Genomic DNA, 40,838 nt, shown 5'->3' on the forward strand with positions numbered 1-40,838 from the left:
TCGCGATGGCGCTCGAGACGGACGCGGGCGAGCGCGTCGTCGTGACGCAGATCACCGGCCTCGTCGCGCGCCGGATCGTCTGTCACCCCCGGGCCGGCGAGTGGCTCGCGCGCGGGACGCGCTACGGGCTGATCCGCTTCGGCTCGCGCACCGACGTCCTGCTGCCGCCGGGCTCCTCGCCCTGCGTGCGGCGCGGCGAGCGCGTGCGGGGGGGGGCGACGCGGATCGCGCAGCTCCCGGAGCCGCGGGCGTGAGCGCGTCCTGGCAGGAGCCCGACGGCGGGCACGGCCCGCTCCGGCGTCGTCGCCGCCGGCGCCGGCGGCGCGGCGAGCGCCGCCGCGGCCTCTACCTGCTCCCCCAGCTCTTCACGACCGGCAACCTGTTCTTCGGCTTCTTCTCGATGATCCAGTCGACCCAGGGCCACTTCGACCGGGCGGCGCTCGGGATCGTGCTGGCCGGCCTGTGCGACGCCCTCGACGGCCGGGTGGCGCGGCTCGCGCGCTCGACCTCGCGCTTCGGGAGCGAGTACGACTCGCTGGCCGACGTGGTCTCGTTCGGCGTCGCACCCGCCTTCCTGGCCTACATGGCGGGCGAGCTCTCCGCGCTCCAGCGCACCGGCTGGATCCTCGCCTTCCTGTTCACCGCCTGCGCCGCGCTGCGCCTCGCGCGCTTCAACGTCCAGGCCTCCCGCTACGCGGGACGCTTCGAAGGCCTGCCGAGCCCCGCCGCGGCCGGCATGGTCGCTAGCACCCAGTGGTTCGCGTCCTTCCTGCTCGAGCAGGGCCACGACCTGTTGGTGCCGCCGCTCGTGGTCGGCTCGCTGCTCGCGGGCCTCGGGCTCCTGATGGTGAGCGCGGTGCCCTACCGCAGCTTCAAGGAGATCGACCTGCGCCACGGCTTCCGCACGGTGGTGCTGGTGATCGTGGCGCTGGCCGTGATCCTCCAGGAGCCGTCGTTCTGGTTCTTCGCGCTCGGCGCCGCCTACGTCGCGTCGGGACCGCTCGAGTGGGCGTGGCGTGTGCTCTCCGGCCGCCGCCTCGTGGCGGCGCCGGCTCCCGCGCCGAGCGAACCGATCCAGGAGACCCGGGCATGAGCACAGCGCCCTCCGAACAGGTCCTGCTCTTCGACACCACGCTGCGGGACGGCGAGCAGTCGCCCGGCTGCAGCATGAACCTCCAGGAGAAGCTGACCCTCGCGCGCCAGCTCGAGCGGCTCGGCGTGGACGTGATCGAGGCGGGCTTCCCGGTCGCGAGCGAGGGCGACTTCGAGGCCGTGAAGGCGATCGCGCGCGAGGTGCGCGGGCCGGTGATCTGCGGGCTCGCGCGCACCGGCCAGGCCGACGTGGAGCGCGCCGGGCGGGCCCTCGAGGGGGCGGCGCGCCCGCGCATCCACACCTTCATCGCCACCAGCGACATCCACCTCGAGCACAAGCTGCGCATGAGCCGCGAACGCGTGCTCGAGGAGATCGATCGCGCCGTGCGCCAGGCGCGCGGCTTCACCGACGACGTCGAGTTCTCGGCCGAGGACGCGACGCGCTCGGACCAGGCCTTCCTGGTGGAGGCCTTCGGTGTCGCGATCGCGGCGGGCGCCACGACGCTGAACGTCCCCGATACGGTCGGCTACACCACGCCCGACGAGTTCGGCGCCCTGATCCGCCACCTGCGCGCGCACGTGCCCGGAATCGCGCGCGCCCGCCTCTCGGCCCACTGCCACGACGACCTCGGGCTCTCGGTCGCGAACAGCCTGGCGGCCGTTCGGGCCGGCGCGCGCCAGGTGGAGTGCACGGTGAACGGGATCGGCGAGCGGGCAGGCAACACGGCCATGGAAGAGGTGGTGATGGCGATCCGGACCCGGCCGGAGGTCTTCGCGGGCGTGCACACCGGTGTGCGCAGCGAGGAGATCTATCCGACCAGCCGGCTGCTCGCCTCGATCATCGGGATCGGCGTCCAGCCGAACAAGGCGATCGTCGGCGCCAACGCCTTCGCGCACGAAGCCGGCATCCACCAGGACGGCGTGCTGAAGGCCGCCATCACCTACGAGATCATGACGCCGCGCTCGATCGGCCGGCCCTCGAACGAGCTGGTGCTCGGCAAGCACTCGGGCCGCCACGCCTTCCGCGAGCGCCTGGCCGAGCTCGGCTTCGGCCTCGAGGGCGAGGAGCTCGAGCGCGCCTTCAAGCGCTTCAAGGACCTGGCGGACAAGAAGAAGAGCATCTTCAACGAGGACCTCGAGGCGATCGTCGCCGACGCGGTGGTCCAGAGCGACGAGCGCTTCGCGTTCCGCCAGCTCACGGTGCTCTCGGGCAGCTTCCCGCAGCCGACCGCGACGGTCGAGCTCGCGATCGACGGGCGCCCGCGCAAGACCACCGCGAACGGCGTTGGACCCGTGGACGCGATCTTCAAGGCGGTGGCGGAGCTGACCGAGACCAAGAGCGAGCTCGTGCGCTACCAGGTGAACGCCATCACGGCCGGCCTCGACGCCCAGGGCGAGGTGGCGGTGACGCTCTCGGAGGGCGGCCGGCGCGTGATCGGCCACGGCGCGCACTACGACGTGCTGGTGGCCAGCGCCAAGGCCTACGTCCACGCGCTCAACAAGCTCGAGTGGCACAAGCAGCGGCACGCGGTCGCGGAGCCGAAGGGGGTCTAGCGCGTGAACGCTCGGATCGTGGTGCTGGCCGGCGACGGGATCGGCCCCGAGGTGACGCGCGAGGCGCGCCGCGTGCTCGAGGCGGTGGCGCCGCGCCACGGGCTCGCGCTCGAGTTCGTCGAGGAGGCGATCGGGGGGGCCTCGATCGACGCGCACGGCACGCCGCTGCGCGACCAGGTGGTGGCGCTCGCGGAGAAGAGCCGGGCGGTGCTGCTGGGTGCCGTCGGCGGCCCGCAGTGGGACGCGCTCCCGGTCGACGTGCGCCCCGAGAAGGGGCTGCTGCGGATCCGCAAGGCGCTCGGTCTCTACGCGAACCTGCGGCCGGCGAGCGTCTTCCCGGCGCTGGTCGAGGCGTCGACGCTGCGCCCGGAGATCGTCACGGGCATCGACCTCCTGGTGGTGCGCGAGCTGACCGGCGGGCTCTACTTCGGCGAGCCGCGCGGGCCCGGCCGGACGACCGGCGGGCGCCGCGAGGCGCGCAACACGATGGTCTACGACGAGGACGAGATCGCCCGCATCACCCGCGTCGCCTTCGAGTCCGCGCGCCGGCGCCGCAAGCACGTGACCCACGTGCACAAGGCCAACGTGCTCGAGACCTCGCAGCTCTGGGTGCAGGTGGTCGAGGAGGTGGCGAAGGGCTTCCCGGAGGTGACGCTCGCGCACCAGCTCGTCGACTCGTGCGCGATGCTGCTCGTGCGCGATCCCGGCCGCTTCGACGTGATCGTCACCGAGAACCTCTTCGGCGACATCCTCTCCGACGAGGCCGCCCAGATCACGGGCTCGCTCGGGATGCTGCCCTCGGCGAGCCTCGGTGACGGCGGGATCGGACTCTACGAGCCGGTGCACGGCTCGGCGCCGGACATCGCCGGCCAGGACCTCGCGAACCCGCTGGCGGCGATCCTGTCGGCCGCGATGCTGCTCGAGCACTCGCTCGAAGCGCCGGCCGCCGCCGCCGAGGTTCGCGAGGCGGTGACGGCGGTGCTCGCGGCCGGGCACCGCACGCCGGACCTGCTCCTGCCCGGCGAGCGCCGCGCGACCGTCGGCTGCCGCGCGATGGGGGATCTCGTGGTCGCCCGGCTCGGCGCCCGGGCCCCGGGTTGACGACCCGCGCGCTGCGCGTCGCGGTGGTCGGCGTCACGGGCGCGCTCGGCGGCGAGGTGCTGGCCGCCCTCGACGCCGCCGGGTTCCCGGTCGCGACGCTGGTGCCGATCGCCACCGACCGCTCGCTCGGGGCCGAGGTCGAGCTCCGCGGCATCACCGCACCGGTCCTGACCGATGCCGCCGTCCTGGACGGTGCCGACGTCGTGTTCCTGTGTACGCCGCCGGAGGCCGCGCTCGACTGGATCGCCGAGGCGGTGCGCCGGCGCGTGCTCGCGATCGACCTCTCCGGCGCCCTGCATGCGAGCGAGGAGCTCGCGGCGCACCCCGAGCTGGGAGCGCTGCTCGCCGCGCCGGAGGCGCCGCTCGTGGCGCCGCCGCCCGGCCTCGCGCTCGCCTGGCTGCGGGTGCTGGCGCCGCTCGCCGAAGGGCTCGGCGGGGTGCGGCGCGTGGTGGGGACGGCGCTGCTCTCGGCGTCGGGCTCGGGCCGCGCCGGCGTCGACGCGCTCCACGGCGAGACGATCGCGCTCCTCGCCCAGTCCGGCGACGAGGACGAGCCGCCCGCCCTCGACCACCCGATCGCCTTCGACGCGCTGCCCTGGGCCGGTGCGATCGGCGACGACGGCGCGAGCGCGGCCGAGCGCGCGCTCGCGGCCTCGCTCCGGCGCGGGCTCGGCGCGGAGGCCGCCGTGGCGGTCACCGTCGTGCGCGTGCCGACCTTCTGCGGCGACGCCGCGAGCCTCGCCGTCGAGCTCGGCGCGCCGGCCGAGCCCGCGCGCGTGCGCGAGCTCCTGCGCAAGGCGCCGGACGTCGAGCTGGTCGACGACCCGCGCGGACCGACGACGCGCGCGGCGGCCGGCGGGGACCGCGTGCTGGTCGGCCGCGTGCGGCGGGATCCCTCGAGGGCGGGCGGGGTGCTGCTCTGGCTCGCCGCCGACTCGGCCCGGCTCGCGGCCGCCGACGCGGTGCGCATCGCGCTCGGCCGTCTCGGGCTTCCCTGAGTCGACGCGATCCCGTGGCGGGCGCGGGCGTGCTCTGCGAGCTCCCGAACTGGCGGATCGTCGTCGAGTACGACGGCACCGGCTTCGCGGGCTGGCAGCGCCAGGGCGGCGGCGCGCGCACGGTGCAGGGAGTCCTCGAGGAGGAGCTCGCGAAGCTCGCCGAGGGCCGCGTCGGCGTGATCGGCGCCGGGCGGACGGATGCCGGCGTGCACGCGGCAGGCCAGGTGGCAAACGCGCGCGCGGCCACCCGGCTCGCGGCGAAGGATCTCCTGCGCGCGTGGAACGCCCGGCTTCCGCGCGACGTCGCGATCCGCGCGCTCGCGCCCGCGCCCGCCGACTACCACGCGCGTCGCGCCGCCCGCAGCAAGCTCTACGCGTACCGGCTCTGGACGGGCGCCGAGCGCTCGCCGCTGCGCGAGCGCACGAGCCTCCGCCGCCGCCCCCCGCTCGACCTCGAGGCCTTGCGGGCCGCCTCGCGCGCCCTCGTCGGCACCCACGACTTCGCGAGCTTCTGCGCGGCCGGCGGTGACGCGCACGGGACGGTGCGCACGCTCACGCGCGCCGAGTGGCTCGGCGCCGTCGGGGCGGAGCTGCGCTTCGAGGTCGAGGGCCCGGGCTTCCTGCGCCACATGGTCCGCAACCTGGTCGGAAGCCTGCTCGAGGTGGGGAGCGGGCGGCGCCCCCCGAGCTGGATCGGGGAGCTTCTCCACGCCCGCGCGCGCTCCGCGGCCGGCCCCACGGCGCCCGCGCACGGCCTCGTCCTGGTGCGGGTGGACGACGGATTCCCTGTGGGAATCCAGGAGCTTGAGGCGTCTTCGGGTTGACGCCCCCTGGGCACTCGGTTATCTACCGCCGACTTCCAGGAGCCCCGGATGCCCGCCGCCCGCCCGCCGCGCCCGACGCGGTCGATCAAGCCGTCCGAAGTGACCCCGCGCTGGTGGGTCGTGGACGCCGCCGATCAGACCCTCGGGCGGCTCTCGACGCGGATCGCGTCGCTGCTGCGCGGCAAGCACCGCGTGCTCTTCACGCCGCACGCCGACAACGGCGACTTCGTCGTGGTGGTGAACGCCGCAAAGGTGAAGCTGACCGGGCGCAAGCGCGAGCAGAAGGTCTACTACCGCCACACGGGCTACGTCGGCCACCTGAAGTCGCGCACCGCGGACCAGGTCCTGCGCGGTGCGCACCCCGAGCGCGTGGTCGAGGAGGCGGTACGCGGCATGCTCCCGCACAACGCGCTCGGCCGGAAGCTCTACCGGAAGCTCAAGGTCTACGCGGGCCCCGAGCATCCCCACGCCGCACAGAAGCCGGAGGTCCTGAGCGTTGGCTGAACTCGCCCTCGCCAAGCCGGCCACGGGCAAGCGCAAGATGGCCGTGGCGCGCGTCCGCATGAAGCCCGGAACGGGCACGATCCTGGTCAACGGCCGCACGCTCGACGACTACTTCGGGCGCGAGGTGCTGCGCACGGTCGTGAAGCAGCCGCTCGACCTCGTGAACCAGGCGACGCGCTGGGACGTGGCCGCGAGCGTGCACGGCGGCGGCCCCACCGGCCAGGCCGGCGCGCTGCGCCACGGCATCGCCCGCGCGCTGATCCGGATCGACGAGTCGCTCCGCCCGCAGATCAAGCGCGGCGGCTTCCTCACGCGCGACGCGCGCAAGAAGGAACGCAAGAAGTACGGCCAGCGCGGCGCCCGGGCGCGCTTCCAGTTCTCGAAGCGCTGATCGACCCGGCGCGGTCCGACTCGCTCCGAACGGGAGGCCCGGCGGCCTCCCGTTCGTGCGTTCGGCCGCCGATCGGGAGCCGATTTGACAGGCGGGGAGGCCCGGCGGTACAACCTGGGCCGTCCGCATCCCCCGTTCCCGTTCTCTCCATTCCAGCCACGCGCCCTCCTCCGGGGCGCCCGCACGCCCCGAGCGTCGCTCGGTGAGGGGAAGGGCGGTGACGCGCTACCACGCCAGCCACCCGACGGAGATCCGGCTCTCGGTGTCGGCGGTGGTCTGGCGCAGCGAGCGCAGCGGCGGGCGCAGCCTCCTGCTCATGCAGCGCAGCGACAACGGCCACTGGGGCCTCCCGGGGGGATACGTCGAGCGGGGGGAGTCCGTCTCGGCGGCGGCCGCGCGGGAGGTCTTCGAGGAGACCGGCGTGCGCGTTGCGCTCGGGCGCCTCGTCGGGGTCTACTCGGATCCGGGCTCGATGGTGATCGAGTACGCGGCAGGCCGGCGCGTGCACGCGGTGAACCTCTGCTTCGAGGCGACCGCCGTCGGGCAGGGCGCGCCGACTACGCCGGACGAGGCACTCGCCAGCGGCTACTTTGCCCTCGACGCGCTGCCCGAGCCGCTCGTCCCGATCCACCGGGTGCGCATCGAGGACGCTGCCGCCGGCCAGTTGGAGGCCTTGGTCCGATGACCGCTCCGGAGACGCACTCGGATCCGAGCAGGGGGGGATGATGGCCGCTGGTCCGGGCCGCGCGACGAAGTTCATCTTCGTGACCGGCGGCGTGCTCTCGTCGCTCGGCAAGGGGCTCGCCTCGGCGTCGATCGGGGCGCTGCTCGAGGCCCGCGGCCTGCGCGTCTCCTTCCTCAAGCTCGACCCCTACCTGAACGTCGACCCCGGGACCATGAACCCGTTCCAGCACGGCGAGGTCTACGTCACCGAGGACGGCGCCGAGACCGACCTCGACCTCGGCCACTACGAGCGCTTCACCCGCGCGACGATGGGCCGGATCAACAACGTGACCGCCGGCAAGGTCTACGAGACGGTCATCACCAAGGAGCGCCACGGCGAGTACCTGGGCGGCACCGTGCAGGTGATCCCGCACGTCACGGACGAGATCAAGCGCCGGATCCACCAGGCCGCCGAGGGCGGCGTCGACCTGCTGCTGGTCGAGGTGGGCGGCACCGTCGGCGACATCGAGTCGCTGCCCTTCCTGGAGGCGATCCGCCAGTTCCGCGCCGACGTCGGGCGCGAGAACGTGCTCTATGCCCACGTCGCGCTCGTGCCCTACGTGGCCGCCGCCGGCGAGCTCAAGACCAAGCCCGTCCAGCACTCGGTGAAGGAGCTCCGCGCGGTCGGCATCTCGCCCGACGTGATCCTGTGCCGCACCGACCGCTTCCTGCCGCGCTCGGTGAAGGAGAAGATCGCGCTCTTCTGCAACGTGGACGGCGATGCCGTCATCACCGCCAAGGACGTCGAGTCGATCTACGAGGTGCCGCTCGTCCTGCACGACGAGGGCCTCGACGAGAAGATCGTGAAGCTCCTCAACATCTGGACCGCGCGGCCGGCGCTCGAGAAGTGGCAGGACCTGATGGAGCGGATCCGCCATCCCGAGCGGACGATCACGATCGCGATGGTCGGCAAGTACGTGGACCTGACCGAGTCCTACAAGAGCCTGAACGAAGCGCTCCACCACGCGGGCTTCGCGCACCGCAGCCGGGTCGTGATCGAGTACATCGACTCCGAGAAGCTCGCCGATCCGGCGCAGCTCGCCCCCGTCGACGGGATCCTGGTGCCGCACGGCTTCGGCTCGCGCGGCGTCGAGGGCAAGATCGTGGCGGTGCGCTACGCGCGCGAGCACGCCGTCCCGTACTTCGGGATCTGCTTCGGGCTGCAGATGGCGGTGATCGAGTACGCGCGCCACGTCGCCGGCCTGGCGGGCGCCAACTCGACCGAGGTGGACCCCGAGACGCCGTATCCCGTGATCGACTTCCTCCCCGAGCAGCGCGGTCTCAGCGAGAAGGGCGCCACCATGCGGCTCGGCGCCTGGCCCTGCGTGCTGCGCAAGGGCAGCAAGGCCTTCGCGGCCTACGGCCAGGAGAAGATCCGCGAGCGCCACCGCCACCGCTACGAGGTGAACCCCGAGCTGCGCGACCAGCTCTCGCGCGCCGGCCTCGTCTTCTCGGGGCTGTCGCCCGACGGGCGCCTCGTCGAGGTGGTCGAGCTCGCGGACCACCCCTGGTTCGTGGCCTGCCAGTACCACCCCGAGTTCCAGTCGCGCCCCTTCGCGCCCCATCCGCTCTTCGCCGCCTTCGTGCAGGCGGCGATCGCGCACCAGGGCGCGCGCCGCTAGCTTGCGGCCACAGGGGCCTTTCCCTATTCGTCGGGGTCTCTCGAAGGGAGTCGCGGGGCGTTAGCTCAGCTGGAAGAGCGCCGTGTTCACACCGCGGAGGTCACTGGTTCGAGCCCAGTACGCCCCACCATCCTTCGAACGAGCGAAGCCGTCCGGCCGCCGGAGCGGCTTCGACGGATCGGCCCAGTAGCTCAGTTGGATAGAGCGCTTGCCTCCGGAGCAAGAGGTCGCAGGTTCGAATCCTGCCTGGGTCACCATCCCGCCCGGCGTCGCATCCGCCGTCGCGCGCCGAGCGCGAACACCGTCCACACCGCCACCGTGAGCCCGCCACCGCGCGGCTCGGGCAAGGTGAACCGGATGGTGGCGCTTCCGGCGGTGTTCTCGAAGTCATCGTGGAAGGTGAGGAGCAGCTCCCCCTGATCGAGGCCGGCGCCGGAGTCGGGCAGGGCGTCTCCCGCGAACGCGCCCGGACCGGCGAGGATCAGGAACATGCCGTGGGGCCCGTAGCCCTCGATGGGAGGGCCGGTCGTGGCGTCCGTGAGCGCGGTCGCGGTGAGTTGGTCCGTCAGGTCGTAGACCTGGAGGGTTCCGCCCGCGCCCGCGCTCCAGGTGAAGCCGAGGTCCGGCAGCGTGGCGCTGAGGGACACGAGCGCGCCGAGGTAGTTGCCGGCGGTGGGATCCGGCTTGTTGTCGGCGACGGTCTCGTCGAAGACGAGCGTGCCCTCGACGCGCTCGACCTCGTCGAAGGAGGTCGCGAAGCTCCCCGAGACGCTCGTCACGTCGCCGGCGAAGGGGATCGTGACGTCGGCTGCGGCGATCGCCGGCGCAGCCGTGGTCCCGATGGCAAGCAGCAGCGACGCGATCCGCCCGCTCCGCATCGTCCCCCCCAGCACGCGTCGACGGGTCGGCTCAGGTCTCCGAGATGCCGCGCAGCATCAGGATCTTGCCCGAGCGCACGAGCTCGCGCAATCCGAAGGGGCGCAGGAGGCCGATGAAGGCGTCGAGCTTGTCGCTGGCGCCGTAGACGCGCAGCATCAGCGACTCCTGGCCGTAGTCGGTGACCTTGGCGCCGAAGTTCTCGGCGATCTGGAGGATCTGGGTGCGGTCCTCGAGCGGTGCGCGCAGCTTGACGAGCGCGATCTCGGTCTCGTAGGCGTCGTCGTTGGTGTGGTCGTGGGCGTGGACCACGTCGACCAGCTTGTGGAGCTGCTTGATGATCTGCTCGAGGGTGGTGGGGTCCCCGCTCGAGGTGATCGTCATGCGCGAGAAGTCGTCGCCCTCGGCAGCGGGGCTCACGACCAGGCTCTCGATGTTGTAGGCGCGCCGCGAGAAGACGAGCGCGACGCGCACCAGCACGCCCGGCTTGTTGTTGACGACCAGCGAGATCGTGTGGACGCGCGGGCGCCGCGCGGGCGCGGGGGCCGGCTCAGGTGCTGCCACTGGGCTTCTCCAGGCGGTGCTTCGGGGGCTCGATGATCATGTGCGAGACCGGCGCGCCGGCCGGGATCATCGGGAACACGTTGTCCTCCTTGATCACCTCGGCCACGACCACCGCCGGGCCCTGGACGGCGCGTGCTGCGCGGAGCTGGCGGTCGATGTCGGCGCCGCGCCGGATCCGGAAGGCCGCGATCCCGTACGCCTCGGCGAGCTTCACGAAGTCGGGGTTGCCCTCGAGGTCCACGCCCGACAGGCGGTTCTCGTAGAAGAGCTCCTGCCACTGGCGCACCATGCCGAGGTAGTTGTTGTTGATGATCAGGCAGCGGGCGGCGACGCCGTGCACCGCGGCGGTCGCGAGCTCCGCCATCGTCATCTGGAAGCCGCCGTCGCCGACCACCGCCCACACCTCCGCCTCGGGACGCCCGAGCTTGGCGCCGATCGCGGCCGGCCAGCCGAAGCCCATCGTGCCCGCCCCGCCGGAGGTGATCCAGTGGCGGTTCGCCGTGGTCTTGCAGAACTGGGCGGCCCACATCTGGTGCTGGCCCACGTCGGCGGTGAGGACCGCCTTGCCCTCGGTCAGGTGGTGCAGCCGGTCGAGCACGTGCTGGGCGCGCAGGCCGCCCTTCCTGGCGTACTTGAGGGGATGCTGCCGGCGCCAGGCCTGGCACTGGCGGAGCCAGGCGACCGTGTGGCCGGGCTCGACCACCGCGAGCAGGTCCTCGAGCACGAGGCGCGCGTCGCCCTCGAGGCAGACGTCGGGCCGGATCACCTTGTTGAACTCGGCCGGGTCGACGTCGAGGTGGATCTTCTTCGCCGTGGCGCAGAACTCGTCGACCTTGCCGGTCACGCGGTCGTCCCAGCGCGCGCCGATCGCGAAGATCAGGTCGCAGTGGACCACGGCCTTGTTGGCGTAGGCCGTTCCGTGCATGCCCATCATGCCGAGGTGGAGCGGGTGGGTCTCGTCGGCCGCGCCCTTGCCGAGGAGCGTGCTCACGATCGGCGCGCGCAGTCGCTCGGCGAGCTGGGTCACGGCCTTGCCGGCGTCCGCGATCACGGCGCCGTGGCCGACGTAGAGCAGCGGCCGCTCGGCGGCCTGGAGGAGCCGCGCCGCCTCGGCGATGGCGGCGGCGTCCGCGCGGCCCGGCACCTCGTAGCCGGGCAGGTGCACCTCGTCGACGAAGGGCGCGTCGCAGGGGCCCGAGCTCACGTCCTTGGGGATGTCGATCAGGACCGGGCCCGGCCGGCCCGTGGTCGCGATGTGGAAGGCCTCGCGCAGGATGCGCGGGATGTCGGCCGCGCGCTTCACGAGGTAGCTGTGCTTCACGACCGGGTAGGTGATGCCGGTGACGTCCGCCTCCTGGAAGGCGTCCTTGCCGAGGTTCACGGTGTTGGTCTGGCCGGTGAGCACCACGATCGGCGAGGAGTCCATGAGGGCCGTCAGGAGGCCCGTCACGGTGTTGGTGGCGCCGGGGCCGGAGGTGACCAGGACGACCCCGGGGCGGCCCGTGGCCCGGGCGTACCCGTCGGCCATGTGGGTCGCGCCCTGCTCGTGGCGGACAAGGATCAGCTCGATCCGGGAGTCGACCAGGGCGTCGAAGATCGGGATCGCGGCCCCGCCGGAGAGGCCGAAGATGTACTCGACCCCCTCCCGTTCGAGACACTGCACCAACTTCTCGGCGCCGGTGGGCACTTTGGCGTTCGACATGACATCGCATCCTACAAGGCGTGTCTTTCGAGTGCAAATCGACCAGGATCTCTTGGAGCTGAACCAGATCAGGCATCAGTTCGGTCGAAATTGGATCACCCGCGGGGAGTACGTCCAGGAGGCGTCGATCCGTCCCCGAGCGCGGCCCGCAGGTAGCGCCCGGTGTGGGAAGCCTTCACCCGCGCCACCTGCTCCGGGGTTCCCTGCGCGACCAGCCGGCCCCCCTCCGGCCCCCCCTCGGGCCCGAGGTCGATCACCCAGTCGGCGCTCTTGATCACGTCGAGGTTGTGCTCGATCACGACGGCCGTGTTGCCGGCGTCGACGAGACGCCGCACCACCTCGAGGAGCTTGCGCACGTCGTCGAAGTGGAGGCCCGTGGTGGGCTCGTCGAGGATGTAGAGGGTGCGGCCGGTGCCCCGGCGGGCCAGCTCGCGGGCGAGCTTGATGCGCTGCGCCTCGCCGCCCGAGAGGGTCGGCGAGGGCTGGCCCAGGTGCAGGTAGTCGAGGCCCACGTCCGCGAGCAGCTCGAGGGGCCGGCGGATCCTCGGGTGCGCCGCGAAGAGCTCGAGGGCCTCGGCGATCGTGAGGTCGAGCACGTCGGCGATCGACTTGCCCTTGTAGAGCACCGCGAGCGTCGCCTCGTTGAAGCGCCGCCCCCGGCACTCCTCGCAGGTCACGTAGACGTCGGGCAGGAAGTGCATCTCGATCTGGCGCACGCCGTCGCCCTGGCAGGCCTCGCAGCGCCCGCCCTTCACGTTGAAGCTGAAGCGCCCGGGCGCGAAGCCGTGCACGCGCGCCTCGGGGAGCCCCGCGAAGAAGTCGCGGATCTCGTCGAAGACCTTCACGTAGGTGGCCGGGTTGCTGCGCGGCGTGCGCCCGATCGGGCGCTGGTCGACCGCGATCACCTTGTCGAGCTGCTCGGCGCCGGCGAGCGCGCGGTGGCGGCCCGCACGCTCGCCGGCACCGTGGTAACGGCGGGCGAGGGCGGGCAGGAGCACGTCGTTCACGAGCGTCGACTTGCCCGCGCCCGAGACGCCCGTCACCGCCACCAGGACGCCGAGCGGCAGCTCGACGTCGATGTCGCGGAGGTTGTTCTCGCTGGCCCCCAGGATCGCGAGCGAGCCGGTGGGCTTGCGCCGCTCGGCCGGCAGCTCGATGCGGCGGCGGCCGGCCAGGTAGTCGCCGGTCAGCGACCGGCGGCTCTTCGCGAGGCTCGCCGGGGTGCCCGCGTGTACGATCTCGCCCCCGCGCACCCCGGCGCCGGGTCCGAAGTCGATCACCCAGTCGGCGGCGCGGATCGTCTCCTCGTCGTGCTCGACCACCACCACGGTGTTCCCGATGTCGCGCAGGTGTTCGAGCGTCGCGAGCAGGCGCCGGTTGTCGCGCTGGTGGAGCCCGATCGAGGGCTCGTCGAGGATGTAGACGACGCCGGTGAGCTCCGAGCCCACCTGGCTCGCGAGCCGGATGCGCTGCGACTCGCCGCCCGAGAGCGTCGGGCCCGCGCGGTCGAGCGAGAGGTAGCCGAGCCCCACCGAGGCCAGGAACTCGAGCCGCCCGCGGATCTCCTTCAGGAGCTCGACGGCGATCTCGGCTGCGGCGCCCTCGAGCGCGAGCGCCGCGAAGAAGGCCCGCACCTGGTCGATCGTGAGGGCGGAGAGCTCGACGATCGAGCGGCCCCCGACGCGCACCGCGGCGCTCTCGGGCCGCAGGCGCGTGCCGCGGCAGGTCGGGCAGGCGGTGTCGGCCAGGAACTGCGCGTACCAGCGCTTCGCGCTCTCCGAGGTGGTCTCGCGGAAGCGGCGCATGAGGCGCGGGAGCACGCCCTCCCAGTCCATCACGAAGGTGGCCCGGCCCCCCTTCTTGCCGGCCCAGCGCACCTGGTACTGGCGCCCGCCGGTGCCGTGCAGCACCTGCTCGCGCAGCCGCTTCGGGATCCGCCGCCAGGGGGTGTCGAAGGGCACGCCGAGCTGCACGAGGATCTGCGTTCGCAGCCCCGACCAGCTCGACTTCTGTGAGATCTCCTTGCCCCACGCCTTGATCGCGCCCTCGTCGATCGTGAGTGCCTCGTCGGGCACCACCAGCGCGGGGTCGATCGCCATCCGCGAGCCGAGCCCGTTGCAATCCACGCACATGCCCTGCGGGCTGTTGAAGGAGAAGCCCTGGGGCGTGAGCTCGGGGAAGGAGAGCCCGCAGCGCGCGCAGGCCATCCGCTCCGAGAACACGCGGTCGGTGCCGCCGGCGTGGGCGACGAGCTGCCCGCCGCCGGCCCGGAGCGCCTGCTCCACCGAGCCGACGAGCCGGCGCCGGCTCTCCGGCCCGACCACGAGGCGGTCGATCACGACCTCGACATGGTGCTTGCGCCGCTTGTCGAGCGCCTCGACCGCCTCCGCCTCCACGATCGCGCCGTCGACGCGCAGCCGCACGTACCCGGCGCGGCGCAGGTCGGCGAGCAGCTCGCGGTGCTCGCCCTTGCGGTGCACCAGCACCGGCGCGAGGAGATGCAGGCGCGTGCCGGGCGCCAGCGCGGAGAGCTCGCGCGCGATCTGCTCGGCGCTCTGGCCGCGCACCGGGTCGCCGCAGCGATGGCAGTGCTGGATCCCGATCCGCGCGTAGAGCACGCGCAGGTAGTCGGCGATCTCGGTGATCGTGCCGACCGTCGAGCGCGGGTTCGTGCCGGTCGTCTTCTGCTCGATCGAGATGGTCGGCGAGAGGCCCCGGATGTGGTCGTAGCGGGGCTTCTCCATCTGGCCGAGGAACTGCCGCGCGTAGGCCGAGAGCGACTCGACGTAGCGCCGCTGGCCCTCGGCGTAGAGCGTGTCGAAGGCGAGCGAGGACTTCCCCGAGCCCGAGACGCCCGTCAGCACGACCAGCTTCTTCTTCGGAATCCGCACGTCGACCGAACGCAGGTTGTGCTCGCGCGCACCCTGGATCGCGATGTGGTCGAGCTCGGCGGGAGGCTTGGCGGCCGGGGGCATCGGGGGCTGGCAGGATAGCCGAGCTGCTCCGGCGGCCTACCATGGGGCGATGCCGCTCTGGAGCCGGATCGGCACGTTTGCGAACGCGCTCGGCGCTGCCGCGTCGGCGCTGGCGGCCGAGCCCGCGGCGCCGCCGGCGGACGGCCGCCAGGCGGAGCGGGAGCGCATGGTCGCCGAGCAGATCGAGGCACGCGGCGTCCGTGAGCCGCGCCTGCTGGCGGCGCTGCGCAAGGTGCCGCGCCATCTGTTCGTGCCCGCCGAGCGCGCGGACGAGGCCTACGCCGACCGCGCCCTCGCGATCGGCCACGGCGCCACGATCAGCCAGCCCTATGTCGTAGCGGTGATGACCGAGGAGGCCGCCGTGGGGCCCGGCGAACGGGTTCTCGAGGTCGGTACCGGCTCGGGCTACCAGGCGGCGCTGCTCGCGGAGCTCGGCGCCGAGGTCTACACGATCGAGATCGTGGAGCCGCTCGCGCACGAGGCCGAGGCGAACCTGCGCCGGGCGGGCCATCCCGGCGTGCACGTCCGCGCCGGCGACGGCTATCGCGGCTGGCCGGAGGCCGCTCCCTTCGACGCGATCCTGGTCACGGCCGCCGCTCCGCGCGTGCCCGAGCCGCTTCTCGACCAGCTCGCGCCCGGCGGGCGCCTCGTGATCCCCGTGGACGTGGAGGACGGCGCCCAGGAGCTCCAGGTGCACGAGCGCACGCCGGAGGGGATCACGGTGCGCCGCGTCCTCGGCGTCCGCTTCGTACCGATGACCGGGGAGGTCCGGGATCCCGGCTAGGCGGGCGGCCGGGTTGCCCGCGCCCTCGGATCAGAGTCGATACGCGCGCGCGCGCTGCTCGACCCAGCACAGGAGCTCCTCCTGCAGGTCCGCCGGCACGGCGGTGAAGCGCAGCCCCATCCCGATCGGCGCGTTGAAGCGGCGCAGGTTGCCGGGCACGTTGTTCCACATCACCTGGGCGCCGAGGACCACCTCGCCGCCCGGCAGCGAGAAGAGGAGCTGCACCGCTCCGCCGCGCAGGGTGGGGCGCGGGGTTGCGACGTAGGCGCCGGTCGCGGAGAGGTTGTAGATCAGCGCCACCTTCTCGCCGTGCTTCGTGACGATGCGGGCAGGCAGATCGGCCGGGACGCGCTGCTCGGCGCGCGGGATCGCCGTGCCGTCGCGGTGCAGCGCCTGGTTCAGGACGAAGCGCAGCTCCTCGTCGCTGGCCGGCTCGAAGAGAGCGAAGGTCACGCCGGCCCTCCGCAGGCCCACGAGCGCGTCGGGCGCCGGGCGCGGGCCGAAGGCAACCCAGTGCATGCTGCCGCCTGGCCCATGCGCACCGAGCGCGCGGAGCGAGTCGTCCAGGTCCGGGAGCCCGTGGTCGCTCGCGACGAAGCCGGTCGGGAAGGCGCGCGGGCTTGCTGCCTGGACCCGCAGCGCGCTCTCGAGGGTTTCGGCGCAGACCCCCCGGCAGGCGCCGAGCAGGGAGAGCCGGCTCGCGAGCGTTCGCGAGCGCTCCTCCGGGCCGAGCACCAGGACCTGCTCTCGCTCGCGACCCTGCATCATGGGACACGCTCCCGGTGGGCGGATCGGCGTTCCGCAGGCGAACCTTGATGGTGTCAGAGAGGGGGTCGGTCGCCGGAGCGGACCGCGTGCTCCGCCAGGATCTGCGCGACGCAGCCGCTGAGCCGGCGCGCCGTCGGCAGGTGCAGGAACTCGTTCGGGCCGTGGGCGTTGGCGCCCGGCCCGAGCACGCCGGTGACCAGGAACTGGGCCGCGGGGAAGGCGGCGCCGAGCATCGCCATGAACGGGATCGTGCCGCCCTCGCCCATGAAGGCGGGCTCGGCTCCGAACCAGGCCCGGGAAGCGCGCCGGGTGGCGCCCGCGAGCCAGGGAGCGAGCGCCGGCGCGTCCCAGCCATGGGCGGCCTGATCGGGCTCGAAGCGGACATGGGCCCCGGCGGGCGGGTCGGCCTCGAGCAGGCTGCGAAGCCGGGCCAGGGCGGCGTCCGCGTCGAGCCGCGGCGGGAGGCGCAGGGAGAGCTTCAGCGCCGTCTCGGGCCGCAGCACGTTGCCCGCGCTCGTGAGCGCCGGCAGGCCCCCGGCGCCGGTCACCTCGAGAAAGGGCCGCCAGGTGCGGTTGAGCACGCGCTCGGTGTCGTCGCTCGGCGCATCCGCGGCCTCGCCGCGAGCCCGCGAAGGGCCGGCTTCACCGCCCGCCAGAGGAGGGCCGGATTCGCCGCCCGCCAGAGGATGGCCGGCTTCGCCGGCCATGGCCCCCGTCGAGCCTGCGAACGGGAAGCGGCGCCAGTGCTCGGGGCCGAGGACGCGCGCGGCGGCCTCGGCCTGCGCTGCGCGTTCGGCCGGGATCGCGACGTGGAACTCGGGACGGATGCGGCCGCTCCGCTCGTCCTCGAGGCGCGAGAGGAGCGCGCGCGCGATCCGGAAGCTCGAGGGCACGACGCCGCTCGCGTCGCCCGAGTGCACCCCCTCCTCGAGCACCCGGACCCGCAGGACGCCGGCGGCGATCCCGCGCAACGAGGTCGTGCACCACAGCCGCTGGTAGTCGCCGCAGCCCGAATCGAGGCACACGACCAGGCTCGGCGTGCCGATGCGCGCGCGGAGGTGCTCGAGGTAGGCGGGCAGGTCGAAGCTCCCGCTCTCCTCGCAGGTCTCGAAGAGCGCGATGCAGCGCGCGTGCGCGACGCCCTGGGCGTGGAGCGCGCCGAGGGCGGCCCCGAGCGCGAAGACCGCGTAGCCGTCGTCGGCACCGCCGCGCCCGTAGAGGCGGTCACCCCGCCGCACCGGCCGCCACGGCCCGAGCCCCTCGCTCCAGGGCTCGAGCTCGGGCTGCTTGTCGAGGTGGCCGTAGACTAGGGCCGTGTCCGAACCCGTGCCGGGCGCCTCGAGCAGGAGCAGCGGGGTCCGGCCCGGCAGGCGCACGACCTCGGCCGTGAGGCCGCGCACCGGCTGCGCGCGGCACCAGCGCTCGGCGAGCGCGATGGCGCGCTCGAGCTCGCCGTGCTCCTGCCAGTCCGGGTCGAAGTGCGGGGACTTCGCGGGGATCGCCACGTACTCGGCGAGCGCGGGCAGGATCGAGTCGTCCCAGAGCGCGTCGACGAAGGTCCGGGCGGCGTCGGGCGCGAGCGCCGCCATCGTGCGCCTCAGCGGCCTTCGGCGAGCTTGCGGAGCTCTGCGAGGTGGGCCGCCAGCGCGGGCGGCAGGTCGGCGCCCGCCGCGCCGGTGTAGCTCTCGATCGTCTCGGCCTCGAGCAGCTCGTAGGCGCGCCGGGCGGGCGTGCTCCCCGGTGCGCTGCGGATCGCGGTCTCCAGGTAGAACTCCGCCTGCGACAGCCAGAAGGTGTCCCCGGTCCGGAGCTCGCAGGCGCCGAGCAGCCCCCAGGCCTCGCTCTGCTCGGCCGCCGGGTGCCCGCCCCCGGCGAGCCAGCGGTGCAGGATGCTCGAGGCGACGAGGGTGCGGACCAGGCTCCGTTCGTCGGGTGCGAAGGGCCCGCCGCTGCGCGCCTCCTCGACCAGCCGGCGGGCGGTGGCGAGCGAGGGGACCTCGTCGCGCAGCGGACGCAGCTCGCGCAGGTCGCGCATCCACTGCTCGACGTCGGCGCGGAGCTGGAGCCAGAGGTCCTGGCGCTTCGCGAAGCGTTCGAGCACGGGCAGGGGGCGGTCGTAGTCGCCCTTCACCCGGACCGCGACGGTCAGGTAGTCGGTGAGCGGCCCGAGCATCGTCGAGGGGTGGACGGAGGGCTCGGCGAAGAGACCCTCGAGCGTGGTCATCGCGGCGTCGAACTGGCGCGTCGCGATCTGGAGCCGGGCGCGCTCCTCGGGCGGCAGCTTGGCAAGGACACCCGCGTCGACGAAGTGCGTGGCGACCGGCGAGTCGCCGGGGCTGCGCAGCTTGCCGTGGCAGGCGATGCAGTTCTCGGTTGCCTGCTGGATCAGGAAGGCGGCGCTGTCGGTGCGCCCCTCGCGATAGCGCTCGAGCGCGTTGCGCGCGTCGCTCGCGAGCGAGCGCCCGAGGTAGCGGCGCGCCGGGTCGGACTCGCCGGCGTGGGCGGCGAGCAGCTCGGCATGGGAGGCGAGCGCCTCGAGCGCGCGCGTGACGCGGGCGCGCTCGTCGGGCGCGGCGAGGTCACCGTCGGCGCTGAGGGGGAGGAGGAGCTGCATGGCGGCGAAGAGCTCGCGCATCTGCGCGCGGGTCTGCGCGTCGTCGGCCCCGCGCGCCGCCGGTGCGCCGAGGCCGGCGAGAAGGGCCAGCACCCAGCCGGTCCGGAGCGCTCGGCGTGAAGCGGACGGCACCATCGGTTCCCCCCCGGTCCGAGGCGCGCGCAAGCTAGCTCGCCCGCCGGAGGCGCGCCCGGGTCGCTGGGGCCGTCGCCGGCGTGGGGCCGGGTCCAGTGGCGGGGGCGGGCTGCCGATGCAGGACGCACGGGCGGGAAGGACCCGATGGCATGCACGGGGCGTCGCTCGATGGCTTGCGCGTGCTCCTCGTCGAGCCCGACGCCGCGTCCGCCGGCCGACTCGCGCGCGGGCTCACGGGTCTCGGCGCTCGGGCGGAGCCGTTCTCCTCCGCGCGGCACGCGATCGAGCGGCTGCGCGAGGGGCGGCTCGACGCGGTCGTGCTCGCCGTCCCGCTGCCCGACGCCGATTGGATCGGGCTCGTCGCGCTCGTGAAGGAGGGCCCCGAGCCGCCCGCCCTCGTCGTCCTCGACGGCGCCGGCGTGGCACCCGCGCTGGCCCGGGCGCTGCCCGCCGCGCGCGGCACGGACGCCGTCCTCGAACGAGGCGCCAAGGCCGCCGCGATCGCCGAGGCGATCGCAGCAGCGGTGGCGCGCGGTGCGGCGGTCTCCGCAGGCGACTCCCTGGTCCCGGAGGCCTTGCAGCCCGCCGGCTCCACGCTCCCGGCGCTGCTCGTCGAGCTGCGCCGGCGCGCCGAGACCGGCGTGCTCGAGGTTCGCGCCGAGGGCGTGTGCACGCGCATCGCGCTGCGCGCGGGCGCGCCGGTCTTCGCCGAGGGCGGCGCGCTGCGCGAGACGCTCGGCCGCATGCTGCTGCGCCATGGCACGCTCTCCGAGGCCGACTACCTGCGCGTGATCGAGCGCATGACCGAGCGCTTGATGGAGAGCGAGACGACCCGGATGGGCGAGGTGCTGGTCGAGCTCGGCCTGCTCGGCGCCGAGGAGGTGTTCGCAGCGCTCTCGGCGCAGGTGCGCGAGAAGATCGTGAGCTGCTTCCGCTGGCAACGCTTCGACCACTCCTTCGAGCCCTGCGAGGCGCTGCCCGAGGAGCTGCTCGCGGTTCCCTGTCCGCCGCTCGAGACCCTGTTGCTCGAGGGGCTCCGCGCGCACTTCGGCCCCGAGCGCCTGGAGCCGATCCTGGCGCCGCATGCGAGCCACAGGCCTGCCCTGCGCGGGGGGCTCGCCGAGGTCGCCACCCGCTTCCATCTCGCGCCCGCCGAGCAGCGCCTCGCGCGGTCCCTCGACGGTGCCCGGACGCTCGCAGCGATCCGCGCGGCCGCACCGCTCGACGCGGTGCACGCCGCCCAGGTGCTGGCGGCGCTGGTGCTCGCAGATGCGGTCGACTGGGCCGACGCGACGAGCGCGCCCGCCGCGCCTGGACCTGCGCCCGGCCGCGAGGTGTCGCCGCCCCGGCCCGCGACGGCCGCCCCGGCCCCCGCCCGGTCGCAGCCGCCCGCGACGCCCGCCTCCTCGCCGTCCCCCGAGCACACCGCCCGCTCGCTCGCCCGGATGCGCCATGTGCTCGCCCAGGCCGCCCGCAAGCCGCTCGATCCGAAGAGCGCTCCGCTCGAGGCCGAGCGCGCCTTCCGCCAGGGGCTCGCGCTGCTCCAGCAGTCGGCGCTCCCGGGCGCCTTGCGCGCCTTCGGCCGCGCCTGCGCCTTGAAGGGCGACGAGCCCGAGTACCGGATGTACGAGGCGTGGGTGGAGGTGCTGGCGGCTCGCGACGATGCCGCGCGCGCGGTCGCGCGCGCCAAGGCCGGCGCCTGCGCGCAGCGCGTGCTGGCCCGCGACGCCGAGGCGGTGCGCGCGCACACGATCCTGGGCCAGCTCGCGGTCGCGACCGGCGACATCGAGGCCGCCGAGCGCCACTACCGCGCGGCGCTGCGCACGGCGCCCGAGGACCGCGACGCGCTGCGCGGCCTGCGCCTGCTCGAGCGGAGGCGCGCGCCGGGCTGAAGCCGTGGCCGCCTCGTGCTCAGCGCAGCGCGAGCGCCCACGCCCCCGCGATTCCGGCGAGGGCGGCCGCACCGCCGAGGCGCTGCGTGCGGGGCGACCCGATCGTGGCACCGAGCCCGCTTGCGAGGGCGCCGAGCCCGAGCCCGGCCGCGAGCCCGAAGCCGTGCGCCCAGACGTCGGCCCGCTCGCCCTCGGTGCCGATCATCGCGAGCAGCGCCAGGGCGGCCGCCACGGGCACGAACGCGCGCCGGCCGCGGAGCCCGCTCCCGCGGCCCAGCACGAGGCCGCGCCCCGCCAGCAGGCCGAGCGCGCCGAACACCGCCGTCGAGGCGCCGACCACCTCGTGCGGCCCTGGGCGCAGGACGGCGTTCGCGAGGTTGCCGGCGGCGCCGCTCAGCAGGACGAGGGCTGCGCCGACGCCGAACCCGAAGACGCGGAAGACGCCGGCCAGGAAGAGCGCGCCGGCCGCCGCGTTCCCGACCACGTGCGGGAGATCCGCATGGAGCGTGAGCGCCGTGACCGTGCGCCAGAGCTCGCCGGCCCGCACGCGCGCCGCGTCGGCGGCGCCACGTTCGAACCAGACGACACCCGCGCGGCGCGCGCCGGTGACGAGGAAGAAGGCGAGCAGCGCGGCCACGACGCCCAGCGCGTGCGGGATCGCCGCCGGATCGAGAGCCGGGGGCGGCGGCGCGGGCCGCGCCGGCGGCGGGTTCTCGCGCTCGAAGGCCGCGAGCGCCGCGCGGGCCGCGTTCGCCTCCAGGGCAGGGACCCACAGCGCGAAGCCCTCCGGTCCCGACAGGACCTGCGGGTGCAGACCGGACGCTTCGAGCACGAGTGCGGCCTCGTCGACGGGCGCGCGCCGGGGCGCCCGCCGCAGCTCCACCGGGGCGTCGTCCATCGAGCCGCAGGGTAGGCCTTCAGCCGGCGGCGGCGGAGGCAGCCAGCGCGTCGGCGTCGCCGTAGGCGGGCAGCCGGGCGAGGAAGCAGGCGCCTCCGCGGGGCCCCGGCCGCAGCTCGAGCACACCGCCGTGCTCGCGCACGATGTCGAAGGCGATCGCGAGCCCTAGGCCGGTGCCCTCCTCGGGCCCCTTGGTCGTGAAGAAGGGGTCGAAGATCCGCTCGCGGAGCGCCTCGGGGACGCCGGGGCCGTCGTCGAGGACCGCCAGCTCGATGATGTCGCGTGTCAGCCGTGTGTACACCGTTATATGTCTATCCGTGTGTCCGGCCAGTGCCTGCTTTGCGTTCACGAGCAGGTTCAGGACGACCTGGGTCAGGCGCTGCGCGGAGCCGTGCACGGCGGGCAGGCCCTCGGCGAGCCATGCTTCGATCGTGACGCCTCGGTTGTGGTGCAGCTCGGCGAGCCGGATCGCCTCGTGTACCGCCTCGTTCACGTCGACCGGCCCGAGCTCCTCGGCGGGCAGGCGCGAGAAGCGGCGCATCGCGCCGACGATGCGCCCGATGCGGTCGATCCCGTCCAGGCACTCCGCGACGATCTGGGGCAGCTCGGCCAGCTCCTGGGCCTCCGGGTCCGTCCGGGCGAGGGTGTCCACGTGCTTCGCGAGCTGCCCGCCGAGCCGCTCGAGCTGGTGCAGGTTCGCGCGCACGAAGGCGAGCGGGTTGTTGACCTCGTGCGCGACGCCGGCGGCGAGGCTGCCGACCGTCTCGAGCTTCTGGGTCTGGCGCAGCAGGCGCTCGTAGCGGCGTTCCTCGGTGCGGTCGCGCAGCACCAGCACGCGCGCGAGGGCGCTCCGGTCCGGCCCACGCAGGCACTTGCCGGTCACCTCGAGGATCCGGTCGAGCCGTGCGGACAGCTCCCGGCGCGGCAAGACCTCGTCGGGACCGAGCGCGAGCGCCGCGCTCGCGAGCGCGCTGCTCGGCTCGGGCTCGCGCCCGATCTCGCGCAGGAGGAGCGACAGCGCGTGGCCGCGCACGCCCTCGACGGGGCGGCCCAGGATCTCGAGCGCGCGCAGGTTCGCGTCGAGCACGAGACCGGCGCCGTCGGTGATCAACACGCCGTCGTGCAGGTGGTCGATCACGTCGCGCCGGGCGAGCGGGAGTGCGTCGAGGAAGTGCAGGCGGAAGATCCCGAAGGTGAAGAGCAGGATCGAGATGGCGAGCGCGCCCGGGGTCGGGTCGTAGCGGAGCGGCAGCAGCTTCGACACGAAGAGCAGACTCGCGCCCGCCGGCAGTAGGGCCCCGGTGATGGCGATCCACATGCGGGAGCGCTCGTTGCGCTCGAAGGTCCGCCGGGCGGCGAGCACGAACAGCACGACGCCGGCCGCGATGGTCGGGTAGGCGAAGGCCAGCCAGCTGTAGAAGAGCGGGCCGCGCTCGAGGGCGGTCTGCGAGAACGAGCGGACGAAGAGCCGATGCGTGTCGTTGGTGGCGAGCGCGAGCCACGCGAAGACGGCCGGGACGAAGAGCGCCGCGACGACCAGGGGGCGGCGCTCGAGGGTCTCGCCCCGCGCATAGCGCGCGGCGAGCACGAGCCAGAGCGGAGGCACCGCGGCGATCCCGAGCCACGCGAAGCGGAAGCCCTGCCAGGCGGTGGCGTCGTCGGGAGCCGCGAAGCGCCAGATCACGCCCGCCGCCCACAGGATCAGGCTCGCCAGCAGCCCGAGCAGCGGGCTGCGCAGCGGTGTGCGCAAGGGGCGCAGGAGCAGGTAGACGGCGAGGCTGGATGCCAGCACCAGGGACGCGGCGGCCTGCACGATCGCATAGGACATCGCCGCCGCTCATCGGCCGGCCGGAGGATGGCAATGAGCGCCCGCGCGCCGCCTCAGGCGCCGGCGAGGAAGCGCCCCGGCTCCACCTCGCGCACCCGGCCGGCGGCGAGCAGGCGAGCCAGGTGCTGCTCCATGCTGCGCCGCTCCACCGGTTCCGCCCAGCCCACGGCGTCCTCGGGCCGGTAGACGAAGCGGTGGCGGGCGATCGCGGCCAGGTCGTGCGGCCCGCCGCGCAGGAAGACGAGGAGCCGCTCCTCCCGCTCGGCGATCTTCGCGGCGAAGCGCTCGATCCGCGCGCGCGCCTCGTCTGGGTCGCTCAACACGCCGACGTGGTGGAAGGTCGCCCAGTGGCGCGGCCGGAGCCCGCGCAGGCGCGCGAGCGTGCGCTCGAAGTCCTCGAGGTCCGACCAGGCGTCGCCGTAGTAGGGACCGAAGCTCGAGAGGTCGACGTCGGCGAGGTAGAGCACGTCGTCGGGCTCGATCCAGAAGAAGCAGTGGCCTCGCGTGTGGCCGGGCGCGTGGAGGACGCGCACGCGCACGTCGCCGCCGAGCTCGAAGACGGCGCCCTCGGCGAAGCCCTCCGCGTCGGGCCGCGCCACGTAGTGGAACTGCTCGACGACGACGCGCCGGAAGGCGTCGCGGGCGGGCCCCGGGTAGCCGTAGATCGCCATCATCCCATCGAGCGAGCGCAGGCCCGGAAGGTCGGCCTCGTGCAGGAGCCAGGGCACATCGGGGAACAGGTGGTTGCCCGCGAGGTGGTCCTCGTGGCAGTGGCTGTTGAGGACGCGGTCCACCGCCGGCAGCCGGCCGCGCCGGGGCAGGAGGGCGAGGGAGGGGTCGATCACCAGCGCCTCGGCCGGGCCGCGCACCAGCAGGCTGTTGCCGTGGGGGTACTTCCCGCCCCGCTCTCCGAACAGCACGGTGACGGCGCCGATCGTGCGCTCCGGGAGCTCGCTCATGGGCTGCGGACGGTACCGGGGCGGCCGGCTCAGGTCGATCCGGCGGCCGGCCGAAGCGGGCGGCCATGGACGGCAGGCCCGAGAAGCCCCTCAGCGAGGCCGCCGCACGCGCGCGGCGCCTGGTCGCGGTCGTCTGCGCCTGGTGTCGGGTGTCGCTCGGTGTCCGCCCGGCGACCCCGGTCACGGCAGGCACGGTGAGCCACGGGCTCTGTCCGAGCTGCGCTCGCCGGCTGCACGGCGCCTGAGGCGCATCGCAGGCCGGAATACGTCCGGTGGATGCCGCTCAGGGAGCGCCCGTACGCGGCGGGAGCAGGTTGCCCGGGTTCAGGAGGCCCTCGGGGTCGAGCGCGTCCTTGAGCTTCAGGAGCAGCTCCGCGCCCGCCGCACCGACCTCCTGCGCGAGCCAGCCGCGCCGCACGCGTCCGATCCCGTGGTGGTGCGCGATGCCGCCGCCGGCGGCGAGCGTCGCCTCCATCGTGCGCCGCCAGCACTCTGCGTAGACGGCCGGGATCTGGTGCGCTTCGGCGGGCCTCACCGCGAAGCTGAAGTAGAGGTTCGCACCCGAGCGGTAGGCGTGGCTCGCGTGGGCACTCGCCGCAAGCAGGCCGGGCACCTCGCCGAGCGAGCGGACGACGCCCTCGTAGAGCGCCGGGAGCCGGCTCCAGGTGGCCGCCACCTCGATCGTGTCGACGACGACGCCCTGCTCGAGGAAGCTGCGGAAGCTCGGCACCTGGTTGCGGTGCGCGAGCCAGTGGGACACCGCATCCGGATCGGTCGGGGAGCCGCCGCCCTCCCGGCACAGGGCCGAAGCGGCGGCGAGCTCGGCTTCGACGGCCGGGGCGGGCCCCTCGTGCAGGAGCAGCAGCAGGGCGCGGCCGCGCGGCGCGAAGTCGCGGAAGCCGCGGCGCGACTCGCGCGGGTCGTAGAGGCGCACGACCGGGGGCCGCCAGCCCGCGCGCAGCAGCCGGCGCATGGCGAGCAAGCCGGCCTCGAAGGAGGCGAAGTGCAGGGCCTGACCGCGTGACGCCTCCGGCAGCGCCCGCAGCGAGAAGGTGACCTCGGTCACGATCCCGAGCGTGCCTTCGCTGCCGAGGAAGAGCTGGCGCAGGTCGGGGCCGGCCGCGGCGCGCGGCGTCTCGCGCGTGCGCAGGATCGATCCGTCGGCGAGCACGACCTCGAGCGCCAGGACGGCGTCCTCGATGCTCCCGTAGGCCGTCGAGAACTGGCCGGCCGCACGGGTCGCGACCCAGCCGCCGACCGTCGAGAGCGCGATCGACTGCGGGTGGTGGCCGATCGTGAAGCCCTCCTGGCGGACGCGCTCCTCGGCGTCGGCGCCCATCGTGCCGGCGCGGAACACGGCGAGCGCGTCGTCGGCGTCGAGGCGCACCAGGCCGGCGAGCGCGCGCGTCGAGAGCACGACGTGCTCGGCGCCGGCCTGCACCGCGCCGCACACGCCCGAGCCGCCGCCGCGCGTGACGAGCGGAAGGCCGAGCGCGCGGCAGGCGCGCAGGGCCTGCGCCACCGCGCCGGTGTCGCGGGGCTCGAGCACCGCGAGCGGCAGCGGGCCACCGCGGCCTGCGAGCGCCGCCCACTCGGCCATCACCCAGGCGTCGGCGCGGTGCGCGGCGCGGGTGGCCTCGTCGTCGCGCACCATCGCGCCGAGCTCACGGCGCAGCTCGGCGAGCGCCGCGCTCACGAGCCCGGCTCCGCGAGGCGTCGCGCCCCGCGCTCGACGACCGGATCCGGAGCCGCGCCGGCGCTCCGGAACGCGAGATCGGCCGCGAGGCGCGCACGCAGGGCGGCGCGTTCGCGCTCCGTGCGCTCCGGCGACCAGCCGAGCAGCGCCGCCATCCGCGCCGCCGCCGGCTCGACGATGGCCTCGCGCGCGCTCGGATCGTAGAGGGCCACCCGCGTGCGCCGGTAGACGAGGTCCTCGAGCGTGCGGGCCGCCTCGATCTCCACCGCGTGACCGACCTCGCCCGCGAGCACCGTCGCGCCGGGCACCAGCGGCTCGCGGCCGCGTGCCACCACCGCCTCGGCCTCCGCGCCGTAGAGGCGCGCGAGCCGGTCCGCGGCAGCCGCATCGAGATGGGCCTGGGCGGCGAGCCGCGCGGCGAGGGCGTCCACCTCGCCGGCGAAGTCGCCGCCCGGGAGCGGCGGCTCCGCGCCGGGCTCGGCGAGCTGGCGGCCGAGCTGCTCCGCCACCCGCGCGACCGTGGCCTCGGCCATCTTGCGATAGCCGGTGAGCTTGCCGCCGGCGATCGTGAGCACGCCGGCAGGGCCGAGCAGGAGCTCGTCCTTGCGCGAGATCTCGGTGGGCGCCTTCCCGGGCTGTGCCACGAGCGGCCGCAGCCCGGCCCAGGCCGTCACGCAATCGGCAGGCTGCAGGGTGGACACGTTGAAGTGGCGGACCACAGGCTCGAGCAGGTACTCGACGTCGGCGCGCTCGACCGGGGGCTCGCGGTCGGCACCGCCGCCGTAGCTGGTGTCGGTGGTGCCGAGGTAGACGACCTCGCCGCGCGGGATCGCGAAGATCGAGCGCCGATCGGCGGCGCCCAGGATCGCGATGTGCCGGATCGGCAGGCACGCGGCCGGCAGGCCCACGTGCACCCCCTTCGAGAGGTGCAGGAGCGGCGCCGCCCCGGGCGCCTCGAGCCGCCGCAGCGCCTCGACCCAGGGGCCCGCCGCGTTCACGACCACGCCCGCCCGCACCCGGATCCGCCGCCCGCTCTCGGCGCAGCGTGCCTCGACGCCACACGCGCGCCCGCCCTCGACGAGCACGGCCTCGACGGGCGCGTAGGAGAGAGCGCGCGCGCCGGCCGCCGCGGCGTCGCGCAGGTTCGCGAGCACGAGGCGAGCGTCGTCCGTCAGGTACTCGCGGTAGACGCAGGCCCAGGGCGTGCGGTCGCGGCGCAGGAGGGGCTCGCGGCGCGCGAGCTCCTCGGCGTTCCAGTTCCGGTGGCGGTCGGCCTCGGCGACGGCGCCGAGAGTCTCGTAGGTGCCGAGCCCGGCGCGGAACTTGAGCAGCGCCGCCCGCGAGCGGGCCGGCACCAGCATCCAGCGCGGTTCGGCCAGGTGCGGCGCGAGCCGGTGCACGTGCTTGCGCTCGAGAGCCGTCTCGCGCACCAGCGCCACGTCGCCGAGCGCCAGGTAGCGGAGCCCGCCGTGGATCAGCTTCGAGGAGCGGCTCGAGGTGCCCGAGGCGAAGTCGCACGCCTCGAGCAGCGCCACCGAGAGCCCGCGGCGGGCGGCCTCGCGCGCAACGCCCGCGCCGGTGATGCCACCGCCGATCACCACGCAGTCGAAGCGCTCGCGCTCGAGGGCGTCGAGGCCTGCGCTGCGATCGGAGCTGGAGAGGACGGGCGCGCTCACGGGCCGCCGGACGCCTCGCTGGGCTTCTGGAGCGTCTGGAGGTACTCGACGATCAACAGCATGGTTCCACGGCGCGCCGCCTCACGGGCGGGCGACTCCGCGCGCTCGCCCGCGTAGAGCTGCTCACCCCAGACGGGCATGCCGGAGGTCCCGTGGGCGCGCGGGGCTCCGCGCCCGTCGAGGAAGTCGGCGAGGCGCTCGCGCTCGAGCGGATCGCCCCAGCGCGTGGCGAGCCGGGTCAGGTCGCTCGGCGGCGGGCTCGAGCTGGCGCCGGCCGGGCCGTCGCCGCGCGCGCTCGCGCCGTGACAGCTCGCGCAGTAGCGCGCGTAGAGGTCTGCACCGCTCTCGAGAACGGGGTCCTGCGCGCTGCCGGGCGCAGGATCCGCCTCCCGGGGCTCCCGCTCCGGCCCGGGCGCGCAGGCGGCAGCGGCGGCAAGGCCGAGGGCGAGCAGCCAGGGACGCATCGCGGTCCTCCCGGAGAGCGGAGGTAGCAGCTCGCTCGGCCCCACCGCCATCGCCATCGGCTAGAGTGGCGCGATGCAGGACCTCTCGCGCTTCGCGTTCAGCGAGGACGGCCCGTGGGAGGTCGATCCCGAGCGCATGGCGTGGCGGCACGAGGTGGATCGCCTCCGGGTGGCCAGCCAGGCGCAGGTGCCCGACTGGGTGCGCCGACGCGCGCTGCCGCCGCTGCGGCGCTCGGCGAGCGCCGGCGCGCGCGTGGGTGGGGCGCTGCTCGCGTGGCGCCTCGGCGAGCGCCGCGCCGGTGGCGAGGCCTCGCGCGCCGGGCTCTCGCGGCGGCTGCGGCGCGCGTTCGAGGCGCTCGGCCCCTCGTACATCAAGCTCGGCCAGATCGTGTCGTCGGGGCAGGGGCTCTTCCCGCCCGAGCTCGTCCGCGAGTTCCGCCAGCTGCGCGATCGCGTTCCGCCCGAGCCCTTCGAGGTCGTGCGGCGGGTCGTCGAGGAGGATCTCGGCCGGCCACTCGAGGAGAGCTTCGGGTCCTTCGAGCGCGCGCCGCTCGCGGCCGCCTCGATCGCGCAGGTGCACCCGGCCGTGCTGCGCAGCGGCGAGCCCGTCGTGGTCAAGGTGCAGCGGCCGCAGGTGGCGCGGCTCGTGCGCCTCGACCTCGCTGCGATGGCGTGGATCGCGCCGTGGCTGGTGGGACGGATCCCGGTGGCGGCGCTCGCGAACCCGCCGGCGCTGGTCGAGCTCTTCGCCGAGACCATCGCCGAGGAGCTCGACTTCCGGCTCGAGGCCCAGAACATGCTCGACATCGCGCACCTCCTGCGTGACGCCGGGCAGACCATCGTGGTGGTGCCGCGCCCGCACCCGGAGCTGGTGACGCGCCGGGTGCTGGTGATGGAGCGGCTCGGGGGCTTCCACTACGACGACATCGAAGGGATGAAGGCCGCCGGCATCGACACCGGCCAGATGGTGCGCTCGCTCATGATCTCGTTCCTCGAGGGCGCCATGATCTACGGCGTCTTCCACGGCGACCTGCACGGCGGGAACCTCTCGGTCCTGCGCGACGGCCGCGTGGCGCTCTACGACTACGGTATGACCGGCCGGATGGAGGAGCCGCAGCGGCTCGCCTTCCTGCGCATGATGATGACCGGCGCGGTCAACGACGTGCGCGGCCAGCTCGCGGCCTTCCGCGACCTCGGCGCGCTGCCGCCCGACGCCGACCTCGACGAGATGCTGCGCCTGCTCAAGGTCGACGAGCCCGTACGCGATCCCACCCGGATGAGCAGCCAGGAGCTGGTGCACGAGATCCAGGACGTGATCAAGGGCCTGCTGCGCCATGGCGCGCGCCTGCCCAAGCACCTGATGCTCTACGTGAAGAACATGCTCTTCTTCGACGGCTCGATCGCGCGCTTCGCGCCCGACGTGAACCTGTTCGGCGAGGTGGCCAAGATCTACGCCTACTTCGCCGAGAAGCACGGCGCGCGGATCGCGCGCGACATCGGCTTCGACCCCGGCCAGGCGCAGCTCGACCTGGAGGGCATGAAGAAGTCGATGGGGCTCGAGAACGACGTCGAGCAGCTCACCCACCGCCAGCTCCAGGAGCGGCGGCAGGCGATCCGCGAGCGGCTCGAGGAGGCAGGTCCGCAGCTGCGCCGGGGTGCCTAGCTCGGACGGCTGTCCCCAGAACGGGTGATGGCGCCGGCCCGGGCGCTGGGGTCGAATGGGTTCCGGGCAAGGGATCCCCGTGGAACGACCCCGGGGAACGGATCGACGAGAGCGGATCGAAGGAAACGGGCCGAAGGAGCCGGGTCCGATGGCGCTCCCCGCCGTCTTGCTGGTCGAGGACGATGCGGCCACCCGCGCGCGGTTGCGCGCGGTGATCGAGGCCCACGCGGGGCTTGCGCTCGCGGGCGCCGTCGGGAGCTGTGCCGAGGCGCGCGCGGCGCTCGCCGGCGCCGCGCCGGCCGTGCTGCTCACCGACATCGGCCTGCCCGATGGCAGCGGCATCGACCTGATCCGCGAGCTGCGCGGCCGGGGCCTGCCGACCCTGTGCATGGTCGTGACCGTCTTCGGAGACGAGCCGCACGTGGTGTCGGCGATCGAGGCGGGCGCGCTCGGCTACCTCCTGAAGGACGCTCCTGCCGAGGCGATCGGGGGCGCGATCCTCGAGATGCTGGCAGGCGGCTCGCCGATGAGCGCACCGGTGGCCCGTTTTCTGTTGAAGCGCTTCGAGCCGGCGCCGGCCGCTCCGGCACCGCCCGCGCCCGCGTCCGGCGCGCCCACGCCCGGTCCCGGTGCTCCCACGCTCTCGGCACGCGAGCGCGAGGTGCTCGGCTACATCGTGAAGGGCTTCACCTACGGCGAGATCGCGCGCCTCACCGGGCTCTCGGCCCATACCGTGGCCACCTACGTGCGGCGCGTGTACGGCAAGCTCGAGGTGCACTCGCGGGGCGAGGCGGTCTACGAGGCGCTGGCCTCCGGGCTCGTTGGCGTCGACGGCTGAGCCGCCGGCCCCTCGCGCGGCAGGCGCAGCCGCACCGTAGTGCCTTGCGGCCCGCTCGCGACGCTGAGCGTCGCGCCGATCCGCTCCGCGCGCTGGCGCATGTTGGCGAGCCCCCGGCCGCCGCCGCTGCGTTCCGCCTCGCCGGGCGCCGCGGGGTCGAAGCCGCGACCGTCGTCGGCGATCTCGACGAAGACCCAGGCCCGATCGCCGTCCCGCTCCTCGCCGGTCCGGACGGTCACCACGCGCGCACGGGCGTGCCGGAAGGCGTTCACCACCGCTTCCTGGAAGATGCGCAGCACCTGGAGCGCGGTCTCGGGGCCGAAGCGCGCCGGCCGCGGGACGTCGCGCACCTCCCACGCGAAGCGCAGTCCGCGCCCTTCCAGGCGCGGCCCGATTCGGGCGCGCGCGGCGCCGAGCAGCGAGAGAAGGTCGGGCTCGGAGGGATCGAGCGAGTCGATGCTGAAGCGCAGGTCTGCGAGCGCGTCGTGGAGCGCCTCGGCGACAGCGCCGCGCTCGAAGCCGCCGCCTTCCACCATCGCGAGCGCCGACACGATCTGCCCGCCGGCCCCGTCGTGCATCTCGCGCATCAGCCGCTCGCGCTCGGCGGTGATCGCGCGGTCGCGCTCGAGCTCGGCCATGCGCGCGTAGCTGCCGGCCAGCTCGCGGCGCTTCTGCTCGACGCGCTCCTCGAGCTCGAGATTGAGCTGCTGGGCCTCCGCGACGCGCGCGCCGAGCGTCGTGACCAGCGCGGCCGCCGTGGCGAGCGCGAGGACGGCCGGGGTGTAGGGGCTCAGCGCGAAGCCGAGCAGCGGGCGTGCGGCGAGCACGCTCACGACGTCGTGCAGGCCCGCCGTCAGCCCGAGGACGCCCGCCGCCAGCAGGCCGGCGCTCGCGTGGGGCATCACTCCGGCGCGCCGGGCGCCGATGGCGAGGTGGAGCAGGTAGGCGGCGATCACGATGTCGACGACCCACCAGAGCCAGTCGACCGCGGGGACGAGCAGGGGCGGCACCAGGAAGCGGAGCAGGGCGCCAGCCGCGATCGTGCCGAGCAGCACCCGTTCGAGGCGTGGCCTCCGGAGCTCGAGCGCGCGGTGGAAGCCGATCGCGAAGAGGGGTGGGAACGAGTGGAGCAGGAGCGACGACGGCAGCCCCTGGCCCACGTCGATCCACGAGCGCATCGGCTCGAGCAGCGGCAGGCACCAGGCGGCCGTGCCCGCGACGAACCAGCCGGCCGCGCGCGTCGGGTCCCAGCGCGCGAGCAGCACCACGATGGCGCCGCAGGCCAGCGCGAACCACGCGAAGGAGGAGGGCGCCACCGACTGGCGCAGGTAGTCGCGCTCGCGCTCGGCGTGCACGCTCTCGGCAGGACCGATCACGAGGGTGCCGAGCGTGCCGATCCGCCAGACCGCCGTGCGGTAGCGCAGCGCCAGCTCGTTCGCGGCGGGGTGCAGCTCGTCGGCGGGCATCAGGACGAGCAGATCCGGCTCGGTGGGCAGGAGCTCGCCGTACTGCGGTCGCGCATCGAGCTGCGGACGCCCGTTCAGGAGCACCCGCAGATGCTCCCAGTCGCCCGGGATCGTGACCGCCCACGGCTCGTGCCGGCTGGCCGCGAACTCGACGCGGTACCAGCCTTCGAGGGACTGCGCGCGGCGCCGCAGACCCCAACGGTCCGGGAGTGCCACCGCTCGCCAGCCAGGATCGTCGCGCGGCGGAAGCTCCTCCCGCGCCGTCGGGTGGAACCACGCCCGGGTCACCCGCTCGAGCGCCGCAGGAGACGGCGGCGCGGGCGCGCAGCCGGCCGCGAGCGAGGCCGCCACGAGCAGGGCGAGGGCAGGAAGGCGCACCGGCCCGGATCGCTTCACGCGCCCCAGGCTAGGGCTACACCCGCGCGGCACGCTCGTAGGGGGTGGGCCGGGCCGGGTCGAAGCGGCCGAGCTCGCGCTCGAGGCGGCGGGCCGGCCGCGCCGCGAGCGCCAGGCCCTGCTCGGCGAGGAACGCCCCGAGATGGCGCCGGCAGAAGCCCAGCGCCTCCGCGGGGGTCAGCCGCTCGGGGTCGAGGCCCACCTCGCGCAGCCGCAGCCACAGGGCATAGCGCGACACCAGGCGGCCCACGCCCACCGAGAGCTCCGCATGGAGATGGTCGAACACGCGGCGCATCGAGCCTCCGGTCCCCAGGGATCTAGGTGGGAAGGCGGAGCGCCGCGTGTCACACGTCGAGGCCGACCGCGCGCATCAGCTCGATCGCGTTGCTGCGGGTCACCACGCCGGGCTGCATGCGGTAGTCGAAATGCATGCGGCCGTCGACGAGTCGGTCCTCGAAGTGCACGTTCGCTGCGCAGAGCTCCGGGGCGTCCGCGAGGCGCGCGAGCGCGAGATCGTGGGTGGTGACGAGCCCGATCGCCCCGCGCGCGACCAGGCTGCGCACGACGGCCTCGGCGCCGATCCGGCGGTCGTGGGAGTTCGTGCCGTGCAGCACCTCGTCGAGCAGGAAGAGCACCGGGAGCGCTCCCTCCGTCGCGTCGACGATCCGGCGCAGGCGGCGGATCTCGGCGTAGAAGCGCGAGTGGCCTTCCTGGAGCGAGTCGTGGACCTGGATCGAGGCGCCGATCGCGCAGGGCGTCAGGCGCAGGGCGGCGGCGCGTACCGGGGCACCCGCCAGGGCGAGCACCGCGTTGGTCCCGACGCTGCGCAGCAGGGTGCTCTTGCCCGACATGTTCGAGCCCGAGACGACTAGCACGCGCCGGGCTCCGTCGAGCCGCAGGTCGTTGCGGACGCAGCGCGCCTCGGCGAGCAGCGCGTGCCCGAGCGCGCGCGCCTCGAAGCAGGGCGGGCCCTCGAGCAGCTCCGGCCAGGCGTCGGCGGGATGCTCGTAGGCCTGGCCCGCCAGCGAGGCCAGCGCCTCGAGCTCACCCACCGCTTCGATCCAGCGCCGGAGCGCCGGGCCGTGCCGGGCGCGCCAGGCGTCGACGGCAAAGGCCACCTGGGTGGTGAAGAGCAGCGCGGCCCCGATCGGTGCGAAGAGCTGGTTGCGGCGCGCGTCGAGGAGCTGCGCGAGGAGGGCGAGCCGGGCGATGGCCTTGGCGGGGGGCCTGCCGTCCTCCGCGGACACCGCGGCGCGCAGTGCCACCAGGCGCGGGGCGCCGAGCTCGGCGCGCTCGAGGATGGCGAGGAGCTCGGCGAGCAGGCCGAGATCGCGCACGACGGTGTCGATCTCACGTAGCACGCGCCGCACCCGGCCGCGCACGCGCGCCGCGAAGCCGGCCGCGGTCGCGAGCACCACGAGCCAGGGCACCAGCAGCGGCGCGCCGAGCGCGAGGCCCGCGAGCCCGGCGAGCGATGCGAGGGCGAGCCCGAGCGCCGCCGCACGCAGTGCGGGCGGCGGCGGCGGCGGCGGCGCGTCGCCCCAGGCCGCGAGCGCCTCGGCGTGGAGGCCCGCCGCCACGCGTTCGCCGGCGAGCGCGAGCTCCTCGCGAAGGTCGAGCGCGTCGCGCAGCTCGGTCGCGGCGGCCTGGCGCGCACGGATCGCCTCCGGCGAGGAGGGCGCGAGCAGCCAGGAGGCCAGCACGTCCTCGCCAGCCGTCGTACGCGCGCGGCACAGCAGCTCGAAGAGGGAGCCTGCGCCGAAGAGGTCGAGATCCCCGGCGTAGGGATGGTGCGGGTCGCGGAAGCGCTCGCCCGCGCTGCCGCGACCCGCGAAGCGGGCGTCGAGGCGCGCCAGCCCGTCGTCGTACCAGGCGGCGGCGCGCTCGGCGCTCCGGCGGCGGTGCAGCAGCCGGTCGTGCCGGACCACGAGCGCCGCGAAGGCGAGCGCCGGCGCGCCGAGCGTCCAGGCGGGAAGGCGCCCGTCGCCGACCACGCCCCACAGGAGCGCGAGCCCGGCCACGAAGACGGCAAGCCGCGCGTTCGAGACGCGTCGCGCAGAGGCGCCGGTGCGGGCTGCCTCGGCGCTCCGGACTGCGCGCCGGCGCTCGTACTCGGCCTGCGCGGGGCTGGCGGGCTCGGCGGCGACCGTCATGGGCGCCCGAGTCTGTGCCAGCAGCGCGCGGGACGCACCGGGTCCGCGCCGGCCGGCCAGGGGCTCGAGGACCGGGCAAGCGCAGCTCGGCGGGGAGGCGTTACGGTTCCGCCGCGTCCTGCCGAGGGGGAAGGGGATGGACCGTCGCGTCGCCGCCCGCAGCACCCGAGGCCGCCCGTGGTGCCTCGCGCTCGGGCTCGCCTGTACGCTCGCCGGGTCCGCCCCGGCCCGCGCGCAGGAGAGCTTCCTCCTGCCGCTCGAGGCCGCTGCGCCCCTTGCCCTCGGGACCGCGTGGGACCGCGGCGAAGCGCGGCCGATCGGCGACCCGGGTGCCTGCATGGGCGGGGCGGGCGCCGAGCGGCACGAGGGGGGGCCCACGACCTGGACGCTCGTCGTGCTCTCGCGTGCCGGGGGGCGCCTCCTCGTCGGCGCCCACGTGGCCCGCACGATCGCGAGCGAGGGGCTCGCCGAGGCGCGGATCCCCGACGCCGCGCGCAGGCTCGCGCAGGGCGAGGGTGCGGACTTCCGCCTCCTGTGCGGTGACGGCTTCGTGGCGGCGCGCGCGCTCGGGGGCCAGTACGTGGGCGAGATCGAGATCGGTCCCGGGCAGGCACGGGCGGCCTCGGCCCGGCTGCGCACGGGGGTGTGGACCGAGCCCGGGCCGTTCCAGGCCGGGCTCGAGGCACTTGCCAGGGCGACCGGAGCCCAGGCTCGCGAGCTTCCCGGCGGCCGCCGCTCCGAAGCAGTGCCGATCGCGCCCGACGAGCTCGCCCGGCGCGCGCTCGCCTTCCCGGACACGGTGACCGCGGAGACCGCGGCGCCGTTCCTCGCGATGGTGCGCAGCTATCCCGAGTGGGCCTTCGCCGGCACCACGATCGCGATCGACCCGACGCTCGGCTGGGGCGACGCCGCGCGAGCGGTGTTCCTCCACGACGCGGCTGCTGGCGGTTCCGCGGCGGCAGCGCGCTCGGCGGAGATGCGCAAGGCGGTCGTGAAGCGGCGCCCTGGCGATCCGCGCCGGCCCTTCGGGATTCCTGCCGGCGCCGCGTTCGCGGGACGCGCCGTCGAGCCGGGAAGCGCGGCGGAGGCCGGGCTCGCGGGGGGAGCCGAGCCCGCGGCGAACCCGTCCGCCCCCGCCGCGGCTCCTGCAGCCCCGCCGGCGCCGGCACCGGCCGTCGAGGCGCTGCCGGCATCCGTGGCTGCGACCGCGGCCGAGCCGCCTCCCCCCGTGGCGCAGCGCCGCCGCATGGCGGCCCTCGTCTATGCGGGCCCGGAGGGCGGGACGCCGGTCTTCGCCACCACCCAGGCCCCTCCCGGCGTCTACGCCGAGAAGGTGAAGCAGCGGGTCTACTGGGTGCCCGGCGTGGCCGCTCCGACCGACGCGGTGCGCGAGGCGCTGGCCCGGGCGGCGGCGGCGCCTCCGGCGCGCGGGACCACGATCGTCGTCGCCGAGGTCGCGGGGACGGCCGTGGTCCTCACCGACGTCGCACCGGCGCCCGGCATCCATGCGGAGCCGGCGGGTGCGCTGCAGGCCTGGATCGCCGGCGTGACGGCGCCGACCCCTGCCCAGCGCGAGGCCCTCGCCGCCGCCGCCCGGGGCGGCGACTGACGCGGCCCCGGAGGCGCGACTACCCTCCGCCCCCCGATCGCTGGCTCGGCCGGGCGCCTGCGCGCTCCGCGCCGGAGGGGGCCCGACTTGCGCGTCCTGCTGATCAACCCGTCCTACCCGTTCGAGGAGTTCCCGCGCCTGCTCGTGACGCTCCCCTACCTGGCCGCCGCCCTGCGCGCCGAGGGTCACGAGGTCGAGATCCTCGACTTCCTGCTCGCACGGGTGACACCCGAGAAGGTCGAGCGCCGCATGCAGCGCTTCCGGCCCGAGCTCGTCGGGATCACCTCGGTCACGCTCAACCACCACATCGCGGAGTCGATCGCGGAGGTCGTGCGCAAGTGCGACGAGCGGGTGCCGATCGTGATGGGTGGCCACCACGTCTCCTTCGAGATCGAGGGCTCCTTCCAGCGCCTGCCCGCCCTCGACTTCGTCGCGATCGGTGAGGGGGAGCACACCCTGTGCGAGCTCGCGCGTGCGCTCGAGGGGCGTCTGGACCTGCGCGACGTGAGGGGCCTGGCCGGCATCGACCGCTCGACGGGCCGCGCCTGGAAGAACGCGCCGCGCCCGATCGAGGACGACCTCGACACGCTGCCGGAGCCGGCCCGCGACCTGATGCCGCTGGCGCGCTACCTGGCCTTCGACAGCCACGCGAGCGTCGTGACCAGCCGCGGCTGCCCCTACGAGTGCATCTTCTGCTCGGCGCCGGCCTGGAACGGCCGCCGGGTGCGCTACCGGGATCCCAAGCGCTGCATGGACGAGATCGAGGAGCTGGCCCGGCTCGGCTTCACCGAGATCACGATCGAGGACGACCTCTTCACGCTCTACCGCAAGCACTTCCTGGCCGTGTGCGGCGAGCTGATCGAGCGCGACACGGGGATCCGCTGGAACGCCTTCTCGCGCGTCGACACGATCACGCCCGAGATCGTCGCCACGATGGCGAAGGCCGGCTGCCAGGCGATCTGCTTCGGGGTCGAGAGCGGGAGCCAGGAGATCCTGGATCGCGTCAAGAAGCACTCGAACCTGGCCAAGGTGAAGGACGCCATGCGCATGGCGCAGGATGCCGGGATCTGCGCGCTGGCCTCGTTCATCGTGGGGCTGCCCGGCGAGACCGAGGAGACGCTGCGCCAGACGGTCGCCTTCGCGGAGGAGCTGCAGAAGGAGTTCGGCTCGCTCTACGGCTTCCACATCCTGTCGCCCTTCCCGGGCACCGAAGTGCGTGCGAAGGCCGCCGAGTACGGGCTCGAGATCCTCCACAGCGACTGGACGCGGTACGACGCCAACCACGTGGTGTCGCGCACGCCCGGCGCGAGCCCCGAGGCGATCCAGGCCGTCTCGGACGCCTACGAGGACACGATCGAGCGCTACCTGCGCTATCAGGACCACCTCTACGCCACCGACCAGCTCCGGGGCTACGAGCGCAAGACCTATCTGCGCCGGCGGCGCCAGGCCCTGCTCTGGAAGCTGCTGCTCGAGGAGGTGGTGGAGTCGCTCCCGGCCTTCCCGGGCGACGGCGCGGCGGGCCTCGGGCAGGCGGTCGCGGAGGCGACGGGCGTGGATGCCGGACTTGCCGCCGACGAGATGCAGCGCGTGATCGCGCTCGGGGCGCTGGTCGGGGACCGGACGCCGGAGGGGGTGCGCTGGCGCTGGGCGGAGTGAGCGCGTGAGCGAGCCTCGCCTGCGGGCCGACGCCGTCGTCGTGGGCTCGGGTGCGGGCGGCGCTCCGGCCGCCGCCGCGCTCGCCGAGGCGGGGCTCGAGGTGGTGCTGCTCGAGGCCGGCGCGCGCTGGGAGACGCGCGACTTCGACGGCGAAGAGGCGCGGATGCTCGCGCGCCTCATGAAGGCCACGACCGCGTCCGGCAGCGGCATGGAGCTCTACGCCGGCGCCTGCGTCGGCGGCTCGACGGTGGTGAACGACGCCCTGTGCTGGGCGCCGCCGCCCGAGGTGCTCGCGCGCTGGCGCGCCGAGCACGGGCTCGTGGGGCTCACGGAGAGCACGCTTGCGCCGCACGTCGAGCGCGTCTGGGCGGAGATCGGCGCGGCGCCGACGGGCCCCGCGAACCTCTCACGCAACGCGCGGCTGCTCGAGGCCGGCGCCCGGCGCCTCGGCTGGGCCGGCGCGGCGATGGCGCGCAACGTGCGCGGCTGCGTGAACCTGGGCCTGTGCAATCTCGGCTGCCCGAGCGGCGCGAAGCAGTCGGCGCTCCTCACCTGGGTGCCGCGCGCCGAACGCGCGGGCGCGCGGGTCCTCGCACACGCGCGGGCGCTGCGCGTGGCGATCGAGGCCGGCCGCGCGCGCGGCGTCGAGGTGCTGCGACTCGACCCGGCGAGCGGCGAGCCGGCCGGTCCCTTGCGCGTCGAGGCGCCGCTCGTGGTCCTGGCCGCGGGCATCCTCGAGACCCCGGCGCTGCTCCTGCGCAGCGGGATCGCGGCGGGCGAGGGGCTCCAGTTGCATTCGAGCGTGTCGGTGACGGCGCGCTTCGCGGAGCCCGTCTACGGCTTCTTCGGGCCGACCATGGCCTACGCCGTGACCGAGTTCAGCGACGTCCACGGCCGGCACGGGCCCGGCTTCATGCTCGAGAACGTGTCGGTGGCAGCGCCCGTCACCGCGAACGCGCTGCCCCGCTTCGGAGCCGATCTCGAGCGGGCGATGGGCGCGCTCCCCCACCTGGCGCGTACCGTGGTGGTGCTGCGCGACGAAGCGCGCGGCCGGGTGACGCTCGCGCGCGACGGCAGCGCCCGCATTGCCTACGCGCCGACGCCCGGCGACCTCGGGCGCATCGGCGACGCGATCGGGCGGCTCGCGCGCCTCTACCTCGCAGCCGGGGCCGAGGAGGTGTGGCTCCCGCTCGAGGCGAGCGCGCCGATCCGCAGCGAGGCCGAGCTCGCGGCGCTCGCGCCCCGCGCGCTCGGCCCCCGGGATCTCACGCTGCTCTACGCGGTGCACCTCTTCGGCGGCGCCGCCATGGGCGGCGACCCGGCGCACAGCGTCTGCGACGAGGCGGGCGCCGTACGCGGTGTCGCGGGCCTGTACGTGAGCGACGCGTCGTCGCTGCCCGGCAACACCGGCGTGAACCCGCAGGTCACGATCATGGCGAACGCGCTGCGCATCGCCGAACGGGCGCGGACCGGCGAGCGTGCGAGGGCTGCATGAGCCGGCCGAGCATCGGCGTGAACGGCATCGGGCATCGGTGTGAGCCTCGGGAGGCGCCGGGTGTGAACGCGGCGGGGCCCACGCGCGAGGTCGAAGCCGCGCTCGCGCGCCTCGATCGGCGCGGCTTCCTGCGTCTCGCCGGCACCGCGACGGCCGCGGGCCTCCTGCCGGCAGGCTGCGGCGCCGCCCCGGCCGCGCTTGCGCCGCCGCCCGGGCTGCGCCTCGCCGTCCTCTCGCCGCGCGCCTACGCCACCTTCCAGGCCTTCGCGCTGCGTCTCGTCGGCCCCGCCTGCAGCGCGCTCGTCACCTCGCGCGCGATCGACCCGGCGGCCGCGGCCGACGCATGGGTGGCGCGCCTGCCCGGACTCGCGAGCGCGCTCGGGCAGGGTCTCGCCGTCCTCGAGTGGGCGGTGTGGCCGCTCCTGCCGAAGCTCGCTCCCTTCACGGCCCTGGACGCCCGGGCGCAGGATCGCGTGCTCGAAGATCTCCTGCGTTCGCGCATGGCTATCAAGCGAGACCTCTACCGGGGTCTCAAATCCCTCGCGACCCTCACGGTCTACGCCCAGCCGGCCGTCCGCTCCCGGCTCGGGCACCCGGGGCCCTTCTCGGCCGAGGGCATCGCCGCGGCGATGCGCTGGGGCGACGGACCCTGAAGGTTCTGGGATCCCGAGAAATTCTCCGAGGGAATCCAGCGGCTTGCCTGGATGGTCGGGCTCGGGCAGCGCTGCGAGCGGGACGACCGCGCGGCGGGGGGCTCGCGCAAGCGGAAGCCTTCGCCTACAAGACTGTCGACGGTCGCGCTGGCGAGATCTTCGCGCCCGACCGGCCGGCGAGCTGGGCCGGCGAGCTGGGCCGGCGAGCTGGGCCGGCGAGCTGGGGACAGGCCCGGCGATTCGGCGATTCTCGCGTCGCGAGAATCGCC

General features: G+C 74.7%; 35 protein-coding genes and 2 tRNA genes (1 of these 37 only partly in view). 21 read left to right on the forward strand and 16 right to left on the reverse strand.

What is annotated here, in order from left to right; genetic code table 11:
* The 12 genes from OZ948_01785 to OZ948_01840 all read left to right on the forward strand — a co-directional run.
* Positions 1 to 254: the final stretch of a phosphatidylserine decarboxylase gene (locus OZ948_01785; GenBank protein MEB2343452.1), read on the forward strand. The gene continues 427 nt to the left of window position 1, outside the view; only the last 254 of its 681 coding nucleotides appear in the window; its start codon lies beyond the left edge, outside the window; the stop codon is at positions 252 to 254.
* Positions 251 to 1,093 carry a CDP-diacylglycerol--serine O-phosphatidyltransferase gene (gene pssA, locus OZ948_01790; protein MEB2343453.1) on the forward strand — a complete coding sequence of 281 codons (843 nt, stop codon included), beginning with the start codon at positions 251 to 253 and terminating at the stop codon, positions 1,091 to 1,093. Before OZ948_01785 ends, pssA begins: the two co-directional genes overlap by 4 nt.
* Positions 1,090 to 2,646, forward strand: coding sequence for a 2-isopropylmalate synthase (locus tag OZ948_01795; protein ID MEB2343454.1), 1,557 nt, complete (start codon positions 1,090 to 1,092; stop codon positions 2,644 to 2,646). The genes pssA and OZ948_01795 overlap by 4 nt, the downstream gene beginning before the upstream one ends.
* Before the next feature lie 3 nt (positions 2,647 to 2,649).
* Positions 2,650 to 3,747 (forward strand): 3-isopropylmalate dehydrogenase, encoded by a 1,098-nt coding sequence (gene leuB / locus OZ948_01800; GenBank protein ID MEB2343455.1) that lies wholly within the window; start codon positions 2,650 to 2,652, stop codon positions 3,745 to 3,747.
* Entirely contained in the window at positions 3,744 to 4,745 is a 1,002-nt protein-coding gene (locus tag OZ948_01805; GenBank protein MEB2343456.1) for an Asd/ArgC dimerization domain-containing protein, read from the forward strand. The genes leuB and OZ948_01805 overlap by 4 nt, the downstream gene beginning before the upstream one ends.
* A gap of 14 nt (positions 4,746 to 4,759) precedes the next feature.
* Positions 4,760 to 5,569, forward strand: coding sequence for a tRNA pseudouridine(38-40) synthase TruA (gene truA / locus OZ948_01810; protein MEB2343457.1), 810 nt, complete (start codon positions 4,760 to 4,762; stop codon positions 5,567 to 5,569).
* A gap of 48 nt (positions 5,570 to 5,617) precedes the next feature.
* Positions 5,618 to 6,073, forward strand: coding sequence for a 50S ribosomal protein L13 (gene rplM / locus OZ948_01815; protein MEB2343458.1), 456 nt, complete (start codon positions 5,618 to 5,620; stop codon positions 6,071 to 6,073).
* Entirely contained in the window at positions 6,066 to 6,464 is a 399-nt protein-coding gene (gene rpsI, locus OZ948_01820) for a 30S ribosomal protein S9 (protein ID MEB2343459.1), read from the forward strand. The genes rplM and rpsI overlap by 8 nt, the downstream gene beginning before the upstream one ends.
* 217 nt (positions 6,465 to 6,681) lie before the next feature.
* Complete coding sequence (locus OZ948_01825) at positions 6,682 to 7,149, forward strand: NUDIX domain-containing protein (protein MEB2343460.1); 468 nt, start codon at positions 6,682 to 6,684, stop codon at positions 7,147 to 7,149.
* A 40-nt stretch (positions 7,150 to 7,189) separates the two neighbouring features.
* Positions 7,190 to 8,809 (forward strand): CTP synthase, encoded by a 1,620-nt coding sequence (locus OZ948_01830; protein MEB2343461.1) that lies wholly within the window; start codon positions 7,190 to 7,192, stop codon positions 8,807 to 8,809.
* A 54-nt stretch (positions 8,810 to 8,863) separates the two neighbouring features.
* Positions 8,864 to 8,939, forward strand: a tRNA-Val gene (locus OZ948_01835).
* Between the two features lie 50 nt (positions 8,940 to 8,989).
* Positions 8,990 to 9,066, forward strand: a tRNA-Arg gene (locus OZ948_01840).
* On the opposite strand, the gene OZ948_01845 is transcribed toward OZ948_01840, so the two are convergent.
* The 4 genes from OZ948_01845 to uvrA form a co-directional block, all read right to left on the reverse strand.
* Positions 9,061 to 9,702: a hypothetical protein gene (locus OZ948_01845; GenBank protein ID MEB2343462.1), complete on the reverse strand. Its 642-nt coding sequence runs from the start codon at positions 9,700 to 9,702 to the stop codon at positions 9,061 to 9,063. The genes OZ948_01840 and OZ948_01845 overlap by 6 nt on opposite strands.
* 16 nt (positions 9,703 to 9,718) lie before the next feature.
* Positions 9,719 to 10,249, reverse strand: a complete 531-nt coding sequence (gene ilvN / locus OZ948_01850; GenBank protein ID MEB2343463.1) for an acetolactate synthase small subunit — start codon at positions 10,247 to 10,249, stop codon at positions 9,719 to 9,721.
* A complete protein-coding gene (gene ilvB / locus OZ948_01855) occupies positions 10,236 to 11,951 on the reverse strand; it encodes a biosynthetic-type acetolactate synthase large subunit (GenBank protein ID MEB2343464.1) in 1,716 nt (571 codons plus the stop codon). Before ilvB ends, ilvN begins: the two co-directional genes overlap by 14 nt.
* Positions 11,952 to 12,046: 95 nt before the next feature.
* On the reverse strand, positions 12,047 to 14,926 hold the full coding sequence (gene uvrA, locus OZ948_01860) for an excinuclease ABC subunit UvrA (protein ID MEB2343465.1): 2,880 nt from the start codon (positions 14,924 to 14,926) through the stop codon (positions 12,047 to 12,049).
* 49 nt (positions 14,927 to 14,975) lie between these two features.
* On the opposite strand from uvrA, the gene OZ948_01865 reads away from it, so the two are divergent.
* A complete protein-coding gene (locus OZ948_01865; GenBank protein ID MEB2343466.1) occupies positions 14,976 to 15,710 on the forward strand; it encodes a protein-L-isoaspartate(D-aspartate) O-methyltransferase in 735 nt (244 codons plus the stop codon).
* A 30-nt stretch (positions 15,711 to 15,740) separates the two neighbouring features.
* Here the strand turns inward: OZ948_01865 and OZ948_01870 are convergent, their stop codons facing one another.
* Genes OZ948_01870 through OZ948_01880 form a run of 3 tightly spaced genes read right to left on the reverse strand, consistent with a single transcriptional unit; the run spans position 15,741 to position 19,185 of the window.
* Positions 15,741 to 16,478: a PilZ domain-containing protein gene (locus tag OZ948_01870; GenBank protein MEB2343467.1), complete on the reverse strand. Its 738-nt coding sequence runs from the start codon at positions 16,476 to 16,478 to the stop codon at positions 15,741 to 15,743.
* A gap of 53 nt (positions 16,479 to 16,531) precedes the next feature.
* Positions 16,532 to 18,067 (reverse strand): M20/M25/M40 family metallo-hydrolase, encoded by a 1,536-nt coding sequence (locus OZ948_01875; protein ID MEB2343468.1) that lies wholly within the window; start codon positions 18,065 to 18,067, stop codon positions 16,532 to 16,534.
* 8 nt (positions 18,068 to 18,075) lie between these two features.
* Positions 18,076 to 19,185, reverse strand: coding sequence for a hypothetical protein (locus OZ948_01880; protein MEB2343469.1), 1,110 nt, complete (start codon positions 19,183 to 19,185; stop codon positions 18,076 to 18,078).
* A gap of 191 nt (positions 19,186 to 19,376) precedes the next feature.
* Here OZ948_01880 and OZ948_01885 point away from each other — a divergent pair, with 191 nt between their 5' ends.
* Positions 19,377 to 21,119 (forward strand): response regulator, encoded by a 1,743-nt coding sequence (locus OZ948_01885; GenBank protein ID MEB2343470.1) that lies wholly within the window; start codon positions 19,377 to 19,379, stop codon positions 21,117 to 21,119.
* 19 nt (positions 21,120 to 21,138) lie between these two features.
* On the opposite strand, the gene OZ948_01890 is transcribed toward OZ948_01885, so the two are convergent.
* The 3 genes from OZ948_01890 to OZ948_01900 are packed head-to-tail and all read right to left on the reverse strand — an operon-like array spanning position 21,139 to position 24,804.
* Entirely contained in the window at positions 21,139 to 22,017 is an 879-nt protein-coding gene (locus tag OZ948_01890; GenBank protein MEB2343471.1) for a rhomboid family intramembrane serine protease, read from the reverse strand.
* A gap of 19 nt (positions 22,018 to 22,036) precedes the next feature.
* On the reverse strand, positions 22,037 to 23,845 hold the full coding sequence (locus OZ948_01895; GenBank protein MEB2343472.1) for an ATP-binding protein: 1,809 nt from the start codon (positions 23,843 to 23,845) through the stop codon (positions 22,037 to 22,039).
* Between the two features lie 53 nt (positions 23,846 to 23,898).
* Positions 23,899 to 24,804 (reverse strand): MBL fold metallo-hydrolase, encoded by a 906-nt coding sequence (locus OZ948_01900; GenBank protein MEB2343473.1) that lies wholly within the window; start codon positions 24,802 to 24,804, stop codon positions 23,899 to 23,901.
* A gap of 65 nt (positions 24,805 to 24,869) precedes the next feature.
* On the opposite strand from OZ948_01900, the gene OZ948_01905 reads away from it, so the two are divergent.
* Complete coding sequence (locus OZ948_01905; GenBank protein MEB2343474.1) at positions 24,870 to 25,049, forward strand: hypothetical protein; 180 nt, start codon at positions 24,870 to 24,872, stop codon at positions 25,047 to 25,049.
* 38 nt (positions 25,050 to 25,087) lie between these two features.
* Here the strand turns inward: OZ948_01905 and OZ948_01910 are convergent, their stop codons facing one another.
* The 3 genes from OZ948_01910 to OZ948_01920 are packed head-to-tail and all read right to left on the reverse strand — an operon-like array spanning position 25,088 to position 28,640.
* Complete coding sequence (locus tag OZ948_01910; GenBank protein ID MEB2343475.1) at positions 25,088 to 26,500, reverse strand: FAD-binding oxidoreductase; 1,413 nt, start codon at positions 26,498 to 26,500, stop codon at positions 25,088 to 25,090.
* A complete protein-coding gene (locus OZ948_01915; protein MEB2343476.1) occupies positions 26,497 to 28,176 on the reverse strand; it encodes a glycerol-3-phosphate dehydrogenase/oxidase in 1,680 nt (559 codons plus the stop codon). The genes OZ948_01910 and OZ948_01915 overlap by 4 nt, the downstream gene beginning before the upstream one ends.
* Positions 28,173 to 28,640 carry a cytochrome c gene (locus OZ948_01920; protein MEB2343477.1) on the reverse strand — a complete coding sequence of 156 codons (468 nt, stop codon included), beginning with the start codon at positions 28,638 to 28,640 and terminating at the stop codon, positions 28,173 to 28,175. The genes OZ948_01915 and OZ948_01920 overlap by 4 nt, the downstream gene beginning before the upstream one ends.
* Positions 28,641 to 28,713: 73 nt before the next feature.
* On the opposite strand from OZ948_01920, the gene OZ948_01925 reads away from it, so the two are divergent.
* On the forward strand, positions 28,714 to 30,303 hold the full coding sequence (locus OZ948_01925; GenBank protein ID MEB2343478.1) for an AarF/UbiB family protein: 1,590 nt from the start codon (positions 28,714 to 28,716) through the stop codon (positions 30,301 to 30,303).
* A 148-nt stretch (positions 30,304 to 30,451) separates the two neighbouring features.
* Complete coding sequence (locus OZ948_01930; protein MEB2343479.1) at positions 30,452 to 31,141, forward strand: response regulator transcription factor; 690 nt, start codon at positions 30,452 to 30,454, stop codon at positions 31,139 to 31,141.
* Here the strand turns inward: OZ948_01930 and OZ948_01935 are convergent.
* The 3 genes from OZ948_01935 to OZ948_01945 are packed head-to-tail and all read right to left on the reverse strand — an operon-like array spanning position 31,099 to position 35,156.
* A complete protein-coding gene (locus tag OZ948_01935) occupies positions 31,099 to 33,003 on the reverse strand; it encodes an ATP-binding protein (protein ID MEB2343480.1) in 1,905 nt (634 codons plus the stop codon). The two genes, OZ948_01930 and OZ948_01935, sit on opposite strands and share 43 nt — an antisense overlap.
* Positions 33,004 to 33,019: 16 nt before the next feature.
* Entirely contained in the window at positions 33,020 to 33,298 is a 279-nt protein-coding gene (locus OZ948_01940; GenBank protein MEB2343481.1) for a hypothetical protein, read from the reverse strand.
* 49 nt (positions 33,299 to 33,347) lie between these two features.
* Positions 33,348 to 35,156: a DNA mismatch repair protein MutS gene (locus OZ948_01945; GenBank protein MEB2343482.1), complete on the reverse strand. Its 1,809-nt coding sequence runs from the start codon at positions 35,154 to 35,156 to the stop codon at positions 33,348 to 33,350.
* A gap of 136 nt (positions 35,157 to 35,292) precedes the next feature.
* Between OZ948_01945 and OZ948_01950 the strand changes: the two genes are divergently transcribed.
* The 4 genes from OZ948_01950 (at position 35,293) to OZ948_01965 (ending at position 40,569) form a co-directional block, all read left to right on the forward strand.
* Positions 35,293 to 36,765, forward strand: coding sequence for a hypothetical protein (locus OZ948_01950; GenBank protein MEB2343483.1), 1,473 nt, complete (start codon positions 35,293 to 35,295; stop codon positions 36,763 to 36,765).
* Between the two features lie 87 nt (positions 36,766 to 36,852).
* A complete protein-coding gene (locus tag OZ948_01955; protein ID MEB2343484.1) occupies positions 36,853 to 38,421 on the forward strand; it encodes a radical SAM protein in 1,569 nt (522 codons plus the stop codon).
* Positions 38,422 to 38,425: 4 nt separating this feature from the next.
* Positions 38,426 to 39,916 carry a GMC family oxidoreductase gene (locus OZ948_01960; GenBank protein ID MEB2343485.1) on the forward strand — a complete coding sequence of 497 codons (1,491 nt, stop codon included), beginning with the start codon at positions 38,426 to 38,428 and terminating at the stop codon, positions 39,914 to 39,916.
* Positions 39,913 to 40,569 (forward strand): hypothetical protein, encoded by a 657-nt coding sequence (locus OZ948_01965; protein MEB2343486.1) that lies wholly within the window; start codon positions 39,913 to 39,915, stop codon positions 40,567 to 40,569. Before OZ948_01960 ends, OZ948_01965 begins: the two co-directional genes overlap by 4 nt.
* Positions 40,570 to 40,838: the final 269 nt, after the last annotated feature.

The organism is Deltaproteobacteria bacterium (assembly GCA_035063765.1).
In the GTDB taxonomy this organism is placed as follows: domain Bacteria; phylum Myxococcota_A; class UBA9160; order UBA9160; family PR03; genus CAADGG01.

Excerpts from the sequence above, each read along its gene's own strand:
- OZ948_01795 (MEB2343454.1), top strand. The coding sequence starts at position 1,090 with ATGAGCACAGCGCCCTCCGAACAGGTCCTGCTCTTCGACACCACGCTG.
- rplM (MEB2343458.1), top strand. The coding sequence starts at position 5,618 with ATGCCCGCCGCCCGCCCGCCGCGCCCGACGCGGTCGATCAAGCCGTCC.
- OZ948_01830 (MEB2343461.1), top strand. The coding sequence starts at position 7,190 with ATGGCCGCTGGTCCGGGCCGCGCGACGAAGTTCATCTTCGTGACCGGC.
- ilvB (MEB2343464.1), bottom strand. The coding sequence starts at position 11,951 with ATGTCGAACGCCAAAGTGCCCACCGGCGCCGAGAAGTTGGTGCAGTGT.
- uvrA (MEB2343465.1), bottom strand. The coding sequence starts at position 14,926 with ATGCCCCCGGCCGCCAAGCCTCCCGCCGAGCTCGACCACATCGCGATC.
- OZ948_01865 (MEB2343466.1), top strand. The coding sequence starts at position 14,976 with ATGCCGCTCTGGAGCCGGATCGGCACGTTTGCGAACGCGCTCGGCGCT.
- OZ948_01870 (MEB2343467.1), bottom strand. The coding sequence starts at position 16,478 with ATGATGCAGGGTCGCGAGCGAGAGCAGGTCCTGGTGCTCGGCCCGGAG.
- OZ948_01875 (MEB2343468.1), bottom strand. The coding sequence starts at position 18,067 with ATGGCGGCGCTCGCGCCCGACGCCGCCCGGACCTTCGTCGACGCGCTC.
- OZ948_01885 (MEB2343470.1), top strand. The coding sequence starts at position 19,377 with ATGCACGGGGCGTCGCTCGATGGCTTGCGCGTGCTCCTCGTCGAGCCC.
- OZ948_01890 (MEB2343471.1), bottom strand. The coding sequence starts at position 22,017 with ATGGACGACGCCCCGGTGGAGCTGCGGCGGGCGCCCCGGCGCGCGCCC.
- OZ948_01895 (MEB2343472.1), bottom strand. The coding sequence starts at position 23,845 with ATGTCCTATGCGATCGTGCAGGCCGCCGCGTCCCTGGTGCTGGCATCC.
- OZ948_01900 (MEB2343473.1), bottom strand. The coding sequence starts at position 24,804 with ATGAGCGAGCTCCCGGAGCGCACGATCGGCGCCGTCACCGTGCTGTTC.
- OZ948_01905 (MEB2343474.1), top strand. The coding sequence starts at position 24,870 with ATGGACGGCAGGCCCGAGAAGCCCCTCAGCGAGGCCGCCGCACGCGCG.
- OZ948_01920 (MEB2343477.1), bottom strand. The coding sequence starts at position 28,640 with ATGCGTCCCTGGCTGCTCGCCCTCGGCCTTGCCGCCGCTGCCGCCTGC.
- OZ948_01925 (MEB2343478.1), top strand. The coding sequence starts at position 28,714 with ATGCAGGACCTCTCGCGCTTCGCGTTCAGCGAGGACGGCCCGTGGGAG.
- OZ948_01930 (MEB2343479.1), top strand. The coding sequence starts at position 30,452 with ATGGCGCTCCCCGCCGTCTTGCTGGTCGAGGACGATGCGGCCACCCGC.
- OZ948_01940 (MEB2343481.1), bottom strand. The coding sequence starts at position 33,298 with ATGCGCCGCGTGTTCGACCATCTCCATGCGGAGCTCTCGGTGGGCGTG.
- OZ948_01945 (MEB2343482.1), bottom strand. The coding sequence starts at position 35,156 with ATGACGGTCGCCGCCGAGCCCGCCAGCCCCGCGCAGGCCGAGTACGAG.
- OZ948_01950 (MEB2343483.1), top strand. The coding sequence starts at position 35,293 with ATGGACCGTCGCGTCGCCGCCCGCAGCACCCGAGGCCGCCCGTGGTGC.
- OZ948_01965 (MEB2343486.1), top strand. The coding sequence starts at position 39,913 with ATGAGCCGGCCGAGCATCGGCGTGAACGGCATCGGGCATCGGTGTGAG.